General features: G+C 70.2%; 50 protein-coding genes. 22 read left to right on the forward strand and 28 right to left on the reverse strand.

Going from position 1 to position 50,597, the window contains the following annotated elements; genetic code table 11:
* Positions 1-201 precede the first annotated feature (201 nt).
* From VGF64_18150 to VGF64_18165, 4 genes are all read right to left on the reverse strand, one after another.
* Positions 202-417, reverse strand: a complete 216-nt coding sequence (locus VGF64_18150; protein ID HEY1636682.1) for a hypothetical protein — start codon at positions 415-417, stop codon at positions 202-204.
* A 225-nt stretch (positions 418-642) separates the two neighbouring features.
* Positions 643-1,398 carry a class I SAM-dependent methyltransferase gene (locus tag VGF64_18155; GenBank protein HEY1636683.1) on the reverse strand — a complete coding sequence of 252 codons (756 nt, stop codon included), beginning with the start codon at positions 1,396-1,398 and terminating at the stop codon, positions 643-645.
* Positions 1,399-1,429: 31 nt separating this feature from the next.
* On the reverse strand, positions 1,430-2,020 hold the full coding sequence (locus VGF64_18160) for a dihydrofolate reductase family protein (GenBank protein HEY1636684.1): 591 nt from the start codon (positions 2,018-2,020) through the stop codon (positions 1,430-1,432).
* A gap of 97 nt (positions 2,021-2,117) precedes the next feature.
* A complete protein-coding gene (locus tag VGF64_18165; protein HEY1636685.1) occupies positions 2,118-2,519 on the reverse strand; it encodes a hypothetical protein in 402 nt (133 codons plus the stop codon).
* Between the two features lie 85 nt (positions 2,520-2,604).
* Here VGF64_18165 and ahcY point away from each other — a divergent pair, with 85 nt between their 5' ends.
* Positions 2,605-4,071, forward strand: coding sequence for an adenosylhomocysteinase (gene ahcY / locus VGF64_18170; GenBank protein ID HEY1636686.1), 1,467 nt, complete (start codon positions 2,605-2,607; stop codon positions 4,069-4,071).
* Positions 4,072-4,080: 9 nt separating this feature from the next.
* Here ahcY and VGF64_18175 read toward each other — a convergent pair whose 3' ends face one another.
* Positions 4,081-4,647: a TIGR03086 family metal-binding protein gene (locus VGF64_18175; GenBank protein ID HEY1636687.1), complete on the reverse strand. Its 567-nt coding sequence runs from the start codon at positions 4,645-4,647 to the stop codon at positions 4,081-4,083.
* 162 nt (positions 4,648-4,809) lie between these two features.
* Between VGF64_18175 and VGF64_18180 the strand changes: the two genes are divergently transcribed.
* The 3 genes from VGF64_18180 to VGF64_18190 all read left to right on the forward strand — a co-directional run bounded on the left by VGF64_18180 (position 4,810) and on the right by VGF64_18190 (position 7,265).
* A complete protein-coding gene (locus VGF64_18180; protein ID HEY1636688.1) occupies positions 4,810-5,436 on the forward strand; it encodes a TetR/AcrR family transcriptional regulator in 627 nt (208 codons plus the stop codon).
* Positions 5,437-5,532: 96 nt separating this feature from the next.
* Complete coding sequence (locus VGF64_18185) at positions 5,533-6,570, forward strand: TlpA disulfide reductase family protein (GenBank protein ID HEY1636689.1); 1,038 nt, start codon at positions 5,533-5,535, stop codon at positions 6,568-6,570.
* A gap of 104 nt (positions 6,571-6,674) precedes the next feature.
* Positions 6,675-7,265, forward strand: coding sequence for a hypothetical protein (locus VGF64_18190; GenBank protein HEY1636690.1), 591 nt, complete (start codon positions 6,675-6,677; stop codon positions 7,263-7,265).
* A 6-nt stretch (positions 7,266-7,271) separates the two neighbouring features.
* On the opposite strand, the gene VGF64_18195 is transcribed toward VGF64_18190, so the two are convergent.
* The gene (locus tag VGF64_18195; GenBank protein HEY1636691.1) at positions 7,272-8,015 is read right to left on the reverse strand and encodes an AIM24 family protein; all 744 of its coding nucleotides are present in this window, start codon (positions 8,013-8,015) and stop codon (positions 7,272-7,274) included.
* A gap of 134 nt (positions 8,016-8,149) precedes the next feature.
* On the opposite strand from VGF64_18195, the gene VGF64_18200 reads away from it, so the two are divergent.
* The 3 genes from VGF64_18200 (at position 8,150) to VGF64_18210 (ending at position 12,122) form a co-directional block, all read left to right on the forward strand.
* The gene (locus tag VGF64_18200) at positions 8,150-9,010 is read left to right on the forward strand and encodes a sterol desaturase family protein (protein ID HEY1636692.1); all 861 of its coding nucleotides are present in this window, start codon (positions 8,150-8,152) and stop codon (positions 9,008-9,010) included.
* A gap of 63 nt (positions 9,011-9,073) precedes the next feature.
* Positions 9,074-11,344 (forward strand): arylsulfatase, encoded by a 2,271-nt coding sequence (locus VGF64_18205; GenBank protein HEY1636693.1) that lies wholly within the window; start codon positions 9,074-9,076, stop codon positions 11,342-11,344.
* Between the two features lie 109 nt (positions 11,345-11,453).
* The gene (locus tag VGF64_18210; protein HEY1636694.1) at positions 11,454-12,122 is read left to right on the forward strand and encodes a response regulator transcription factor; all 669 of its coding nucleotides are present in this window, start codon (positions 11,454-11,456) and stop codon (positions 12,120-12,122) included.
* 59 nt (positions 12,123-12,181) lie between these two features.
* On the opposite strand, the gene VGF64_18215 is transcribed toward VGF64_18210, so the two are convergent.
* Entirely contained in the window at positions 12,182-13,357 is a 1,176-nt protein-coding gene (locus tag VGF64_18215; GenBank protein ID HEY1636695.1) for a lysylphosphatidylglycerol synthase transmembrane domain-containing protein, read from the reverse strand.
* A 63-nt stretch (positions 13,358-13,420) separates the two neighbouring features.
* Positions 13,421-13,717 (reverse strand): UBP-type zinc finger domain-containing protein, encoded by a 297-nt coding sequence (locus VGF64_18220; GenBank protein HEY1636696.1) that lies wholly within the window; start codon positions 13,715-13,717, stop codon positions 13,421-13,423.
* A 39-nt stretch (positions 13,718-13,756) separates the two neighbouring features.
* Between VGF64_18220 and VGF64_18225 the strand changes: the two genes are divergently transcribed.
* Complete coding sequence (locus tag VGF64_18225) at positions 13,757-14,209, forward strand: nuclear transport factor 2 family protein (GenBank protein HEY1636697.1); 453 nt, start codon at positions 13,757-13,759, stop codon at positions 14,207-14,209.
* Positions 14,210-14,227: 18 nt separating this feature from the next.
* Here the strand turns inward: VGF64_18225 and VGF64_18230 are convergent, their stop codons facing one another.
* Together VGF64_18230 and VGF64_18235 are read right to left on the reverse strand one after the other, a co-directional pair.
* Positions 14,228-16,435, reverse strand: a complete 2,208-nt coding sequence (locus VGF64_18230) for an MMPL family transporter (protein ID HEY1636698.1) — start codon at positions 16,433-16,435, stop codon at positions 14,228-14,230.
* A 34-nt stretch (positions 16,436-16,469) separates the two neighbouring features.
* On the reverse strand, positions 16,470-18,101 hold the full coding sequence (locus tag VGF64_18235) for an MFS transporter (GenBank protein HEY1636699.1): 1,632 nt from the start codon (positions 18,099-18,101) through the stop codon (positions 16,470-16,472).
* A 111-nt stretch (positions 18,102-18,212) separates the two neighbouring features.
* Here VGF64_18235 and VGF64_18240 point away from each other — a divergent pair, with 111 nt between their 5' ends.
* From VGF64_18240 to VGF64_18260, 5 genes are read left to right on the forward strand one after another with little or no spacing between them, the layout of a single operon-like run.
* Positions 18,213-18,869 carry a helix-turn-helix domain-containing protein gene (locus tag VGF64_18240; protein ID HEY1636700.1) on the forward strand — a complete coding sequence of 219 codons (657 nt, stop codon included), beginning with the start codon at positions 18,213-18,215 and terminating at the stop codon, positions 18,867-18,869.
* Between the two features lie 59 nt (positions 18,870-18,928).
* Positions 18,929-19,303 (forward strand): hypothetical protein, encoded by a 375-nt coding sequence (locus tag VGF64_18245; GenBank protein HEY1636701.1) that lies wholly within the window; start codon positions 18,929-18,931, stop codon positions 19,301-19,303.
* A gap of 25 nt (positions 19,304-19,328) precedes the next feature.
* Positions 19,329-20,132 (forward strand): adenylate/guanylate cyclase domain-containing protein, encoded by an 804-nt coding sequence (locus VGF64_18250; protein HEY1636702.1) that lies wholly within the window; start codon positions 19,329-19,331, stop codon positions 20,130-20,132.
* Between the two features lie 51 nt (positions 20,133-20,183).
* The gene (locus tag VGF64_18255; protein HEY1636703.1) at positions 20,184-22,253 is read left to right on the forward strand and encodes an ATP-dependent helicase; all 2,070 of its coding nucleotides are present in this window, start codon (positions 20,184-20,186) and stop codon (positions 22,251-22,253) included.
* A 54-nt stretch (positions 22,254-22,307) separates the two neighbouring features.
* Positions 22,308-22,805 (forward strand): VOC family protein, encoded by a 498-nt coding sequence (locus VGF64_18260; protein HEY1636704.1) that lies wholly within the window; start codon positions 22,308-22,310, stop codon positions 22,803-22,805.
* A gap of 15 nt (positions 22,806-22,820) precedes the next feature.
* Here the strand turns inward: VGF64_18260 and VGF64_18265 are convergent, their stop codons facing one another.
* The 3 genes from VGF64_18265 to VGF64_18275 form a co-directional block, all read right to left on the reverse strand.
* On the reverse strand, positions 22,821-23,960 hold the full coding sequence (locus tag VGF64_18265) for an alpha/beta fold hydrolase (GenBank protein HEY1636705.1): 1,140 nt from the start codon (positions 23,958-23,960) through the stop codon (positions 22,821-22,823).
* Positions 23,957-24,373, reverse strand: a complete 417-nt coding sequence (locus VGF64_18270) for a PaaI family thioesterase (GenBank protein HEY1636706.1) — start codon at positions 24,371-24,373, stop codon at positions 23,957-23,959. Before VGF64_18270 ends, VGF64_18265 begins: the two co-directional genes overlap by 4 nt.
* Before the next feature lie 65 nt (positions 24,374-24,438).
* The gene (locus VGF64_18275) at positions 24,439-25,077 is read right to left on the reverse strand and encodes a winged helix-turn-helix transcriptional regulator (GenBank protein HEY1636707.1); all 639 of its coding nucleotides are present in this window, start codon (positions 25,075-25,077) and stop codon (positions 24,439-24,441) included.
* Positions 25,078-25,139: 62 nt separating this feature from the next.
* Here VGF64_18275 and VGF64_18280 point away from each other — a divergent pair, with 62 nt between their 5' ends.
* The 5 genes from VGF64_18280 to VGF64_18300 all read left to right on the forward strand — a co-directional run bounded on the left by VGF64_18280 (position 25,140) and on the right by VGF64_18300 (position 32,305).
* Entirely contained in the window at positions 25,140-26,744 is a 1,605-nt protein-coding gene (locus VGF64_18280; protein ID HEY1636708.1) for a DHA2 family efflux MFS transporter permease subunit, read from the forward strand.
* Between the two features lie 85 nt (positions 26,745-26,829).
* On the forward strand, positions 26,830-28,086 hold the full coding sequence (locus VGF64_18285) for a glycosyltransferase (protein HEY1636709.1): 1,257 nt from the start codon (positions 26,830-26,832) through the stop codon (positions 28,084-28,086).
* A complete protein-coding gene (locus VGF64_18290) occupies positions 28,083-30,200 on the forward strand; it encodes a glycosyltransferase family 39 protein (GenBank protein ID HEY1636710.1) in 2,118 nt (705 codons plus the stop codon). Before VGF64_18285 ends, VGF64_18290 begins: the two co-directional genes overlap by 4 nt.
* Positions 30,201-30,453: 253 nt before the next feature.
* Positions 30,454-31,257, forward strand: a complete 804-nt coding sequence (locus VGF64_18295; GenBank protein HEY1636711.1) for a 5'/3'-nucleotidase SurE — start codon at positions 30,454-30,456, stop codon at positions 31,255-31,257.
* Positions 31,258-31,312: 55 nt separating this feature from the next.
* Positions 31,313-32,305 carry a YhjD/YihY/BrkB family envelope integrity protein gene (locus VGF64_18300; protein HEY1636712.1) on the forward strand — a complete coding sequence of 331 codons (993 nt, stop codon included), beginning with the start codon at positions 31,313-31,315 and terminating at the stop codon, positions 32,303-32,305.
* A gap of 24 nt (positions 32,306-32,329) precedes the next feature.
* On the opposite strand, the gene VGF64_18305 is transcribed toward VGF64_18300, so the two are convergent.
* Positions 32,330-32,542: a DUF2277 domain-containing protein gene (locus VGF64_18305; protein HEY1636713.1), complete on the reverse strand. Its 213-nt coding sequence runs from the start codon at positions 32,540-32,542 to the stop codon at positions 32,330-32,332.
* Positions 32,543-32,611: 69 nt separating this feature from the next.
* On the opposite strand from VGF64_18305, the gene VGF64_18310 reads away from it, so the two are divergent.
* Entirely contained in the window at positions 32,612-33,532 is a 921-nt protein-coding gene (locus VGF64_18310) for a hypothetical protein (protein HEY1636714.1), read from the forward strand.
* Positions 33,533-33,628: 96 nt separating this feature from the next.
* Here the strand turns inward: VGF64_18310 and VGF64_18315 are convergent, their stop codons facing one another.
* From VGF64_18315 to VGF64_18355, 9 genes are all read right to left on the reverse strand, one after another.
* Positions 33,629-35,188, reverse strand: coding sequence for an acyl-CoA carboxylase subunit beta (locus VGF64_18315; GenBank protein ID HEY1636715.1), 1,560 nt, complete (start codon positions 35,186-35,188; stop codon positions 33,629-33,631).
* A complete protein-coding gene (locus tag VGF64_18320) occupies positions 35,181-35,876 on the reverse strand; it encodes a lysophospholipid acyltransferase family protein (GenBank protein HEY1636716.1) in 696 nt (231 codons plus the stop codon). The genes VGF64_18315 and VGF64_18320 overlap by 8 nt, the downstream gene beginning before the upstream one ends.
* A gap of 92 nt (positions 35,877-35,968) precedes the next feature.
* The gene (gene fabI / locus VGF64_18325) at positions 35,969-36,736 is read right to left on the reverse strand and encodes an enoyl-ACP reductase FabI (protein ID HEY1636717.1); all 768 of its coding nucleotides are present in this window, start codon (positions 36,734-36,736) and stop codon (positions 35,969-35,971) included.
* Positions 36,737-36,753: 17 nt separating this feature from the next.
* Positions 36,754-38,148 (reverse strand): carboxyl transferase domain-containing protein, encoded by a 1,395-nt coding sequence (locus VGF64_18330; protein ID HEY1636718.1) that lies wholly within the window; start codon positions 38,146-38,148, stop codon positions 36,754-36,756.
* Positions 38,145-39,398, reverse strand: coding sequence for a beta-ketoacyl-ACP synthase II (fabF, locus tag VGF64_18335; GenBank protein ID HEY1636719.1), 1,254 nt, complete (start codon positions 39,396-39,398; stop codon positions 38,145-38,147). Before fabF ends, VGF64_18330 begins: the two co-directional genes overlap by 4 nt.
* Positions 39,395-39,646: an acyl carrier protein gene (gene acpP / locus VGF64_18340; protein HEY1636720.1), complete on the reverse strand. Its 252-nt coding sequence runs from the start codon at positions 39,644-39,646 to the stop codon at positions 39,395-39,397. The genes fabF and acpP overlap by 4 nt, the downstream gene beginning before the upstream one ends.
* Before the next feature lie 28 nt (positions 39,647-39,674).
* Entirely contained in the window at positions 39,675-40,706 is a 1,032-nt protein-coding gene (locus VGF64_18345) for a beta-ketoacyl-ACP synthase 3 (GenBank protein HEY1636721.1), read from the reverse strand.
* Positions 40,703-40,975 (reverse strand): hypothetical protein, encoded by a 273-nt coding sequence (locus VGF64_18350; GenBank protein ID HEY1636722.1) that lies wholly within the window; start codon positions 40,973-40,975, stop codon positions 40,703-40,705. Before VGF64_18350 ends, VGF64_18345 begins: the two co-directional genes overlap by 4 nt.
* The gene (locus VGF64_18355) at positions 40,976-41,890 is read right to left on the reverse strand and encodes an ACP S-malonyltransferase (GenBank protein ID HEY1636723.1); all 915 of its coding nucleotides are present in this window, start codon (positions 41,888-41,890) and stop codon (positions 40,976-40,978) included.
* Positions 41,891-42,054: 164 nt separating this feature from the next.
* On the opposite strand from VGF64_18355, the gene VGF64_18360 reads away from it, so the two are divergent.
* On the forward strand, positions 42,055-42,816 hold the full coding sequence (locus VGF64_18360; GenBank protein HEY1636724.1) for a MerR family transcriptional regulator: 762 nt from the start codon (positions 42,055-42,057) through the stop codon (positions 42,814-42,816).
* Positions 42,817-42,837: 21 nt separating this feature from the next.
* On the opposite strand, the gene sppA is transcribed toward VGF64_18360, so the two are convergent.
* The 5 genes from sppA to VGF64_18385 form a co-directional block, all read right to left on the reverse strand.
* The gene (gene sppA, locus VGF64_18365; protein ID HEY1636725.1) at positions 42,838-44,712 is read right to left on the reverse strand and encodes a signal peptide peptidase SppA; all 1,875 of its coding nucleotides are present in this window, start codon (positions 44,710-44,712) and stop codon (positions 42,838-42,840) included.
* A complete protein-coding gene (locus tag VGF64_18370) occupies positions 44,709-45,506 on the reverse strand; it encodes a nitroreductase/quinone reductase family protein (protein ID HEY1636726.1) in 798 nt (265 codons plus the stop codon). The genes sppA and VGF64_18370 overlap by 4 nt, the downstream gene beginning before the upstream one ends.
* Positions 45,507-45,698: 192 nt before the next feature.
* Complete coding sequence (locus VGF64_18375) at positions 45,699-45,902, reverse strand: rhodanese-like domain-containing protein (protein HEY1636727.1); 204 nt, start codon at positions 45,900-45,902, stop codon at positions 45,699-45,701.
* 56 nt (positions 45,903-45,958) lie between these two features.
* Positions 45,959-47,029, reverse strand: a complete 1,071-nt coding sequence (locus VGF64_18380) for a zinc-binding dehydrogenase (protein ID HEY1636728.1) — start codon at positions 47,027-47,029, stop codon at positions 45,959-45,961.
* Between the two features lie 26 nt (positions 47,030-47,055).
* Positions 47,056-48,552 carry a DHA2 family efflux MFS transporter permease subunit gene (locus VGF64_18385; protein ID HEY1636729.1) on the reverse strand — a complete coding sequence of 499 codons (1,497 nt, stop codon included), beginning with the start codon at positions 48,550-48,552 and terminating at the stop codon, positions 47,056-47,058.
* A 75-nt stretch (positions 48,553-48,627) separates the two neighbouring features.
* Here VGF64_18385 and VGF64_18390 point away from each other — a divergent pair, with 75 nt between their 5' ends.
* Both VGF64_18390 and VGF64_18395 read left to right on the forward strand, forming a co-directional pair.
* Positions 48,628-49,119: a MarR family transcriptional regulator gene (locus VGF64_18390; protein HEY1636730.1), complete on the forward strand. Its 492-nt coding sequence runs from the start codon at positions 48,628-48,630 to the stop codon at positions 49,117-49,119.
* A gap of 232 nt (positions 49,120-49,351) precedes the next feature.
* On the forward strand, positions 49,352-50,569 hold the full coding sequence (locus VGF64_18395; protein HEY1636731.1) for an IS110 family transposase: 1,218 nt from the start codon (positions 49,352-49,354) through the stop codon (positions 50,567-50,569).
* The last annotated feature ends 28 nt before the right edge of the window (positions 50,570-50,597 follow it).

Below are 50,597 nucleotides of genomic sequence, written 5' to 3' on the forward strand. Positions count from 1 at the left end.
CGTCTCTGACAGATTCATCTCGCTCGCGACAGCTTGCATTCGCGCCTCGGTCGGAAACTCGTCCACGATCGCGATCGCAGCCGGGTTGCCCGAGAAGGCGCGGTCAGTGAAGGCGTCGACGACGATCAACACCATGTCATCACCAGCCTGCCAACACCGTTCTCGAGGCTGGAGCGCGTGTGGCCGCCAACGACCAAGCCGTTAGTGATGCGACCACGCGACCTGCCCGACAAGATCGTCGAAGGTCTCGATGCCGACGTGATCAGGGTCGAGGGTGAAGATCCGGCCGACCTCCCCTCGGGGAACCCGGCGCAGCTGGGGTACGATGACCTCCACGACGAAGCATCCACCCGGCTCGAGGTGGGCCGCTGCGTTGACGAAGACCGCCAGCTGCTCTTCCTGAGTGGTCACGTTCATGCAGCGGCAGCGCGACCCGTCCAGTCCCGATGGCGAGCTCGAGAGCGGGGCCGCCTTGGGCCAGTTCGGCAAGGAGGTCGACAGTCGGACCAATGACCGACGGCTCGAACATCGCCGCGTAAGTCGCGTCGTAGGCATCGGCGACGTCTCGGCCCCACGTGATCGATGCCATAGGCGGCAGCCTGACACGAACTGTGCTCGCTGCCCACCGGATTCCCGGGATGCTCAGCGGGGCTTCGAGGCTTCGATGAGAAACCGGCTGGCGAAGGCCACGAACGACCCATCTCGCTGGATCTGCTCGTGCAGGGCTCGCAGCTGCTCGGAGAATCCGGCCACAGTGAAGCCAGGGACGATCCACACCACGAGGCGCAGAAAGTAGACGACGGCGCCCACGTCGTAGAAGACCGTCCGAAGCCGCTCGTGACGAAGGTCTTCGACCACGAGGCCGGCAGCCTCGGCCCCTCGTCGGGCGAGCTCCGGATGTCGTTTCGATCCCGCGGGCAGTGGGCCGAGCATGAGCTCGCTCAGCTCTCGAAGACTGTCCGGCCCGACCTGCTGGGACAGATATCGACCGCCCGGACGCACGACGCGAGAGATCTCCTCCCAGCATGTATCGACCGGATGTCGACTCGTCACCAGGTCGAAGACCGCGCTCGGGAATGGCAGCGTCCCGGCATCTCGGGCGGCAACAATGTGTGCGCCGCGCGGCAGCAACCGTCGGCCGGCGACGACGACATTGGGTGGGTAGTCCTCGGTGGCGACCATCAACGGCGGAACATATGGCAGGCCCGCGAGCATCTCCCCGCCACCTGACTGCAGATCGAGCATCCGCGACGCTCGAGCGGCGCGCTCGGCGACTCGGTCCGCGTAGCGCCAGCTCGGCCGGTCCTCGGTCGCTCGGCCTTCCAACCATGTGAAATCCCATCCGTCGATCGGGGCCGCCTCCGCTTCTGCGATCAGCTCCTCGATGGTCACCTCCACACCGATGATCCTCCCAGCCGGAGCCCCGCGGTCACCTCGATCGGCGGTCGACGAGGTGCGTGACCCGATCGCCTTCGATGACCGTCGGATTCTCGAACATGATGGGCGAAATGGTCAGGTTGTCGAAGAACCTGATGCCCTCTCCCAGCAGGACGGGCACCAGCTCGATGCTCAGCTCGTCGAGGAGTCCCGAGTTGAGGCACTGCTGGATGATGTTGGGGCCGGCGAGGCCAACCGTCTTGTCGCCGGCCACCTCGCTCGCCTGGGCCACCGCACTCCCCACGCCGTCAGTGACGATCGTGAACGGCGCATCCGCACGGGGCCATCCGTCCGGGACGCTGTGGCTGACCACGAAGACCGGCGCGCCGAAGGGGTGGCTCCCAGCCCAGCCCTGGGTGTAGTCGAACACCCTCCGACCGACCACGAGCGCACCAACCTTGGCGATGGCATCGCGGAGATAGGTGGCGCTGGCCAGCGTGACGTGCGAGACCATGTCGTTTCCCGGCCAGTGGATCTCGACCTCGCCGTTGCCGTACCAGTCGAACAGGTGTCGGACGCTGTCGTCGGGATGGGCGATGAAGCCGTCCAAGGACATGCTCAAACCGGCCACGACTGTCGCCACGGGCCTCTCCTTCCGATGATCGTTTGCTCCGTGGGAGGTCCGACGGCGTAGGCCTTGGGATCTCATCGCGGTGACCGTCACTGCCCGGATCCCTTGTTCAGCGAAGCTGACGGCGTCGCCGGAGATAGTTGTCGGCCTCGTGCGGAGGCGCGCACGCCAGCCAGGCGTCGACCACCAGCTCCCGTAGTGCCTTCTTGGCCACGGCCGTCAGCTGGATGAGGACCGCGGCGAATCCGTCGAAGTGGGGGATGGTGAAGCACCCTTTGATAGAGGCCGAGAGGACGGCCTCCTTGTCGACGAGGTCCGCGGTGCGGAGGGCGAGGATCGGTCCATCTGGCGGCGTCGTCACGCCGTACCGCTTGATGTCGGCCTTGCTGAAGGGCCGGATCCAGGCGAACGCCTTACGGTCGACGAACCAGGTGGGGGTCCCATGGCGCTCACCTTCGGTGACCTCGGGGAGCTCCCGTGCGATGCGCGCGACATCGTCGATTGTCGCCATGCAGGCACCCTAACGCCCGGTACCATCTGTTACCCCGGTCGGGGGGAATGATGGGGGACCCGCCCGGTGCACCATAATGGGCGCTATGACGTCTGTAGAAACCACCTCTGCATCCGACCGCTTCGACTTTCGGGTGGCCGACACCGCGCTGGCGCCCTTCGGCCGGCGCGAGATCCACCTGGCTGAGCACGAGATGCCGGGGCTCCGGGCGCTGCGCCGGGACCTGGGTGAGTCGAAGCCGCTGCGGGGCGCTCGCATCACCGGATCGCTGCACATGACGGTGCAGACGGCCGTGCTGATCGAGACGCTGGTCGCCCTGGGTGCCGAGGTGCGCTGGGCCTCGTGCAACATCTTCTCGACCCAGGACCACGCTGCCGCCGCCATCGCCCTGGGCCCGGACGGCACCGCCGAGGATCCGAAGGGTGTCCCGGTCTACGCCTGGAAGGGCGAGACGCTGGAGGAGTACTGGTGGTGCACCGAGCGGGCCCTGACGTGGCCCGATGGCGACGGGCCCAACATGATCCTCGACGACGGCGGCGACGCCACCCTGCTGGTCCACAAGGGAGTTGCCTTCGAGGCCGCAGGTTCGGTCCCCGACCCGTCAGAGGCCGGCTCGGTCGAGCTGGGCGTCGTGTTCTCGCTGTTGCGCAGGCTGCAGGGCCAGGACTCGCAGCACTGGACCCGGCTCGCCAAGGGGATCCGGGGGGTCACCGAGGAGACGACGACCGGAGTGCACCGGCTCTATCAGATGTTCGACCGGGGCGAGCTCCTGTGGCCGGCGATGAACGTCAACGACTCGGTCACGAAGTCGAAGTTCGACAACCTCTACGGCTGCCGGCACTCGCTGGTCGACGGGATCGTGCGCGCCACCGACGTCATGATCGGCGGCAAGACCGTCATGATCTGCGGCTACGGCGAGGTGGGCAAGGGCTGCGCCCAGGCCATACGGGGACAGGGGGGCCGCGTCGTCGTGAGCGAGGTCGATCCGATCAACGCCCTCCAGGCCGCCATGGACGGCATCGAGGTGGCGCGCATCGAGGACGTCGTCGGGCAGGCCGACATCTTCGTGACCGCGACCGGCAACACCGGGGTGATCACCACCGATCACATGGCCGCCATGAAGCACGACGCGATCGTCTGCAACATCGGTCACTTCGATGACGAGATCGACGTGGCCGGCCTGGCGAGGGTGCCGGGCATCGAGCGACTGCAGATCAAGGCCGGGGTCGACGTGTGGACGTTCCCGGACAGGCACGCCATCATCCTGCTGGCCGAGGGGCGGCTCGTGAACCTGGCCTGCGCCACCGGGCACCCGAGCTTCGTCATGTCCTGCTCGTTCACCAACCAGGTGCTGGCCCAGATCGAGTTGTTCACGAAGACCCACGACTATCCCGTCGGCGTCTATATGCTGCCCAAGACCCTGGACGAGAAGGTCGCCGCCCTTCATCTGGACGCCCTCGGAGTGAAGCTGACCAAGCTCACCGACGAGCAGGCCGACTACCTGGGTGTGCCGCCCGAGGGCCCCTTCAAGGCTGACTACTACCGCTACTAGCGCGGACGGTCAGGGGCGGCGGCCCAGCGCGGCGAGCAGGCGAGTCTGGGGGTCGGCGCTGGGCGGAATGGAGATGTCGCCGCCGAACATCCCAGTGCTCCGGAACATCTCGGCCTGCGGTTCGACCTCGCCCCAGCAGGCGTCGACGAGGGCGGGATCGAGCGTCCGGTCCTGGCCGGTGGCAGCGGCGAGATCCCAGCCGTGGATCAGGACATCGATGAACCGGTGTGCCGCATAGACGGACCCTGGGACCGGTCCATACGACACGGCACACGGTGCGTCGAGCGCGCCGGGTGCCTCGAACGCGGCCGCGGCCGCTTCGGCGGACCGGTCGTAGGCGTCCAGCGGATCGGCGCCGAGCTGGTCGCCATCGAGCCTCGATCCGACCCCGTCGATGGTGGCGCCGCGGGCGAGCTCGGCGGCCCACCAGTTGCCGGAGACGAGGTGGTTGAGCAGCTCGCCGACGTTCCAGTCGGCACAGGGCGTCGGCTCGGTCATCTGGCGTGGATCGATGGCCGCCACGACGGGGCGCATAGCCGCGAGTGCATCCCGGTGTCGCGCTGCGATGTCGGTCATGGTGTCCGCGCTCCGCCGGCCGCCTCAACGATCCGATGCTCGGTCTCCTGCATTGATCCCCCTCTGCCGCTCTTACGCCCGGCCCACTTGGTACGCTTACCTACCAGTAGGTAAGTCCACTGGCAGCTCGATGTCAAGGTGGAACCGGAGCACTCCGAGGAGGTGGCCCCGACGGCAGCGCGACGACAGCACAGCGACACGGATACGGCGTCACAGATCCTCGACGTCGCCGAGCGGCTCGCGCAACGCCGAGGGTTCAACGGCTTCAGCTATGCCGACATAGCCGACGAGCTGCACATCACCAAGCCTGCGCTGCACTATCACTTCGCCAGCAAGGCGATCCTCGGGGAAGCTCTGATTCGGCGCTACGCGGCGTGGTTCGCCGAGGCGCTCACCGCGGTCGACACCGACTTGGCGGATGCGCCGGCCAAGCTCGAGGCCTACGCCGACCTGTACCTGGACGTGCTCCGCAACCAGCGGATGTGCCTCTGCGGCATGCTGGCCTCGGAGTACCAGACGCTCCCCGAGCCCATCCAGCGGGCGGTCATCCGCTTCTTCGACGACAACGAGGCGTGGCTGGAGGGCGTGCTCGAGCAGGGCCAGCGGGAAGGCAGCCTGCACGTCTCGGGCTCGAGGAGCGAGGCGGCCCGCACGATCGTGAGCGCCCTCGAAGGCGCCATGCTCGTGGCCCGCCCCTACGGCGACGTCGCCCGCTTCCAGGCCGCGGCGACGCGCTTGCTCGAGGGGCTGGCAAGCCCGCAGCGCGCCGAGGCCGCCGGTAGACGGTAGGCCGCCACCGGGCGATCCGGAGTGTGGATCTGCGGGCAGGGCTTGACAACGCGGCGGGAAGCGCCAACCGTAAGCGTCGACGAAGGGAGCCCTTGGATGCCGTCTGCGACCATTATCAGCGACGATGTACGGAGAGCCGAGGCCACGCCGGCCGACGGGCGGCTCCTCGTCGCACCCGAGCGACTGGTCGAGGCGATCGGCTGGGAGCTCGAGCCCGAGGGTCTGTGCCGGGGCGAGATGTGCGTCCCGGTGCGTGATCGGGCGTCGCTGTTCGTGGGGGACGAGGTGGACCTGGCGGCCGTCGCCGCGGCCCTGGGGCGAGCGGCCGTCGTCGACGCCCCCGGGAGGATCGCCGCCCTGGCGATGGACGCCGAGGGGCGTCGTCAGGCGCTCGACTCGCTACGCGCACCTCCCTTCGTCCTCGACGACCTCGATGGACACCCGCACCGGCTGGACGAGTGGCGCGGGCGCAAGAAGCTGCTGGTCGCCTTCGCCTCGTGGTGAGGCTGCCGCTATGACCTGCCCGGGTGGCAGGCACTGCAGGACGAGCTCGCCGGCGACGGCCTCACCGTGGTCGCTGTCGCCATCGACGATTCGCCCGACGACGTGCGCCCGTGGGTCGAGCACATCACTTTCCCGGTGCTCATCGACCCCAACCACGTGCTCACCGAGATCTACGCCATCAGCAACGTCCCGACCGTCATCTGGATCGACGAGGACAACAGGATCGTGCGGCCCAACGGCGTCGCGTTCGGCACAGACATGTTCAAGGACTTCACGGGCGTGGAAGCCGCCCCGCACATGGAAGCGGTGAGGCGGTGGGTCCGTGGCGGTGAGGTGCCGATCGTGGCCGACGAGGCCCGGCGGGCTGTCGGTGACCTCAGCCCCGACGAGGTGCTCGCTCGCCTGCACTTCCGCATCGCCGCCGAGGCCCGCCGGCAAGGCGACGAGGTGACGGCGCGCCGTCACTTCAAGGAGGCCGGCGACCTGGCCCCCAACGACTTCACGATCAGGCGTGCCGCCATGCCGCTCGTCGGGGAAGATCCCTTCGGGGAGGAGTTCTTCGACCTCTACCAGGAATGGCAGCGGGCGGGCAGCCCGTACCACGGCCTGTCGGCGGGCGAAGCGACCTGAGCGCAGCCCGGAAGCCCGCAACGACAACACCCGGCAAGCCGGCCCGCCCGGCGCGCCGGGCGACCCCCGCAGCCGCCGCCCGGGAGCTGGCCACCAGGGACCCGGTGGTCGCCCGCCTCCTCGAGGCGGTCGGACCACCTCGGTTCCGAACGCCGATGGAGACCCACTTCGCCGCCCTGGTGCGGTCCGTGACCTACCAGCAGCTCGCCGGGCCCGCCGCGGCCGCCATCCACGGCCGGCTCATCGCCGCCCTCGGTGGCGACGTCAACCCCGAGGGGATGCTCGCCCTGTCGTCGGAGGAGCTGCGCGCCGCCGGGCTCTCGGGCAACAAGGCGGCGTCGCTGCAGGACCTGGCGGGCAAGGTCCTCGACGGCACGGTGGTGCTGGATCCCCGGGGCCTGTCGCGCGAGGGCGACGAGGATGTCATCACCCGGCTGTCGAGCGTCCGCGGCATCGGCCGCTGGAGCGCCGAGATGTTCCTCATGTTCCAGCTCCGCCGTCTCGACGTATGGCCCACCGGCGATCTCGGCGTGCGCCGGGGCTACGGCCTGGCGTGGGGCATCCCCATGCCGACCCCGCGCCAGCTGGAGCCGCTGGGGGACCCGTTCCGGCCCTATCGCACGGTCGTGGCCTGGTACTGCTGGCGAGCGAGCGAGCTCTACGCCGGCACCGCCGAGAGCGCGGTCACCCGGTAGACGTCCTCAGTCGTTGTCGCTGCCGAAGTGGATCCCGCCTCCACCGTCGCCCTTGGCCTCGGGATGGACGATGTACGGGTTGATGGCGCTGGCCAGGTTGGGAAGCGGCAGCGTCTGCAACCACACCTTCCCGGGCCCGGTGAGGGCGGCCAGGAAGAGGACCTCGGCTCCGAAGACGACGTTCTTCACGCCCTTGATGCGGTCGATCGTGTAGCTCACAGTGGCGTCCAGCATGCCGACGTGGCCTGGGTGGACCTTCATGGTCTCGCCGGCCGCCAGCTCGTAGGTGACGACCTCGCCATCGAGCTCGACCCACGCCTGTCCCTGACCCCCGACCTTCTGCAGGACGAAGCCGGCTCCGCCGAAGAGGCCCGCCCCGAGCTTCTGCTGGAAGGCGATGCTCAGCTCGACGCCGGGCTCGCCGCACAGGTACCCCCCGCGGTGGATGAGGTACTCGTTGGCCCCCCCGACCTCGATGGGCAGGATGTGTCCGGGCACCTTGGTGGCGAAGGCCACCATGCCGGAGCTGCCGTTGGCCCGGTACTCGGTCATGAAGAGCGAGCCACCGCCGACAGCGCGCTTGAGCGCGCCGAACACACCTTTGGACCCCGCCGTCTTGCTCGCCGAAGTGGACAGCTCGATCGGGCCGGTCATCCACGAGAGCTCGCCCGACTCGGCTACGACGCTCTCGCCTGAATCCAGCTTCATCTCCAGGACCGGCATGACCGTCCCGATCACCTGATGGTCCACGACTTCCCCTCCTGGTCGTCGGCCGCCGACTCAGGGTAGCGACCCGAGCGGCCGATGGCCCGGGTAACGACCTCCTCACAGGATGCTCACACTTCTCTTCCCTGCACCTTACGTGAGGCGGGCATGATCGATCCGTGGCGTTGACCGAGGCCCGCGTCCGCTGGGAGTCCGCAGCCGACCGCCCCCGGCTCGTCCCCACGGTGTTGACCGTCGCCCTCCTCGCGACAGGCGTCGCCGTCCGCAGCCGGCTGCTCTTCGGCTTCGTGGTTCTGGTTGCCATCTTCGTTCCGATGGAGAAGCTCTTCTCCCTGCACCCTCGGCGGCTGTTCCGCAGGGGCTGGGCAACGGATCTCGTCCATTTCTTCGTCACCAACCTCTTCATCACGGTCGGCTTCCTGGCCGCGGCCGCCGTGTTCGCGACGGTGCTGCGGGCCGCCCTCGGAGACGGGCTCGCCCATGTCGTCCATGCTCAGCCGCAGGGCGCCCAGGTCACCGAGGGCCTCCTGCTCGCCGAGCTGTTGTTCTACTGGGCCCACCGGACGAGCCATCATCTCGGCCTGCTCTGGCGCTTTCACGCCATCCACCACAGCATCAGCGAGATGGACTGGCTGGCCGCTGCCCGGCAGCACCCCCTCGACGCCGTGTTCCACCGGGTCTTCGTCGCCATCCCACTGTTCCTGCTGGGCTTCACCCGGCTGACCGTGGGTGTGGTGGTGCTGTTCGCTGCCTTCAACGCGCTCTTCATCCATTCGAACGTGCGGTTCCGCTTCGGGCCTCTCCGCTGGGTCATCGCCACGCCCGAGTTCCATCACTGGCACCATGCCAACGAGCTCGAGGCGGTGAACAAGAACTTCGCCGGGGGGCTGCCGGTGCTCGACGTGCTGTTCGGGACCGCCTACCTGCCGAAGGGTCGGGTGCCGGCGGCGTACGGCATCGACGAGCCCGTGCCCGGCGAGTACCTCCGCCAGCTGACCCATCCGTTTCGCCGCGCCTAGTCTCGCTCGCGCCGGCCCGGGAGGCCGGCCGAGGGAGCACTGCGAAGAAGGAGTGAGGTCGACGTGGAGCCTGGAGAGTTCAGGGGAGTCATCGGCCGCGACTTCTCGGAGTCGACGGCCTGGTGGCCGGAACCGGTACGGGCACCGGACCGAGCGCCCAACGTCGCCTTCATCGTCCTCGACGACGTCGGCTTCGCCCAGCTCGGTTGCTTCGGCTCGGACATCGAGACGCCGGTGCTGGACGGGCTGGCCGCCCGAGGGCTCCGCTACACGAACTTCCACACCACCGCCCTGTGCTCGCCAACGCGAGCCTGCCTGCTGACGGGCCGCAACCACCACGTCAACGGGATGGGACGGATCATCGAGCTGGCGACCGGGTTTCCCGGGTACGACGCCCGTATTCCTGCCGCCAACGGCTTCTTGTCGCAGATGCTGGTCCCGCACGGCTACGCCGCGTTCGCGGTGGGGAAGTGGCACCTCACACCCGAGGACGAGTGCCATCCCGCCGCGCCCCGGCGCCGCTGGCCGCTGGCGCGGGGGTTCGAGCGGTTCTACGGCTTCTTCGGCGGCGAGACGCATCAGTTCGTGCCCGCCCTGGTCTCCGACAACCACCATGTGCCGCCGGACAGGAGCCCCGAGGAGGGCTACCACCTGACCGAGGACCTGGTGGACCGGGCCATCGAGCTCGTCCGGGACCTGCGGGCCACGGACGAGGCCAAGCCGTTCTTTCTGTACTTCTGCACCGGGGCCTGCCACGCCCCGCACCAGGCCCCGCGCCAGTGGATCGAGCGATACCGCGGCGCCTTCGACTCGGGGTGGGACGCCTGGCGTGAGGCCACCCTGGCCCGCCAGGTCGACGCCGGGATCCTGCCCGAGGGGACGGAGCTCTCGCCGCGGCCCGACTGGGTGCCGGCCTGGGACTCGCTGTCGGCGTCGGAGCGTCGGCTGTACGGCCGCTACATGGAAGCCTTCGCCGGCTTCCTGTCCCACACCGACCATCACGTCGGGCGGCTTCTGGGGTTCCTCGACGAGATCGGCGATCTGGACAACACCCTCGTCTTCGTCCTGTCGGACAACGGGGCGAGCTCGGAGGGCGGGCCGACCGGATCGGTCAACGACGGGCGGATGTGGAACTTGGCGCCCCGTGAGGTCGACGAGGCGCTGCAGCGGATCGACGAGATCGGGGGCCCCTACTGTCACAACAACTACCCGTGGGGATGGACGGTGGCCGGCAACACCCCGTTCCGTCGCTGGAAGCGAGAGGTCCACGAGGGCGGGGTGGCCGATCCGCTCATCGTCCACTGGCCGGCGGGCATCGGCCAGTCGGGCGCGTTCCGGCGCCAGTACGTCCACGCCATCGATCTCCTCCCCACCGTCCTCGAGGTGCTCCAGCTCGACGCTCCCGAGGTGCTCGACCACGTGCACCAGCGTCCGATCGACGGGACCGGCTTCGCCGCCAGCTTCACCGACGCCGGCGCTCCGGCGCGGCACGAGACCCAGTACTTCGAGATGTTCGGCTGCCGGGCCCTGTACCACCGCGGATGGAAGGCCGTCACCTACCACCCCATACAGGACACGAGGCTGGGCTTCGACGACGACCACTGGGAGCTCTACCACGTCGACGCGGATCCGTCCGAGTGTCACGATCTGGCCGAGCAGCGCCCGGCGAAGCTGCGCGAGCTGATCGAGCGTTGGTGGACCGAGGCCGGTCGCAACCAGGTCCTGCCCCTCGACAACCGGCCCTTCTCCGAGCTGGTGTTCGAACGACCGGCCGCCATTCCGGCCCGCGCCCGCTACGTCTGCCGTCCGGGCGCGGCCGCCGTGCCCGAGACGGTGGCCGTCAACGTCCGCAACCGCTCGCACGCCATCACCGCTGATGTGGAGATCCCATCGTCGGGGGCCGCCGGCGTACTCGTGGCCCAGGGGTCGGGTCTCGGCGGGTGGTCCTTCTTCGTCGCCAACCGACGCTTGGCCTATGTCCACAACTTCGTCAGCCTCGAGGAGCATCGCATCCGCTCCGACGTCGAGCTGTCTCCGGGCCGCCAGGAGCTCGGCTTCCAGTTCGCCCGCACCGGGGAACACGAGGGAACCGGCCGTCTGCTCGTCGACGGCCAGGTTGTGGGCGAAGGCCGCATCCCGCGGTTCACCCCGACCCGGTTCTCGCTGACCGGGGCCGGCTTCACGTGCGGCTACAGCGACGGGTTACCCGTCACGCGGGAGTACCAGGCGCCGTTCCGGTTCACCGGCCGCATCATCCGGGCGGTCGTCGACGTCGACGGCGTCGCCTTCACCGATCCCGAGGGGGAGGCCGGCGCCGCCATCGCCAGCCAGTGACCGGCGCCTCAGCCCGTCGCGCTCCTGAAGAATGGGATACAGTGCGCGAACAGGGCCCGAAAGGGGGGTCTGGGGAGGTAGATGGGGGGGGCATGGGGAAGCACAACCTGTGAATGCCCGAACCCTCGTGGTCGAGGACGAGCAGGTGGTCAGGGACCTGCTCGTCGCCGTCCTGCGGGCCGAGGGCTACGAGGTCGCCGCTGCCTCCGAAGGCAACGACGCCCTCAGGCAGGCCAAGTCCTTCGCCCCCGACCTCGCCGTCGTCGATGTGCGGCTGGGGGCGGGGCCCGATGGGTTCACGGTGGCCCGACGGCTCCGGGAGCAGTCCGACGTGGCCCTTCTCTTCCTCACCGGCGCTGACGAGCCCGACGAGCTGCGGGCCGGGTTCGAGGCGGGGGCCGATCTCTATGTCACCAAGCCCTTCTCGGTCGACGCCCTGCTCGTCCAGGTCGAGGCGGTCCTGGCGAGGACCGGCAAGTCACGCGGCGGCAAGTGGGAGGTCGGCGACCTGGTCGTCGACGAGGGCTCCCGGGTCGTCACCCGGGCGGGCCACGGCCTCGACCTCACCCACGTCGAGTTCGAGCTGCTGTGTCGGCTCGTGCGGCGCCCGGGACGTGTGCTCACGACCTCCCAGCTGCTGTCCGACCTCTGGGGGTACAAGGGCTACAGCCGCAACGTGGTCGAGCGCCACGTGAGCGCCCTGCGCCGCAAGCTGGAGGAGCACGGCCCCCGCTTGATCCATACCGTGCGCAGCAGCGGCTACGTGCTTCGCGGCTAAGGGCGGGCCTCGCCGCGCAGTGCCAGCGGCTGACTCCTCCGGCCGGCCTCCCGGGTCGCCTATGCGGCAGGGGTGTCGCTGACCACGTCCTCGGGGTCCGAGCAGCCCCAGCACGGCTCGGGAGTGACCACCCGACCCATACCCTCACGGCTGAGGGCGGGGTTGGCCGGGGAGGGACCGTGGAGGTGCACGGCCCAGGGGTGCGAGCGGGTCCGGTTGCCGCGCCGCTGCGAGACCTCGATCGCCGACCACACCGCCCACCCGACGGGAACGAGGGCCCAGAAGCTCACCAGCCGGTACAGCAGCGTCGCCGCCACCGCCCGGTCGAGCGGCATGCCGTAGGCCACGAGCAGCGCGGCGAGGCTCCCCTCGACGACGCCGATGCCCCCGGGGGTGATAGGGAAGCTGGCCGCGATCTGGGTGAGCGCGTAGGCCACGAGGACCCCGCGCCAGGGCACACCCCCGCCGAGGGCGAGGATGCAGGCAGAAAGGGCGACGGCGTCCCAGACCCAGTTGGCGGCCGCCAGACTGAAGGCCCCGAGCCACCCCAGCGGCGACGGGCGCACGGTCAGGATCCGCGCCCACAGGCGCCTCAGTGCGTCCTCGGCCGACTTCACCCGGGGGTGGCGGCCTTCGGCCTCCCACAGATGGCGGGCCCTTGACCGAAGCGCCGGCACACGTGCCAGCAGCACGGCCCCGATGGCGACAGCCACCGGGATGGCAGCGAGCACCGCCGCCAGCGGGCGCAGATCGGCGACCGGGCCCTTCGAGCCGGCGACGAACGCTCCGAGCGCCAACAGGACGAACAGGGCAAAGCTGGCGAGGGCGCCGGCGACCAGGATGACCCACCCGGACAGGACCCGGTCGGCGCCCCGCCGTCGGAGCTGACCGAAGGCCCAGGTCGCGGACCAGGCCGCCCCGCCCGGCAGCGTCGTCCCCAGGGCGTTGCCGGCCAGGGTGATCTCGAGCATGGAGCGAAGCCCCATGCGCACCCCTCCGGCCCGCAGGAGCCAGCGCTGGAGGCGGGCGAACACCACCATCGAGGCGACCTCGGCCCCCAGGGCCAGCACCATCCAGCGCCAGTCGAGCCGGGCGAGGAGGTGGGATGCCGAGGTCAGGTCGTGGCGCTTGTTGAGGAGGGCGGCCAGGGCCAGCGCCAACACCGCGACGCCGAAGAGATTTCGCAGCAGATGCCCACGACGATGCGCCGAGCTCGCGGCCGCAGTGACAGCCATGTCACCTTCAACCGACGGCTGCCCGCTCATCTTCCCCCCACCCCCCGTGGACACCGGCGACCGTTACGGGTGGGACGGTGCTGGAGGTGCTCCCTCGAGCTCGAAGGCGAGGGTGTCCTGGTAGCACCAGTACCAGTCCTCGCCGGGCTCGTAGGACCGGATGATCGGGTGGGAGATGGTGTTGAAGTGGGCGGTGGCGTGCTTCCCGGGCGAGTTGTCGCAGCAGCCGACGTGGCCGCAGTGCTGGCAGACGCGGAGGTGCAGCCAGTCCCGCCTGCCCGCGGCCAGGCAGTCCTCACAGCCGGTCGCATTCGGATCGGGGTGCTGGATCTGGTCGAGATGGGCGCAGGTCTGTGGCATACGAGGCGCTCCTGGTACGTGTGGTCTCCGATGGTAGCCGTGGACCCGTTTGCGACCGGTTCCTCGCTGGTCCAGGCTGGCTGGCCTGTGGACTGGCAGGCCTGGGCCCGACGCTTCGAATCGGTCGACGACCTCGACTCGTGGTTGGCCCTCTTCGCCGAAGATCGGGCTTTCCGGGATCCCGTGACGCCCTGGACGTCCGACATCGCCGGCGTCGCCGAGCTGACCCGAAGCATCTTTCCGGACTGGACCCAACGGGTCGACCGCATCCTCGGCGGGGATCGTTGGGCGGTGTTCGAGTGGACCGGCCGCGGCACCTACCGGGGGCCGGGCACCGAGGGCACCGCTGGCGTGCCCGTCGTGATGGAGGGCGCCACGGTCGTCGAGGTCGACGGGTCGGGCAAGGTGACGCGCTGGCGCGACTACCTCGACACCAACGAGTCCATCCAGCAGATCCAGGGCGGCTTGGGAGCTTCTCCGACGTCGCCTTGAGCCGCGTGACGAGAGTGGTCATCGGCGCTCTGCGCCGGCTCCCACCAATTTCCGCTCCACCTCGTCTTGCGGCTCGAGCTCGGGCGCCATCGAGATGCGCGGCAAGCGACGGTCGAGCCAGGACGGGAACCACCAGTTGGCCCGGCCGATCAGGAGCATGATCGCCGGTATGGCCACGCTGCGGATGACCACGGCGTCGACGAGGATGGCGGCGGCCAGGCCCAGGCCGAACTCCTTGATGACCCGTTCGCCCCCGAGGATGAACGATCCGAAGACCAGCACCATGATGGCGGCGGCTGCGGTGATGGTCCTTCCGGTGGCGGCGAGACCGCGGCGCACAGCCTCGCCGTTGTCGGACGTTCGCAGCCACTCCTCGTGGATCCGCGTGACCAGGAAGACCTCGTAGTCGGTCGACAGGCCGAACAGGATCGAGAACAGCATCACCGGCAGGAACGCTTCGACCGGCCCGCTGCGGCTGACTCCGACGATCGAGCCCCCCCAGCCCCACTGGAAGACGGCCGTGACGATGCCGAAGGCGGCGCCCGCCGACAGCAGGTTCATGACGGCCGCGGTGACCGGGATCACCAGACTGCGGAACACCACGACCAGCAGCAGGAAGGACAGCCCCACGATCACGGCGACGAACACGGGGAGCTTGGATCCCAGCACGTGGCTGAAGTCGGAGAAGATGGCGGTGTTGCCTCCGACATACACCACGAGGTGCGATCCTCCGACGGCTGGAGGGATCACCTGGTTGCGAAGGTGGGTGATGAGGTCGGTCGTGGCCGCGTCCTGCGGTGCAGAGCTGGGGTAGGCGTTGACCAGAGCCACCTGGCCGCCGCCGGGCGCGGGCACGAGCCGTGGTGGGCTGACGCGGACCACGCCGGGCTGACCGCCCACTGCGGTCACTACGCGCTGGAGGGCGGCCGACTGGCTCGGGTCGTGCACCACCGTGGTCAGCTGGAGCGGGCCGTTGAAGCCTGGTCCGAAGCCCGTGGCCAGCATGTCATAGGCCTGACGGGTCGTGGTCGTCGTGGGGTCGTTGCCCTGATCGGATGAACCAAGTCGCAGTGAGAAGAACGGCAGGGCGAGGACCACGATCACCGCTGTCGCCAGCACCGCCGGCACGAGCGGGGCCCGCTGGAGGCGGGCGGCCCAGCGGGTCCACGCGCTCCGGTCGCCGTCGTCCACCCGTCGGTCGCTGGTCAGCTCGGCGCGCTGGCGGCGCGACAGCACGCGTGGCCCCATGAACCCGAGCAGCGCGGGCAACAGCGTGAGCGAGGCGGCCATCGTGAAGAGCACCCCGATGGCGGCCGCCACGGCGAGACCGTTGAGGAAGCTGATGCCCAGGGCGAACATGCCCAGCAGGGCGATGCACACGATGATGCCGGCGAACAGGACGGCGCGTCCGGACGTGCGGAGAGCCGTCGTGAGCGACGATTCGACGTCACGTCCGGCCATGAGGCCCTGGCGGTGGCGCGTGACGATGAACAGCGCGTAGTCGACGCCCACCCCGAGGCCTATGAGCAGGACGAGCTGGGACGAGAACTCCGGCATCTTGAGCGCATGGCTCAGCAGCCCGATCAGCGAGATGGCGGTCCCCAGGGACACAAGGGTGGAGACCAAGGGGAGGAGCATGGCGAGGAGCGAGCCGAATACCAGGAAGAGAACGATGGCGGCGGCGAGGATGCCGAAGCCGCTGCCCCCCAGCCCTGGGCGGTTGGCCTTCTCGGCCACCTGACCGGCGACGGCGACCTGGACGTGGCTGGCGTCGGCCGACTTGGCCACGTTGACCAGCGTCGTGGCCTCTTCGTTCGAGACGTTCTGCGACAGCTCGTCGAAGGTGACGGAGGCGAAGGCGACCGTGCGGTTGGCGCTCACTTGGTTCGCCCCGGGAGGGCTGTACGGGGAGACGACGGTCGTCACGTGCGGCAGCGTCGACACCCGGGCCAGCATGGCGTCCACCTTCGACCGCACAGCGGGGTTGTCGACCGTCGACCCGCCCCTGGTGGCGACGACGATCTGCTCGGTGTCGCCCGACTGCTGGGGCGACGCCGCCTTGAGCAGGTCGACGGCCCTGGTCGAGTCGGTGTGGGGAAGCGTGAAAGAGTTCGAGTAGGCGCTGCCCGCGGCGCTCGAGATCCCGAAGAGGGCGACGAGGGCCAGCAGCCAGGCGGCCAGGACGATCCGCCGATGGCGGAAGCACCAGGTGGCGATGGAATGCACGCGTCAGTCTCCTGTTGCGACGATTGCCACGGGGTCAGGCGGCCGCTGCCGGCTCGGGCATGCTCGCCACGGCCAACGGCGACTGGGCCGGGGTGCGGAAGAAGACGAAGGCGACGAGCGCGGCAACCAACGCGACGCCCGACCCCACCAGGAAGGCCGTCTCCAGCCCGCTTGTGAACGAGGCCAACGAGGCGTGGGTGATCGCCTGGGCGACCGCCGGGTTGCTCGCTGTCGTGGGCACGATGCCCTGGGCCACGGCGTGGGACGTCGAGGCCAGCTGGTGGGCCGTGGCGGTCGGCACCCCGGCGGACACCAGCTTGCCGGTGAGCACCGAAGCGACCCGGCTGGCCATGATCGTGCCCAGGATCGAGGTCCCGAGGACCGCCCCGACCTGGAGAGCGGTGGTCTGGACGCCAGAGGCGATGCCGGCCCGGTCTCTCGGAGCACTCCCGACGATGGCCTGGGAGGCCCCGGTCTGGACCATCCCGACGGCGAGGCCCATGAGCAGGAACCAGGGCCAGATGCCCAGATAGGAGGAGGTCGGGCCGAGCTGGGAGAGGCCGGCCAGGCCGCTGGCGATCAGGATGAAGCCGGCGGTGAGGGGAAGACGCGGCCCGATCCGGCCGACGATCGTGCCGCCGACGGGCGCGCTCACGCCGATGACGGCCGTCAGCGCGAGCATCCTCAACCCGGCTCCGACGGGGGAGTAGCCGTGGATCCGCTGCAGGTAGAGAGTGATGTAGAAGAGCACGCCGAACAGACAGAAGGCCACGGCGACGACGAGACCGATGCCGGCGGAGAAGCGGGGCGAGCTGAACAGGCTCAACGGGATGAGCGGTGACGTGGCCACCCGTTGGCGGACGACGAAGCCGGCGAGCAGCACTACCGCCGCCACCAGGAACGGCAGCACCGCCGTGCTCCCCCAGCCGTGCGTCTCGGCCTGGATGAAACCCCAGATCAAGCTGAAGAGCCCTCCGGACAGCAGCAGCACACCGGGGAAGTCGAAACCCCGACCCGAGCTCAGGTCCTTCGAGTCCTTGATCACCCACGAGCCCACGGTCACCGAGAGGGCGGCGACGGGCAGGTTCACGAAGAAGATCGCCTGCCACGAGACGTGCTCGACCAGGAGGCCGCCGATGATCGGGCCCGAGGCGATGGCCACCGAGGAGGCACCGGCCCAGAAACCGACCGCCTGGGCCAGGCGCTCGACGGGGAACGTCGCCCGCAGGATGGCCAGGGTCTGGGGCAGCAGCATGGCCCCGAAGAGGCCCTGGATGACCCGGAAGGCGACGAGCTGGGTGAGCGACCCGGACAGGCCGCAGGCCAGGGAGGCGAGGGCGAAGCCGGTGGTGCCGATCAGGAAGATGCGCTTGCGTCCGAAGCGGTCGCCCAGCTTGCCGCCTGTGATCAGCCCGGTGGCCACGGCGAGGAGGTAGGCGTTGGTCACCCACTGGAGGCCGCCCAGGCTGGCCCCGAAATGACGGCCGATGGTCGGGTTGGCGACGGACACGATCGTGTTGTCGAGGCCGACCATCATGAGGCCGAAGGAGACCGCCACGAGGGTGAGCCACGGATGGCCGTAGCCCCGACGCACCCTCGGGGAGCTCACCGCCCCGCCGTCCAGCACGCCCAGGGGAGCGGGCCCGTTGGTGGTTCGGTCCGTCACGTGTGCACTCCCTGGTTGCCCCTGTCGCTCTGCGCTTGTCGCTACAATCGGAGACGTGGTTCCGTTTCGCAAGATACGGAGGCTTGGTTCCGGTTGTCAAGGGATTTGGGCGTGACAGATGTAACAGCGGGTCGGATGCGCTCCGATGCCCGCCGCAACCGGGAGCGGGTGCTCGAAGCCGCTGAAGCCCTCTTCGGCGAGATCGGGCTCAAGGCGCAGATGGACGACGTCGCCGAGCGGGCCGGTGTCGGGGTGGGCACCGTCTACCGCCATTTCCCGACCAAGCACGCGCTGCTCGAGGCCGTCATCACCCTACGGGGCGAGTCCATGCTGCGCGATATACAGGCGGTCGCCAGCGATCCGGATCCGGGCACCGCGCTGCGCCGGTACGCCTCCGCCATGGCCGATCAGCAGGCCCGCAACCGGGCGCTCGCCGAAGAGATGGCGGCGGAGTTCGACCCGCCGGCGGTGCTCGAGCGGATCAAGGAGTCGCTCCGCCAGACCGTGACCGAGCTCGTCACCCGCGCCCAGGCGGCGGGGGCGATCCGGTCGGACATCGGTCCCTCGGACATGGCCATGCTGATGTCGGGCATTGCCCACGCCGTGGAGCTGGCCGGCGACCTGGGGCCCACCCTCCGCCAGCGCTACCTCACGATCGTGCTGGACGGGCTGTCCCCCGCCCACGCCTCGCCCCTGCCGGGTCGTGCACTCGACTTCGACGAGCTCCACCGGTTGATGCGCAAGCACCGCCCTTGCGAGCGCGACTGAGTCGTAGCCTCTGCGCTGTGTGTGGCGCGAGCTCGTGTCCGAGCGGAAGGTGAGGTCTGATGACTGCGACTGAGGTGCTGCGCAGGATCGACGAGTCGATCTCCGGCGGTCGATCGTTCGGCCCGGCGTTCGAGCGGGACGGCTGTCTGATCATCCCGGTTGCGCTCGTGTTCGGCGGAGGGGGTGGCGGCACCGACGAGACCGAGCCCGGAACGTCAGCTGCGGGCGATCAGCCCACCAAGCGCGGGCCCTTTCGCCGAACCAACAACGGCGGCGGCTTCGGGCTCGTGTCGTGGCCGATCGGCGTGTACGTGGTCAAGGACGGCGAGGCCCGCTGGCGACCGCTGGTGAGCTTCAGCGACGTGGGCTTCCTCGTCCTGATGCTGGCTCGCGTGTTCGCTCGCAGGCGCCGTCACCGCCACGGTCAAGGCTGACCGCCCCGAGCCGTAGGCTGCGGCGATGGCCAAGCCGACCCGCGCCGCCCGGGCCACCGCGGCTACGACGGTCCAGGCATTGCGCAGGGCTATGTCCCGCAGGGCGGCCGAACTGATCCGGAGCGACCCGGACACGGCGGCCACGGCGCTCGAGGTGGGTCTCGTCGACCGTCAGTGGCTGGACGACCCGGCGGCCCACCCCATCAGCTCGGGCACGCCGACCGGCGTCCTGGAGCGATTCCTGGAGCGCTCGGTGGAGCAGCGGCCGTCGCGATTGGCGGCGCTGGGCCTCAGCGCCGTGCAGCTCCTCTCCTCGACGGAGGGCAAGGAGGACGGCGCGAGCCAGTCCGTGACCATCGTCTTCACCGACCTCGAGGGTTTCACCTCCTACACCGACGAGCATGGCGACACCGCCGCCTCGACCCTGGTCCAGGATCATCGTCGCGTCGTCGGACCGATCGTCCGCAGCTGGCACGGCCGGGTGGTCAAGCAGCTCGGCGACGGGTTCCTGCTGTCCTTCGCCGAGCCCAAGCCCGGCGTGCTCGCAGCCCTCGAGCTGCTGGGCACCTGCACGACCCCCCTGCGACTCCGGGCCGGTGTGCACGTCGGAGAGGCGGTGGTGAGCCGCGCCGATCTCGTCGGCCACGCCGTGAACGTGGCCGCGCGGGTCACCGAGGTCGCCAGAGGCGGTCAGGCGCTGGCGACCACCGACGTGCGCGACACCGTGAAGGGGGTGCCCGGAGTCCACTTCGGAAGGGCTCGCACCCACAAGCTGAAGGGGGTGTCGGACCGCATCGGGCTCTGCGAGATCTCGCTGGCGGGGGCCTGACGCCGACCGGACGCGCTGGACCGGGCGTCGCGAGCGTGCGAACATACGTTCGTGACCTGGGAGCTCAATACCGAGCAGCGTGAGGCCGTACAGCACGACGACCGGCCGCTCCTCGTGCTGGCCGGCGCGGGAACGGGCAAGACGGCGACGCTGGCTGCCCGCCTGGCCCATCTGCTGGAGCGGGGAGCCGAGCCCGAGCGGGTCTGCCTGCTCACCTTCTCCCGACGAGCGGCGGCGGAGATGCGCACCCGGGCCGGATACATGGTCGACCCGGCGCTCGCCGCAAGAGTTGTGGGCGGCACCTTCCACTCCGTCGCCCAACGGCTCCTCCGCCATCACGGGCGGCTGATCGGGCTGGACCCGAGCTTCAGCGTGCTCGACGGCGCCGACAGCATCGAGCTGATCGGCCTCGTGAGGAGCGAGTCGGACGCGTGCGGGCGGGACGGCGCCCGCTTTCCCCGCAAGGAGACGCTGGCCGCCATCCTGAGCCGCGTGGCCAACGCCCAGGTGCGCCTGTCGGAGGTCGTGTCGAGATCCTTTCCGTGGTGCAGCCGGGACCTCGATGCCATGCGGGCCGTCTTCGCCGCCTACACCACCCGCAAGCGGGCCCAGCAGCTGTGCGACTTCGACGACCTGCTTCTGCTGGTCCGGGCTCTCGGAGGTTCGGAGGTCGGTCGCGGCGTGCTGTCCGGACTCTTCGACCATGTGTTGGTCGACGAGTACCAGGACGTCAACGCGCTGCAGGCGGATCTGGTCGAGCTGCTCCGACCTCGAGGCTGCGGGATGACCGCGGTGGGCGACGACGCCCAGGCCATCTATGGCTTTCGGGCCGCCTCGACCGCGGCCATCCTCGACCTTCCCCGCCGGTACGCCGACGCCGCGGTCGTGAGGCTCGAGCACAACTACCGCTCCACCACACCGATCCTGGCCGTGGCGAACCAGGTGATGGCCGACGAGCCGGGCGGGTCCGTCAAGGCCCTGTGGTCCGAGCGGCCCGGCCGGCGGCGACCCCTGCTGCGGACATGCGCCGACGAGGCGACCCAGGCCGATGCGGTGTGTACCTCCGTGCTGTCGCACCGCGAGGATGGGGTCGCGCTGCGGTCGCAGGTAGTGCTGTTCCGAGCGGGTCACCACTCCACGACGCTCGAAGTGGCCCTCGGCCGGCGTCGGATCCCTTACGTCAAGTACGGGGGGTTGCGGTTCGTCGAGGCTGCGCACGTGAAGGACCTGCTGGCCCTGCTCCGGCTGCTCGACAACCCATGGGACGAGATGGCCTGGTTCCGCGTCCTGCGACTGCTCGAAGGAGTCGGTCCGGCCACTGCGGGACGGGTGCTCGGGCAGTTGGGGGTGCGCCGGTCGGAGGCGCCCGCCGACCCGGCCGCGACGTCACCGCTCACGCGGCTGCTGGCCGGCGCGCCGACCGTTCCGGGGCCGGCCCGCGAGGACCTGGCCGGGCTGCGGGTCGCGCTCGCCGAGTGCAGCGGCGCCGCCCCGGCGGTGGACGCGGCGCCGCCGGTAGGGGCGCAGATCGACCGGCTCCGACAGTGGCTTGCGCCGGTGGTCCTGCGCCGTTACGACGCTCCCGCCGCCCGCTGCGGGGACCTCGAGCGGCTGGCCGAGCAGGCCGCGGCGGCATCGAGCCGCGGCGCGTTCGTCTCCGAGCTGACCCTGGACCCGCCCGTCGTCACGGGGGACCTGGCCGGCCCGCCATCACTCGACGACGACTGGCTCGTGCTGTCCACCGTGCACTCGGCCAAGGGTGGCGAGTGGGACGTCGTGCACGTGATCCACGCTGCCGACGGCATGTTCCCATCGGACCTCGCGACCGGTGACGAGGACGCCCTGGCCGAGGAACGACGGCTGTTCTACGTCGCCGTCACCCGGGCGCGCAACGCGCTGGAGGTGAACGTGCCCCTTCGGTTCCACCGCCATCGTCACCGGCTCGACGACCGCCACGACTTCGCGCCCGTGAGCCGCTTCCTCAGCCCCGCCGTACAGGCGCTGATGGACGCCGATGCTGCCGTGCCACCGTCGGGCGACGTGCCCGCGAGCGACGTCGTCTCGAGTCCCGCTGCCGGCGTGGCGGCCGTCGACCGGCTGCTCGCCGAGCTGTGGTCGTGAGCGGTGATCCTGCCGGTTGTCGACGGCTGGCGAGAGGAGTAGCATACCAAACGTATGTTCGAGACACAGCGACAGGAGGCCACCATGGCGAAGGTGAAGCCGATCCCTGACGGGTACCCGCAGGTCATGCCCTACCTGAGCGTCGACGGGGCGTCGGCCGCGATCGACTTCTACGGCAAGGTGCTGGGCACCACCGAGCGCATGCGGATGCCCGGCCCGGACGGCAGGATCGGGCACGCCGAGCTGCAGCTCGGCGATGCGGTCATCATGCTCGCCGACGAGTTCCCGGACATGGGGGCCAGCAGCCCGAAGACCCTCGGCGGCAGCCCGGTGACGATCACCATCTACGTCGAGGACGTCGACAGCGTCTTCGACAGGGCGATCAAGGCGGGCGCCACGAGCCTGCGCCCCGTGGAGAACCAGTTCTACGGTGACCGTACCGGCCAGTTCGAGGATCCCTTCGGGCACCGGTGGAACGTCGGCACCCACGTCGAGGACGTGCCGCCCGACGAGATGGCCAAGCGCGCCGCCGAGATGATGGGCGACGGCTGAGCGCCTGCGCGAGCGCTAGCGGACGAGGCGGAAGAAGGCGCGCACCTCGTTCACGAATGCGTCCGGCTGCTCGAAGGCGGCGAAGTGGCCGCCTCGGTCGAGCTCGTTCCAGTACCGGAGATCGGAGAAGCGTTGTTCGGCCCAGCGGCGTGACGTGCGGATGATCTCTTTCGGGAAGACGGAGCATCCCGCGGGCGCGCCGACGGGCTCCCTGTTGAACTGACGAAAGCTCTCCCAGTAGAGGCGGGCCGACGACGCGCCCGCGGCCGGAAGCCAGTAGAGCATGACGTTGTCGAGCAGCTCGTCCCTGGTCAGCAGGTTCAGCGGATCGCCGTCACAGTCGGTCCACGACCAGAACTTCTCGACGATCCAGGCGCACTGCCCGACGGGCGAGTCGACGAGCCCGTAGCCGAGCGTCTGTGGCCTGGTGGACTGTTGCTTCGAATAGCCGCTGTCCCACTTGTCGTAGCGAGTCAAGGCGGCGAGCGCAGCCTGCTCGGCCTCGCTCAGCTCGCCCATCGTGGCAGGGTCGGGCACGGCCACCGGCATGTTGAGGTGGATGCCGGCCAGATGGTCGACGTCCTGCTGGCCGATGCTGGTGGTCACGGTGGCTCCCCAGTCGCCGCCTTGGGCGCCGTAGCGGTGGTAACCGAGCCGGTCCATCAGCTCGGCCCAGGCTCGGGCGATGTGGTCCACATCCCACCCGTGACGGAGGGGCTTGTCGCTGAAGCCGTAGCCCGGCAGTGACGGGCACACCACATGGAACGCGTCGGCCGGATCACCACCGTGGGCGGCGGGGTCGGCGAGCGGGCCGATCACCTTGAGGAACTCCACGATCGACCCGGGCCAGCCGTGGGTGATGATCAGCGGCAGGGCCTTCTCCTGGGGCGAACGTACGTGGATGAAGTGGATCCCGAGCCCGTCGATGGTGGTGCGGTACTGCGGAAGGGCATTCAGGCGGGCTTCCGATCGCCGCCAGTCGTACTCGTCGGTCCAGTAGCGACACAGCTCCTGCAAGTAGGTGAGGGGAATGCCCTGCGACCAGTCGTCGACCGTCTCCGGCTCGGGCCACCGCGTCCGCCGCAGCCGGTCTCGCAGGTCTGCCAGCGCCTCGTCGGGTACCTCGATCCGGAACGGCGTGATCGGGGTGCTCACGGGGAACGCAGGACGGCCTGGGACTGGGTCACGCGGGCGACCCGCTTGCCGTCGGCATCCGTGACGTCGGTCTCGACGACGATCACGGTGCGGCCGGCGTGCAACGGGTGGGACGCGGCCTCGATGTGTCCGCCGCGCACGGCTCGCAGGAAGTTCGTCGTCGATTGGATAGTGGTCGTGCCGCTGGCGCCCTCGGGCAGGTTGAGGAACGCGCAGGCCCCGCCCGTGCTGTCGGCGAGGGCCATGATCACGCCGCCGTGGAGGACGCCTCCGCTCGTGCACAGCGACTCCGACCAGCCCAGTCGGGCCCGGACCTCGCTCGGGGTGTTGACAACGGTCTCGATCCCCAGCGTGCTGGCGAACGGCATGATCCGTTGGAGGGAATCGATCGGAAGCTCATCGGCACTGGTCATGCCGCTGACCACCGTTGCGGGCGCGATCGGATGACACGTGTTCTAGCCGGCCCGCCTTCTCCGGTTCAACCCGGCGAGTGCTCGGTCCGCAAGCGGGCGAGCGCGGTCGGGTCACCCTCGATCGTGACCTGCCGCCCCCGCTGACTGGTGGGGTCGAGGAACCCCATCACCACGCCCAGGATCGCATCGGGCGGTCCGTGGAGGACGACATCAGCGTCGTCCGTCGGTCCGGTGCGGGCGTGAACTCGGCCGTCGCTGGTCTCGATCACGAGCGGTTCGTCACCGGTGTCGAGCAGGATGACGACATCGGACGCCTTCGTCTCGCGTCGGTTGAGCATGGCCTCGATGGGCTCGACGAGCCAGCGGGTGCGGAACTCGTCCGCGCCGGCCGGCTCGGTCATGAACGGCGCTCCCCACCGCAGGAGCTGGTGGATCACGGGGCGCAGCTGCTCGCCCCGCTCCGTGAGCCGGTAGACGGTGGTGGCGACCGGCGGCGACGGTTCCTCCCGCCGGACGATGCCCGCCGCCTCGAGGTGGCGGAGGCGCTCGGCCAGCAGGTTGGTGGCGATACCAGGAAGCCCGTCCCTGAGGTCGGTGTAGCGGCACGGCCGGAGGAGGAGCTCGCGGACGATCAGCAGCGTCCAGCGGTCCCCGATCACGTCCAGTGCTCGGGCCAGGGCGCAGAACTGTTGGTACGACCGCACGCCTGTCACTGTATCGCGCCTGCAGTTGACTTTCAGCAGTTAGTTGTTTACTTTTTTGTCTCATGACCCGTCGAGGCGTTGTGCTCCTGGCTCTCCTGCTGGCCACCTTCATCATCAACCTGGACACGACCATCGTGAACGTGGCCCTGCCCAGCCTGGTGCGCCAGCTCGGGGCCTCGACCACCGATCTGCAGTGGGTGGTCGACGCCTACAACCTCGTCTTCGCTGCCCTGGTGCTCGCCGCCGGGAGCCTGAGCGACCGCTTGGGGCGCAAGGGGATGCTCCTGGCCGGCCTGGGATTGTTCGGCTTGGCCAGCCTGGCCGGCGCCTTCGGGAGTTCGACCACCGAGCTCATCGCCGCCCGGGCGGTGATGGGTCTCGGCGCCGCCCTCATCTTCCCGGCGACACTCTCGCTGATCTCGAACGTCTTCACCGAGCGGCGCGAGCGGGCCAAGGCGATAGGCCTGTGGGGAGCGACCGTCGGCGTCGGCATCGCCATGGGCCCGATCGTCGGCGGCTGGCTCCTCGAGCAGTTCTGGTGGGGGAGCGTGTTCCTCTTCCTCGTCCCGGTCACGGCGGTCGTCGCTGCCCTGGTCGCGGCGTCCGTGCCACCGTCGCGCGATCCGAGCACGCCGCCGGTGGACATCCGAGGGCTCGTCCTCTCCGCCGTCGGGATGGGCGTCCTCGTGTTCTCGGTGATCGAGGCGCCCAACTGGGGATGGGGCTCGGCGCGCACCATCGCCGGCTTCCTCGTCGGCGTGCTCCTGCTGGCCGCCTTCGCGGCCACGGAGGGGCGGATCCTCCACCCGATGCTGGACGTCCGGCTCTTTCGCAATCTCCGGTTCACCGCGGCCAGCGGCTCCGTGGCCATCGCCTTCTTCGCACTCCAGGGATTCATCTTCCTCGTCACGCAGTACTTCCAGTTCGTGAAGGACTTCAGCCCCTTCGGCACGGGCGTCCGCTTGCTACCGGTGGCGCTGTCGGTCGGCGCGTCCTCGGTGGTGGGAACGAAGCTCGCCGTACGGGTGGGCAACAAGGCCATCGTCACGATCGGCATGCTGCTGTTCGGTGGTGCCCTGCTGTGGATCTCGACTGCGTCACAGACCACCGGTTACGGCGTGATCGCCGTGCAGATGCTCGTCCTCGGCACGGGGATGGGACTGACCAGCGCCCCGGCGACCGAGGCCATCATGGGCGCTGTCTCCAAGGAGAAGGCCGGGGTCGGTTCGGCCGTCAACGACGCCACCCGTCTGCTCGGAGCGACCTTGGGGGTTGCGGTGATCGGCAGCGTCGCCGCCTCGCTCTACACCTCCCGCCTGACGTCCAGCCTGCCGCGGGGGCTGCCGGCCCAGGCGGTATCTGCGGCCCAGGGATCGATCGGTGGGGCCGTCGAGGCGGCCCACCGGGTCGGCCAGGCCGGCCTCACCGGGGCGGCGCACCAGCTCAACGACGCCGGGGTGCTCGCCTTCCTGCACAGCTTCAGCGGCGGCGCACTGGTCGCCTCTGGTGTCGCCTTCGTCGGCGCCATCGTGGCGGCGACGTGGCTGCCGTCCCGGCCTCGCGCCGACATCGAGGAGGGGACGCCGCTGTCCGATGTGGAGCGCCACCTCGAGGCTGCGACAACCGGTTCTCGAGAGATCGTCGGTCAGCGTCGCCCGGCTTCGTAGCGGACAGCCCGCCGGGAGAGAAACTGTGAGTAGACGCCCACGCGGGCCTCAGGTGATGCCCAGGTAGGTCCTTGATGGTGTCGCGATGTCCACAGCTCAGGATGTGCAAGAGGAGTCCGCGGCGCGAGACAGGACCACGACACTCGAGATCGCCGTCCCGGTCCACAACGAGGAGCGGGATCTCGAACGCAGCGTTCGGGGCCTGCGCGACTACCTCGACACACGCTTTCCCGTCACGACTGTTGTCACCATTGCCGACAACGCCAGCACGGACGCCACCTGGTCCATCGCCCAGCGGCTTGCCGACGAGCTCGAGGGCGTGCGAGCCATCCGTCTGGATCGCAAGGGGCGGGGCCGAGCGCTTCGAGCCGTGTGGGGCGCCAGCCCGGCGCGCGTGGTGGCCTACATGGACGTGGATCTCGCCACGGATCTGGACGCGCTGCTTCCGCTGGTCGCCCCGCTCATCTCCGGACACTCGGACATGGCCATCGGGACGCGCCTGGCACCGGGGGCGCGCGTGGTCAGAGGGCCCAAGCGGGAGATCATCTCCCGCGGCTACAACCTGATCGTCAGGACGGCGTTGCGGAGCCATTTCAGCGACGCCCAGTGTGGTTTCAAGGCAGCGCGGACGGACGCGGCCAGAGCGCTGCTGCCGCTGGTCGAGGACGACGAGTGGTTCTTCGACACCGAGCTCCTCGTCCTGGCCGAGCGCAACGGCCTCCGCATCCACGAGGTCGCTGTCGACTGGGTCGACCGCACCGAGTCGCGCGTCGACATCGCCCAGACGGCAGCCGCCGACCTCAGGGGCATCGGGCGCCTCGTCCGCGGCTTCGCCTCGGGGAGAGGGGTCGCCGGGAGCAGTGTCGCCGGACTTCGGCGCTCCTACCCGGGCGACGAGGTGGCGAGCTTCGCCCGCATCGGCGCCCTCAGCACCGTCGCCTGGTTGCTGCTGTGGCTGGCGCTGCGGCCCGCGCTCGGCGCCTTCGCTGCCAACGCCTTGGCCCTCGTCGTCTGCTCGGTGCCGAACACCGCCGCCAACTGGCGGCTCACGTTCGCGGGACGCGCTCCCTTCAGTCGCCAGGACCAGATCGTCGGCGGGCTGGCCGTTCTGGCCGCCAGCCTCGCGGCGACCACCTTCGCGCTGGCCGTGGCCCTCGGCGCCGGGGCCACGTCGGCCGCCGCCGAGGGCGTGGCCCTGCTGCTCGCCAACGGACTCGTCGCCTTCATCCGGTTCGTGCTCTTGCGGGCGTGGGTCTTCGGCGGTCGCGCCGGACCGGGAGGCCAGCCGGGCCACGAACCCTCGCCTGCGGGGAGCGGAAGCGCCGGGAGCGCCGGGTCATGAGCACGCCGACCGTCATCGTCAGCCAGCCCGACCACGCGCCGTACGCGGACTCGTCGTCGCCGACGCCGCCCGAACGCCAGGCCTGGTGGAGACGCCCGGGGCGGCCGGCCTGGGCCCTCCCCGCCCTGGGTGCCATCCTCCTCGTGGCCGCCGGGCTGTACACGTGGGACCTGTCGAGCAATGGCATGGGCAACACGTTCTACGCCGCTGCCGTCAAGTCCGGCACGGAAAGCTGGAAGGCCTTCCTCTTCGGGTCGATCGACCCGGGATCGTTCATCACGGTGGACAAGCCGCCGGCGTCGCTCTGGGTCATGGAGCTGTCCGGACGCATCTTCGGGTTCAGCTCGTGGAGCATGCTCCTACCCGAGGCGCTTGCCGGGATCGGCTCGGTGTACCTGCTGCACCGGACGGTGCGGAAGTGGGCGGGGGAGCTGGCAGCCGTCCTGGCCGCCCTGGCCCTGGCCCTGACCCCGGTGGCGACCCTGATGTTCCGCGTCAACGACCCTGACGCGTTCCTCACCTTCCTGCTGGTCGCGTCGGCGGCCGCCCTGTGGGCTGCGCTCGAGTCGGGCAGGACCCGGTGGCTCGTGCTCTGCGGATCGTTGATCGGCTTGGCCTTCATCACCAAGATGCTCGAGGCCTTCATCGTCCTGCCTGCCTTCGGGTTGGTGTACCTGATCTGCGCCGACACCCCGCTCAAGCGTCGGGTCGTGCAGCTTCTCTGGGCGGGTCTCGCCCTCGTGGTGTCGTCGGGCTGGTGGGTGGCCGTCGTCCAGCTCTGGCCCGCCGGGTCGCGGCCCTATGTGGGGGGAAGCACCGACAACTCCGAGCTGAACCTCATCTTCGGCTACAACGGCTTCTCCCGGGTCTTCGGCTCCGGGGGCTCGGGGCCCGGAGGCGGAGGGGGCGGTGGCGGCAGCTTCGGTGGCTCGCCGGGCTGGCTGCGCATGTTCAACGACATCGTGGGCGGCCAGATCTCCTGGCTCATCCCCTTCGCCCTCGCCGGTCTGGTGGCGGGACTGTGGCTCACCAGGCGCGCCCGCCGCACGGACCTGGCCCGCGCCGGCTGGATTCTCTTCGGGGGCTGGACGGTGGTCGAGATGGCCGTCTTCTCCGAGGCCAAGGGGATCTGGCACCCCTACTACACCGTCGCACTGGCACCGCCCATCGCTGCCGCCGCCGGCGCCGGCGCGCTCGCCATGTGGCGGGCCGGGCGTCAGACACGCTGGCTGGCGTGGGTCCTGCCCGTGGCCGTGATCGCCACCGCGGCATGGGCCGCCGTCCTGTTGGGGCGGACGCCCGGTTACGACACGTGGCTTCCTCCCCTTCTGCTCGTCGGCGGCATCGGCTCGGCGGTCGTGCTCGGGATCGCCGCGCTTGGTCACACACGCCGTCGGCTGGTCGTCGCCGGCGCCGGCGTCGTCGCCACCGCCAGCCTCCTGGCCGGCCCGGCCGCCTACTCGCTCACCACTGTCGGTAACCCGCCGACGGGAGCGCTCGCCTCGGCGGGCCCCGCTGTGGTCGCCGGTGGCCCGGGCGGCGGTCCTGGCGCGGGCGTCCCGCCCGGCGCCGGCGGGTTCCCCGGCCCTCGCGGCGGTGGCTTCGCTGGGCCGCCCGGCGGCAGCGGCTTCACTGGTGGCACCCGACCGCAATTGCCGGGGGCGTCTGGTGCGGCTGGTGCGGCCGGGCCCGGAGCCGGCTCAGCCGGGCGGACGGGTGCCGGCATCGGTCGGGGCACGGTCAGCACCGCGCTGATCTCGTACCTCCGATCCCACCAGGGCTCGGCCAAGTACCTCGTCGCCGTCAGCGGGTCGCAGGCGTCAGCCCCGATCATCCTGGCCACGGGCCAACCCGTCATCACCATGGGCGGCTTCAACGGCTCCGATCCGGCTCCGACGCTGGCCCAGCTACAGGCCCTGGTGTCGTCGGGCCAGGTGCACTACATCCTGCTCGGGGGCGGGGGCCCGGGGGCCGGCGGCGGCGCGCCCGGCGGCAACCAGGCAGGCAACGCCAACCGTTCCGCCATCGACCAGTGGGTGACATCCCACGGCACGGTTGTCCCCTCCTCCGACTACGGCGGGAGCAGCAGCGGGACCTTGTACCACGTCGGATGACCGCGAGATCCTCAGCATCCTTGCGGTCGGTGGACCCTCCGTCCTTGGTTCTCTCGCAACCGATCACCGTGCGGAGCTCCTCCTCGACCTGTCGCGTTCCTGCACGGTCGGGCTCGCCCGCCTCCGGGTCGTCACCGAGGTTTCGCCGGCGCGTGGGCCGTCGGCCATCTCCTGGTCGATCTGGCGCCACCTCGACCTCTTATGGTCGACATCGGCCTCAGGCCGAGCGAGACGAGGGAGAGGAACGCTCAACGTGCGAGTGCTGGTGACCAACGACGACGGCATCAACGCTCGCGGCCTGGAGGAGCTCGCCACGGCCCTCGACGAGCATGGCCACGATGTGGTGGTGGCAGCCCCCATGCACGACTGCAGCGGCTACGGCGCGGCGATCGGCCCGATCCATCTGACGGGTCGGGTGTCGTGCAAAGAGGTGATCGTGGGCGATCTCGCCCACGTGCCCGCCTACGCAATCGACGGCCCGCCGGCGCTGGCCGTGCTCGCCGCGTGCCAGGGAGGCTTCGGGATCCCGCCCACACTGGTTGTCTCGGGGATCAATGCCGGCGCCAACACCGGGGCGGCCATCCTGCACTCGGGCACGGTCGGGGCTGCGCTCACGGCTGCCAACCAGGGCTTCCCGGCCGTCGCCCTGAGCCTCGCCCACGGGCCCGACCCCTCGTGGCGCACGGCGGCGGCCGTGTCAGCGTCGATCGTCGAGTGGCTGGGCGCGGTGGGGGCCATTGATCGGCCCATCGTGCTCAACGTGAACGTGCCGAACCTCGCCCTGCGCTGGCTGCGCGGCGTACGGATCGGCACAGTCGCCAGCGGCGGGATCACCCAGGCTGGCTTCGTTCCTGCCGCAGGCGGACACCTGCAGATCGAGATGACATCGCCGGGGATGCCGCCGTTGCCCGGCACTGACAGCGCTCTGGTGTCGGCCGGCTACGTGGCCGTCACCGAGCTCCAAGGCATCCGCGGTCACCACGACACGATGCTCGGTCCCCTGCCGGCCCAGATCGAGGACACCATCCAGCAGACCTTCCAAAGCGTCTTGTCCTAGGGGTCGCGTCGTCGCTCCGGTTCCCCGCGACCGCGGGGCCTAACCTACGACCAGGATGTCACGGGTCGAGCGGCTCGCCAGGGCGGTGGACGGCTTCCAGCAGCGGCACCGGCCGATCGCTTTCCTCTACGGGGTGGTCAAGAAGTTCGGCGACGACAAGGCGTCGTCGCTCGCCGCCCTCCTGGTGTACTACGCCCTTCTCTCGCTCTTCCCGCTGCTCCTGATCCTCGTGACCGTGCTCGGCCTGGTGGCGGGGAGCGACCCGAGCGTCGAAGCGCACATCCTCAACTCGGCGTTGAAGCAATTCCCGGTGATCGGCGACCAGCTCCGCTCGAACGTCCACGCCTTGGAGCGAAACTCGGCGCCCGGCCTCGCCGTCGGGTTGCTCTGGCTCGTGTGGAGCTCGGTCGGCGTGAGTCAGAGCGGCCAGTACGCCATGGCCGAGGTCTGGAACATCCGGGGCGTGCGCCGACCGGGCTTCTGGGCCCGTCTGGTTCGCAGCGGGCTGTTCATCGTGCTGCTGGCTGGCTTCCTGGTCGTCAGCACCGGGCTCGCATGGCTGGCGAGCTACCCCAGTCACGGGCTCAGCCTCGTGTGGCGCGTGGGCGGCGGTGTCGTCGCGGGCGTCGTCAACTCGGCAACCTACCTGGCGGCCTTCCGGGTCCTCACCCCGGGCGGGGTCAGGCTCCGGCAGCTCGTACCGGGATCGGTCATCGGCGGGGTGGCCTGGACGGTGCTCCAGACCGTGGGCGGCTACCTCGTCGGTCGCTACATCCGGGACGCGACGCCGGTCTACGGGTTCTTCGCTGTCATCCTGGGGCTGATCTTCTGGATCTACCTCGGCGCCCAGGTCACTCTCTACTGCGCCGAGCTCAACGTCGTGCTCGCTCGGCGCTGGTGGCCGCGGGGCCTGGTGCAGCCGCCGTTGACCGTCGCCGACAAGGAGGTGCTGGTCGCCCTGGCCAAGGAAGAGGAGCGCTTCGCGGACCAGGACGTCCAGGTCCGGTTCGCCGAGCCATCCCGCCGTCCCACCAGAGGCGATGAGTGAGCGCCGACAGAGACTCGCCTGAGCTCAGGCGGAGCGCCTGCCGGTGGAGGAGATGTCGGTGAGGAGGCGACGCACCGACTCGGAGATCTCGTCGACGGCGCCCTCGAACGCGTCCTTGTTTGCTTGCGAGGGCTGGCGGTAACCGGAGACCTTGCGAACGAACTGGAGCGCAGCCGCCCTGACCTCCTCGTCGCTCGCGTCCGTGGGGCCTCTCAGCGTGACGATGCTTCGGCACATGCGGAGAGCCTTGCACAGAACCTGACTCTTCAAACGCCGCGCCGCACTCCTGTGGGCAAGACTCGGGGGATGGCCTTCGAGGACGTGGTCGAGGAGCTGTACGGCCTCGACGCCGCCGAGTTCGTCGCCACCCGGGACGGACGGGCTCGGGAGGCCCGCGGCGCCGGTGACCGGGCTGTCGCCGACCAGGTCAAGGGGTTGAAGCGACCCTCGGCGGCCGCGTGGGTGGTCAACATCCTCGTCCGCCAGCGCCCCCGCGAGATCGAGCGGCTGTTGGGCTTCGGTCTGTCCTTCCGCGAGGCGCAGGCGAACCTGGCCGGCGACGAGCTGCGCCGGCTCGGCCGTCAGCGTCACCAGGTACTCGGCGCCCTCGGTCAGGAGGCGCGCCGTCTCGCCGAGGAGCGGGGCCAGTCGGTGAGCCAGGCCGTCCAGCGAGAGGTGGAGAGCACGCTCGACGCCGCCCTGACCGACGAGGGCGCCGCGGATGCCGTTCGCTCGGGCCGGCTGCTGCGCTCGCTCAGCCACGCCGGCATGGGCCCGGTCGATCTGAGCGGCGCCATGGCGGCGCCGGAGATCGGCGTCCGCCCGTCGCCGGCGATCGTCGGGTCGGGGCCAGGGCCCGCCGAGGCCGAGCACCGTCCGACTGCCGAGGACGAGAAGATCACCGCGGCGCGCGAGGCCCTGGAGGACGCCGATGCCGATGTCGAGCGGGCGGATCACAGTCTCTCGGTGGCCGAACGGGCCGCCGAGGAGGCCCAAGGTCGACAGGCCGACGCCGAGCGGCGGGTCCGAGCATTGGAGGAGGATCTTGCCAGTGCCCACGATCAGCTGAGCACGGCGACGGCCCAGGCCGCGCAGACCCAGACGGACCGCAAGGCTGCTCGCAAGGCCACCGAAGATGCCCGGCGTCAGGCCAACCGGGCGCGGGCCCGCCTCGGACGCCTCGAGCAGACCGGTCTGCGCGTCGTCCGCGACCCGGACGACCCCTAGACGCGACGAGAACGACCGGCGCCGCGCCCTGCAACCGTTCTGGCGGCAACGTCGCCCGCCGCCGCGCGCTACGACCCTGCGGCCCCGGCGGCCCGCTCAGAGCGGGACGTTGCCGTGCTTGCGGGTCGGCGGCTCCTCGACCTTGGTCGCCAGCAGCTCGAGGGCGCCGGTGAGCACGGCCCGGGTGTCGGTGGGGTCGATGACGTCGTCGACATAGCCGCGCTCGGCCGCCAGATAGGGATTGAGGTGGCGGTCGCGGTACTCCGCCACGAGAGCCGCCCGGCGCCCGGCGGGATCGGGCCCCTGGGCCAGCTCCCGGCGGTAGAGAAAGTCGACGGCCCCCTGCGGGTCCATCACGGCCAGCTCGGCCGAGGGCCAGGCGTAGGCGAGATCAGCGCCGAGCGCCTTCGAGCCCATGACCACGCCGGCGCCGCCGTACGCCTTGCGGGTGATCATCTGGACGCACGGGACGCTCGCCTCGCAGTAGGCGTACAGGAGCTTGGCCGCGTGGCGAATGATGCCTCCGTGCTCCTGGTCGCTCCCCGGCATGAAGCCGGGCACGTCGACGAAGGTGACGACGGGGATGTTGAAGCTGTCGCAGGTGCGCACGAAGCGGGCGCCCTTCTCGGCCCCGTCGATGTCGAGGATGCCCGCCAGCACCTGGGGCTGGTTGGCGACCACGCCCACGACCCGGCCGCCGATGCGAGCGAACGCGCACACGAGGTTGGTCGCCCAGTCCTGGTGGCATTCGAGGAGCTCGCCGTCGTCGACCACCGCCGCCAGGACCTGCCTCATGTCGTAGGGATGGTCCGACCGAGACGGCATCAGCGCCGAGAGCTGTGGCGTCTTGCGCCGAGGGTCGTCTCCGCTGTCGACGATGGGCGCAAGCTCCCGGCTGTTGGCCGGGAGGTACCCGAGCAGGCCGCGGACGCCGTCGAGGCAGGCCTTCTCGTCGGCGGAGACGAACGTCGCCACCCCCGACTTGGTGCTGTGAGTGGTGGCGCCGCCGAGCTCCTCCAGCGTCAGGTCCTCACCCGTCACCGTCTTCACCACGTCGGGACCGGTGATGAACATGTGGGCGGTCTCACGGACCATGAAGACGAAATCCGTCATCGCCGGTGAGTACACGGCGCCGCCCGCGCACGGCCCCATGATGACGCTGATCTGCGGGATCCCCCCCGACGCCGCCACATTGCGCCGGAAGATCTTGGCGTAGCCGTCGAGTGACACCACGCCCTCCTGGATGCGGGCCCCGCCGCCGTCGTTGATCCCGATCAGCGGCACTCTGGTCGAGGCGGCCAGGTCCATCAGGGCGTGGATCTTCTCGGCCGTGACCTCACCGAGGGTGCCGCCGAAGAGCGTGAAGTCCTGCGAGAACACACACACCCTGCGGCCGTCGATGGCGCCGAAGCCGGTCACGACCCCGTCGGTGTAGGGCCGGTCGCCCTCCATCCCCGGATCCTCGCTCCGGTGCCGGGCCAGCATGCCCAGCTCGTGGAAGGACCCCGTGTCGAGCAGATAGTCGAGCCGTTCCCGAGCCGTCATCTTGCCCTTCGCCCGCTGACGCTCGACCGCCTTCTCCGAGCCGGCGTGCAGCGCCTCCTGCCGGCGCCGAACGAGCTCGTCGAGCCGCCCGGCCATGGCCGGCTCAGACATCGGCGCTCTCGTGCTCGGGCGGCGCGTCGGCCAGGTACTCCTGGCCCGACAGCTTGGCGATGGCGTGCATCAGCCGGTCGGTGGCGGCCCGGAGCTCGGCCTTGCGCCGGCGGGACCGTGACGGTGGCGGCAGGCGATGGGGGGCGCCGAAGCGCACGGTCACCGGTTTGAACAGGTGGGGAAGCGGTTCGTCGGGGGCCTGGACGGCCTCGGTGCCGATGAGGCCGACGGGCACGATGGGCGCGCCGGAGGCGAGGGCCAGGCGCGCCGCGCCGGTGTTCCCAGGGTGCAGGTCTCCGTCGCGGGACCGCGTTCCTTCGGGGTAGATGCCGATGACGCCGTGACCGGACAGGATCCGGCCGGCGCTGACGATGGCCTCGCGGGCGCCGCGGGCGCTGCCCCGGCGGAGAGGGATCTGGCCCGTCGCCCGGAAGATCCACGCCGTTCGCCAGCTGTCCCAGTACTCGGCCTTGGCGATGAACGTGATCGGTCGAGGGGTCACCAGGTCCAGGAAGATGGAGTCCATGAACGACCGGTGGTTGGCGGCCAGCACCATCGGCCCGCGCTCGGGCACGTGACCCAGCCCCTTCACGTCGACCCGGTAGCAGCGGCGGAGCGCCGCGCTGACCAGCGGCTTGGTCAGCCGGTACACGACGTAGGTGTCCGGCGGGCGCGGCCCGTCGACCATGGGCAGGCCCTCGTCCGCTCTGGACGTCGCTGACGACGCAGACGGTGCCGTCGGTGCGGACGGTGCGGACGGTGCGGACTGCGCCACGACCCTCACGCCCCCACGGCGTGGAAGCCGCCGTCCACGTGGACGATCTCCCCCGTGGTGGCCGGGAACCAGTCGGACAGCAACGCCACGCACGCCCGGCTCACAGGAAGAGCGTCCTCTGGCCGCCAGGTCAGCGGCGACCGGGACGACCAGGCGTCCGCCAGCTCGGCGAAGCCGGGTACGCCCCGTGCGGCCACCGTGCGCACTGGTCCCGCGGCAACCAGGTTGACCCGGATCCGATAGCGCCCGAGGTCGCGGGCCAGGTACCTCGTGGTGGACTCGAGGGCGGCCTTGGCCACGCCCATCCAGTCGTACGACGGCCACGCCTGGCGGGCGTCGAAGTCCAGCCCGACGATGGCCCCGCCCGTCTCCTTCATGAGCGGCAGGGTGGCCTCGGCCAGTGATTTCAGCGAGTAGGCGGAGACGTGCAGCGCCGTTCCCACGTCGTCCCACCCCGCGGCCAGGAAGTCCCCGCTCAGACAGACCGGAGGGGCGTACCCGACGGCGTGCAGGACGCCGTCGACGCGACCCCACCGGCGCTCGAGACCCGCGGTCAGCTCGGCCAGGTGATCGGGTCTCGTGACGTCGAGCTCCATGACATCGGCCGGCCGCGGCAGGCGCTGGGCGACCCGCTGCGTCAGGCTCAGGGCCCGGCCGAACGAGGTGAGCACCACGTCCGCCCCCTGTTCCTGCGCCACGCGGGCGACCGAGGTGGCGATCGACGCCTCGCTGAGCACCCCGGTGACGAGGACCTTCTTGTCGGCAAGCAGCATCGCTGTCCCTCCACGACCTACAGCGGCGTGTTCGAATGGCGGCGGACAGGTAGGTGCTCGCGCTTGGCCGTCAGGTGGCCGAGGGCGCCGGCCAGCACGCGCCTGGTCTGGAGCGGGTCGATGACGTCGTCGATGTAGCCCCGCTCGGCGGCCAGGTACGGTGCGCAGTAACGGGCCTCGTAGTCGGCCTCCAGGAGGGCTATCTCCCGTTCTCGCGCGTCCGCGTCGAGCGCCGCCAGTCGCCGTCCGAACAGGATCTGCACAGCGCCCTTGGAGCCCATGACGGCGATCTCGGCGCCGGGCCAGGCGGCGCAGAAGTCGCTCCCCAGGCCGCGCGAGTCCATCACGATGTAGGCGCCGCCGTAGGCCTTTCGCACCACGAGGCACAGGCGGGGGACCGTCGCCTCGCCGTAGGCGAAGACGAGCTCGGCGCCGTGGCGGATCATTCCCCGCCACTCGAGGTCCTTTCCCGGCTCGAACCCCGGAGTGTCGACGATGGTGAGCAGCGGGATGTTGAACGCGTCGCAGGACTGGACGAAGCGCGCCGCCTTGCGCGAGGCCTCGATGTCGATGGTGCCCGCCCGGTGATGAGGTTGGTTGGCGACGATGCCGATGGGCCGCCCGTCGAGGCGGCCGTAGCCCGTCACCATGTTCGGGGCGTAGCGGGCCCGCACCTCGAGGAAGCTGGACGCGTCGACCACGTCGGTCACCACGGCGCGGATGTCGTAGACGGCGCGGGAGCCGCCCGGGACTGCTGACGCCGCGGCGACGCAGTCCCGGGTCACGGGATCCTCACTGGCGGCCCGCGGCGGCTCCTCCATCGTGTTGGCGGGGAGGTAGGCGAGGAGATCGGCGACGGCTGCCAGGGCGTCGTCTTCGTCTTCAGCCAGCACCGACACGACGCCGCTCCTGGCGTCGTGCACGGCGGCGCCGCCGAGGCCCACTGGGTCGAGGATCTCGCCCGTGAAGCCCTCGACGGCGCGGGGGCCGGTGACGTAGGCGAAGGCGTCCACGGTCATGACCACGTGATCGGCCATGCCCGCCAGCAGCGCCGGTCCCGAGACGTACGGGCCGATCACGGCGAGGATGATCGGCACCGTGCCGGACGCGTGCGCCAGGCGGCTGGCGACCCGACCCCAGGCGTGCAGGGACGCGATCCCCTCGCCCATGTCCGCACCCGAGCTGGAGACGACGCCCACGATGGGCAGACCGTCGTCCACGGCCACCTGCACCAGACGCTCGATGGCCTCTCCTTCAGCCGGTCCGAGGGCGCCGCGGTGCGGTCCTCCCTCCAGCCTGAACAACCCGACCGGCCGTCCGTCGATATGGTCCAGCCGGGTCTCGACGGCCGAGTACCGGCCCCGACGGGCGTCGATCGACACCGAGCGGCCGGTCAGCTCCTCTGACCTCACGCCACCGGCGAGAGGATCAGGGCGGCGTTGTGGCCGCCGAAGCCGAACGAGGTCGACAGCACCGGGCGGGCGGTGATGGCCCGGGGTTGGCCGGCGACGACGTCGATGTCGAGGGCCGGGTCGGTGCGCTCGTGGTTGGCGGTGGGTGGCACCAGGCAGTTGGAGACCGCGAGCAGGCTCGCCACCGCCTCGGCCGCGCCCGCCGCCCCGATCAGATGGCCGGTCACGCCCTTGACGGAAGTCACCGGCGGCTCCCGCTCGCCGAACACCTTGGCGATGGCTTCCGCCTCGGCCGCGTCGTTGAGCGGCGTCGACGTGCCATGGGCGTTGACGTGACTGATATCGCTCGGCTCGAGACTCGCGTCCTGCAGCGCCATCTGGATGCACGCCGCCGCGCCCCCGCCGCCCGGCGACGGGGCGGTGACATGGTAGGCGTCGGCGTTGCGCCCGTAGCCGGCCACCTCGCCCCAGATGCGAGCTTTCCGGGACGTCGCCTGGTCCCAGCGCTCGAGGACCGTGAACGCCCCGCCCTCACCGATGACGAAGCCGTCGCGGTCCACGTCGAAGGGGCGGGACGCCAGCTCGGGTGCGTCCTGGCGTGCGCTCAGGGCGCCCATGCGGGCGAAGGAGACGAGGGCGATGGGGCTGATAGGCGCCTCTGATCCTCCGGCGAGCACCACGTCCGCGGAGCCGTCGCGGATCAGCCGGGCGCCCTCGCCCACCGCGTGCGCGCCTGCGGCGCAGGCGGTGGCGACGCACACGTTCGGCCCCGTCCAGCCGAGCTGCATGCTGATCAGGGCGGCAGTGGCATTGGGCATCATCATCGGCACAAGGAACGGGCTCACCCTGCTGGCGCCCCGGTGAAAGAAGATCCGTTCCTGCTCCTCCTGGGTGCCCAGCCCGCCGATACCCGTGCCTGCCACGACCGCGCAGCGGGCGGGGTCGACGGTCATCGGTCGGGCGTCGTCCAAGGCGTCGGCGGCGGCCGCGAACCCGAGCTGGGACACGCGGTCGACGCGTCGGGCCTCCTTGGTGTCCAGATAGCGAGTCGGGTCGAAGTCGTGGACCTGGCAGGCGATCCGCACCGGCAGGTCGGCGTCGTCGAGGCCCACGATGGGCGCGGCGGCCGACCGGCCGGCGAGGAGGCTGGCCCAGAAGCTCTGCAGATCCTGGCCGGCGGGCGTCTTGACCCCCATGCCGGTGACGGCGACCCGAGGTCGGCCTCGCTCGTCGAGGTGCTGCGGTGTCACGCCCGCGCCGAGAGCTTGTCCGACACGAGCGCCACTGCCTGCCCGATGGTCAGGACGTCCTCGAGATCTTCCTCGGGCACGGAGATGTCGAACCGCTCTTCGAGCGCCATCACCAGCTCGACCAGGTCGAGGCTGTCGGCGTCGAGATCCTCCTTGAACCGCGCCTCGTCGACGACGGCCTCCTTCTCCACGCCGAGGACCTCGACGGCGAGCTCGGTTACCGCTCCGAAGATCTCAGTTCTGTCCATTGGTCGTTGCTCCTTTCGTCCGAACGATTCAGGGCCGTCCCCACCGGACGACGACGCTGGCCCACGTCAGGCCCGCGCCGATGCCGCCCAGCAGGACAATGTCGCCGTCGGCGAGCCGACCCGCCTCCGCCGCTTCAGCGAGGGCGAGCGGGACCGACGCAGCCGAGGTGTTGCCGTAGCGGTCCACGTTGACCGCCACACGCCCGGCATCGATTCCCAGCCGCGATGCGCAGGCGTGGATGATGCGGACGTTGGCCTGGTGGGGCACGAAGAGGTGCACGTCGGCCGGCGACAGTCCCGCTTTGGCCAGCGCTGCGGCGCCTGAGTCGGCCATGACCCGTACCGCACGGCGGAACAGCTCCCGACCGTCCATCCTGATCCAGTGAGCGCCCTCGGCGATGCTCTCGACCGTGGTGGGCGTCCGACTCCCGCCGGCGGGGACCTCGAGCAGCGAGTAGCCCGTGCCGTCCGAGCCGAGGTCCCACGCCAGCACACCGGGGCCCTGCCCAGGGGCAGAGCCGGCCCGGGAGGTCGACCCGGTAGGAGAGCCCGCGATCAGGCTGACGGCGCCGGCGCCGTCTCCGAACAACACGGCCGTGTTGCGGTCCGCCGGGTCCACGATGCGGGTGAACGTGTCGGCGCCGATCACCAGCGCGGCTGCGCCACCGCCCGCGGCCAGGATCGAGGTTCCCACAACCACGCCGTAGGTGAACCCGGCGCAGGCGGCGCCGAGGTCGAAGCTCCCGCACGTCAGCCCCAACCCGTCGGCGACCAGGGCCGACGCGCCCGGCAGCGGTTGATCGGGGGTCGCCGTGGCGACGACCAGCACCTCGATGTCGTCAGGGGTCAGGCCGGCGTCCTTCATCGCCGCCGCGCCGGCGGCGATGGCCAGGGTGGACGTCGACTCGCCGGGTCCGGCGACCCGTCGCTCCTTGATCCCCGAGCGCTCGACGATCCATCGGTCGTCAGTGTCGAGGCGGGCCTCCAGGTCGCGGTTCGTCAGGCGCTCGCTGGGGACGGCCATGCCGCATCCACCGGCCAGCACGGGGTGCACGATCACGCCACCCTGAGCCAGGCCAACGGCTGACCCTCGCGCACCCGCTCGCCCGTGTGGGCCAGCATGCCCATCAGACGGCCGTCGAAGGGGCTGTGAACAGGCCGTGACCGGCCCGGCACGTCGAGCACGCCGATCTGCTGGCCGACGACCAGCCGAGCGGCGTCGTGACCGGCGCCCTCGGCCGCCAGCGGCCGGAATCGGCCGGCCGTCGGGGCGACGATCACCCGCTCGCCGACGTGCAGTTCTTCACCGCGGCACAGGTGTGGGTGCATTCAGACGACCTCCGCGAGTACGGGCAGATGAGCGGGGGTGCTGATGGTCGCGACGAGCGCCTCCGGCACCGTCCGCCGCGCCATGCTGGACACGCTCGAGCCGGGACCGAGCTCGACGAACTTCTTGACGCCCAGCTCGACGAGGGCGTGGACCGACTGGCGCCAGCGGACCGGAGACACGAGGTGGCGCACGAGTCGTCGTCGCCAGCTGTCACCGTCGGAGTAGACCTCGGCGTCGTCGTTCGAGACCACGGGTGCCGTGGCCCGCTGCAGCGGGACCGCCTCCAGCGCTCGGGCGAACCCGCCACAGGCCTCTTCCATCAGCGGCGTGTGGAACGCCGCTTCGACATTGAGCGGGACCATCCGACGAACGCCGTTGTCGAGGGCGTGGCGAGTGGCGGCCTCAACTCCTGTCGGCGTGCCACCGACCACGAGCTGACCCGGCGCGTTGTCGTTGGCCAGCCAGCACGTGCCATCAGCGACGGCGCACGCCTGGGCAACGTCCTCGGCCGAGGCGCCGAGCAGCGCCGCCATCCGACCAGGACGGGCCGTGGCCGCCTCCTGGGTGGACCGCCCTCTGGCGTCCACCAGCCGGATGCCGTCTTCGAGAGTCAGGATCCCCGCCGCGACCAACGCGGTGACCTGGCCGAGCGAGTGGCCGGCAAACGCGGTCGGCTCGCCGAGTTGATCCTTCGTCGCCTCCCAGACCAGCAGCGAGGCCAGGAACACGCCGAGCTGGGCCGACCGCGTCCGGCTCAGTACGGCGGCGTCGTCGTCCAGCAGCAGCGGCGCCAGCCGCGTGCCGAGCGCCTCCTCTGCTCGCTCGACCACCGACCAGGCTCGTTGGCGCTGCCACTCACGACCCATGCCGGGTGTCTGCACTCCTTGTCCCGGGAAGAGGACCGCCAAATCCACGTGCTGTCTCCGGATCTCGTAGACCGATCACTGCGCCCCAGCGCTCCCCCCCGATGCCGCGACTCCATCCTTACACACTTCGTCACACCTTGGGAAACGCTCATGTAACCGTTAGGTGAACGGTGTGTTTCCAGCTCGGGGTGGCTTACTAAGCTCCTGGGGACATGGACTACCGCGTCGATGAGCTCGCCGAAGCCGCCGGCATCAGCGTCCAGCTCGTCCGCTCCTACCAGTCGAAAGGACTGCTCAGGCCGCCTCATCACGAGGGTCGGATCGCCCTCTACGACGGGCGGCATCTCGAGCGCCTCCGCGAGATCAATGAGCTCAAGCGGCGCGGCTACTCCCTCCGCGTGATCGGACAGCTGCTGGAGTCGGGTCTGCCGCGAGCCGAGCCGACCGACGCCGAGGTCGCCGAGATCGTCGACGAGGAGACGTTCGACCTGCGCGAGCTCGCCGACCGCACCGGCGTGCCCACTCCGATGCTGCGCTCGCTCGAGGCCTCGGGCCTGATCCGATCCCGTCGTCTCAACACCGAGAGTCGCTACACCCACGCTGACGTCAAGGCAGTGTCGATCATCCTCACACTCGTTGGCGGGGGGCTGCCTCTCGAAGACCTGATGAAGGTCGCCCGCATCCAGCTCGACGCGGCCGAGGACGTCGCCGAGGGATGCGTCCAGCTCTTCATGTCCCACGTGCGCGTCCCGATGCAGCGGATGGGACTGTCCCAACGAGAGCAGGCGGATCGTCTCGTCGCCGCACTCCGCCTGATGCTGCACAGCTCGGCGGCGCTGCTCGCCTACAACTTCCAGCGCATGGTGCTGAACGCAGCTCAGGAAGAGCTCAACGGGCTCGGCACGCGCAGCGAGCGGTCAGCCCTCCAGCGCGAGATCCTCCGACGCCTGGAGCTCGACGTCCTCGCTCAGTGACGCGGGCGGTCGCGGCGCGCGTCAGCGGATGAGCCAGCTGTGGGGATCCGACTGCATGTGCAGCTCCCCGCGGGCGTCCGACAGCCCGAGCTCGCCCGCCAACTGCCGGAGAGGGCCGAGCGCGTCGAGGACCCCGTGCAACCGGGCGCGGAGGTCGTCGCTGCTGTCGCCCGTCGAGCCACGCAGCGCGGCCAGTGGAGCGACCCGCTTGGGGAACGACTTCGTCCGCACCGGGGCTCCGGCCCTCAGCCCAGCCAGCTCTCGGGCCGCGGCGAGCGCGGCGGGAAAGCCGCCCAGGGTGTCGACGAGCCCGATGGCGCGTGCGTCCTCGCCCGTCCATACCCGGCCCCGCGCCAGCTCGTGCACCTGCTCCCTGGACAGGCTCCGCCCCTCGGCCACTCTCGTCACGAAGGTGTCGTAGATCACGTCGAGCGACTTGGAGAACCGCTCCCTCCCGGTGTCATCGAAGGCGCGGTTGAGTGACCACATGAGGGCGTTCTGGCTGGTGTGGGCCTCGTCCACGCTGAGGCCGACGCGCTCCTTCGCCTCTGCCAGCACGGGCTTGCCGGCGATGACGCCGATGGAACCCGTGACCGTCCCCGGTTGGGCGACGATGCGATCGGCGGCGGTCGAGATGTAGTACCCGCCAGAGCCGGCGACGTTGCCCATCGTGACCACGAGCGGTTTGCCTGCCTGGCGGGCCAGCACCGTCTCGCGCCAGATGGCGTCTGACGCCACGGCGGAACCACCAGGGCTGTCGACCCGCATCACGATCGCCCGCACCTTGCGGTTGGCGACCGCCTGGCGAATGGCCTCCGCGGTGCGCTCGGCCTGGATCTGGTCGAGGCCGGTCAGGGGATTGGGCGCAGCGCGGCGCCTGACGATGGCTCCGGTGGCGGTGATGACGGCCACGGTCGGTCGTCGGCCTCTGCCACCTCGACGGGCGCGCTTGGCGTACCGATCGAGGTAGAGCAGGGACGCTCCGTTGCCCGCCCGCTCTTTGGCCCGTGACCGGGCCTCGTCTCGGTAGCCGAGGCGGTCGACCAGGCCCGCGACCCGGGCCTCGTCGGCGGCGAGCGGGCCAGCGTCGGCGAGCCGGCGCGCCCTTTCGGCCGTCAGACCTCGGGCCTCCACCACGCCGGCGACGATCTGTCCGAACTGGGAGTCGAGGATGCGCTGGAGCTGCTCGCGCTCGGGCTCGGTGAGCGAGGTGTGGAGCAGCTGACTGGCCGCGCTCTTGTACTCGTGGCGCCCCTCGAAGAGCGGTTCGACGCCGACCCGGTCGAGAGCCCGCCTGACGAAGTTCATCTCTCGGGCGAGCCCCACGAAGCCGACGTCACCGGACGGCTGGAGGACGATCTCGTCGCACGCGGTGGCCAGGTAGTACGACGCGTTGCCGCCGCCGAGCTCACCGAACGTGTCACTGAAGGCGACCGCCGGCTTGCCCGCCCGGCGTAGAGCCAGGATCGCGTCGCGCAGCTCCTGGGTCTGGGCCATCCCGGCCCGGTCGAACGTGGCGTACACCAACAAACCCGACACCCGCCGGTCGGTCGCCGCCCGTTCGAGGAGCTCCACCGTCTCGCGCATCGAGAGCTGCCGGCGCCCTCGGGCCTGGGAGAGCAGGTTCGGGCCGGTCGCCTCCGGCGGCAGCTGGGCGAGGTCCAGCTCCAGCACCGTGCCCGGAGGAAGGCCCGGACGCAGTGCACCGGCCGCCACGCCCAGGAGGATCATCCCGACGACGACGATGGCGGTGACCTCGATGAACCCGTTGACGTGGTGGGCGAACCGGTTTGCCGCGATTCCCAGGCCCACCAGCGCGCCGACTGCAGCGACCAGGGCGGCAGCACCCAGGAACAACCGCCGTCCGCTGGAGAACCACGATCGCACCGCGGTCACTGATCGGGCCGTCTCGTCAGGGCGAACGCGGGATGCTTGTGGGCGATCCCACGGATCTCCTCGTCACTCGAGTCGGGACCGACTCCTTCGAAGAACACTCCGACTTCTGACTTCCAGCGGCGAAGGTAGGCCCGCAGCACGGGGACCTTGTCGTCGCCGGAGAGCTCGCGCGCCTGCCAGTGCTCGCGCCGACGACCGACCAGCAGGTCGAGCTGGCCGTCGGCCGCCCGGACGTTGCGGACCCAGTGACCCTCGCCCCGAGCCGAGACGAGGTAGGAGCCACCGTCGAGCGTCAGCAGGTTGACGGGGATCCGCTGCGGTTGGCCGCTCCGGCGCCCCCGCACCTCGAGGACGCGGCTCCCCAGCACGCTGATCCCGGCGCTGGTAAGGGCGCGGACGGCTCGGTTGAAGACGTTGCGGGTGAACCAACCCGGCTCGCGGTAGTGGGGCTGGGCGTCCGCCATGACGCTGCTCCTCTCGTCAGCCGCCGTGGCGTCTGGTGGTTTCAGCTCGAGCGCTGCCCGCTCGGCATCGGTGCGCACGAGGAGGCCGACCAGCCGACCGTCGGAAGTGGTCACGGGTGAGCTCTCCAGCGTGTGCTTGGCCATGTAGTCGGCCATCTCGGTGATGGCGACGTTCGGTCGGAAGGTGCTCGGCCCCGGCCGCATGGCGTGCTCGACCGACTGCATCGGGTCGCCCGCGAGCTGGTCGGCTCGCAGCAGGCCCATGACGCCCCGCTCGTCGTTCACGACCACGCAGGCGTTCCACCCGGCCTGCTGGACGCGCTCGCTCACCGACCCCAGGTTCTCGTCGAGGCGACACGTGGGGACGTCGGGTCGGGCGACGGTCCCTGCTCGCGGGCCGCCGGCGTCGGTGCCCTCGGTCGGCAGTCCGGCAGCGAGCCAGTCCTTCTTCCCGGCGGCGTAGTCGTTGACCTCGCCGAACCCGAGGCTCTCGAGCCGCCACGCGGCCCGCGGGGAGAGGTCTCAAGCCGAGTCCGAGCAGTACACGACGATCGGACTGCTCCGCGCGAGGACCGTGATGGCCTCGGTCTCCAGCCGCCGCAACGGCAGGTTGATGGCGCCAGGGAGGTGCTCCTCCTCGTACTCCTTCTGCGGCAACACGTCGACCAGCTGTGCGCCTGCTTCGAGAAGCCGCCGGAGCTGCGCCCGGTCCACGGTGACTGGCATGGCGCCCGCCATCCTACGGAGTCTTCCGCTCCGGCGAGCCGGCTGAGCTCGATCGCTCAGTGCTGGACGAGGACCTTGCCGTGGTCGGTCGGACCCCGGAGGGCGTCGAAAGCGTCGGCGACCCCGTCGAGGCCGACCCGCAGCGTGATGAGGGCGTCGGCCGGCAACTCGTGTCGACCGAGGACCTCGAGGGTGGCGGCGAACTCGTCGGGGGAGTACCCGAAGGCGAAGCGAACGTCGAGCTCCTTGGCCACGGCCACGAACGGCTCGATGCCGTCGGGCTGCATGCACACGCCGACGACGACGACCCGGGCCCGCGGCGGTGCCCCGTCGACGATGCCCTGCAGCACACCCGGCGAGCCGACCGCCTCGAAGATGACGCAGTCCCGGACGGGCACCCCCAGCATCTCCATCATGGCCCGCTCACCCACACCGGTCGGGAGTCCGAGATCGGCCCAGCTGGCGTGGGGCGAGCGGACCGCCGGGTCGACCACCTCGTCGGCGCCGAGGAGCTCCGCCAGACGTCGGCGGGTCGGGGAGAAGTCGGCAGCGATGATCGGACCGACCCCCTGCTCGTGCAGAGCGGCGATGACGGCCAACCCGACCGGTCCCGCCCCCACGACGAGGCACGCCTCACCGCCCGTCAGCTCCGCACGGGCGACGGCGTGGCGGCCCACGGCGAGGGGCTCGGTCAGGGCGGCGTGCTCGGGCGCGAGCCCGTCGGGGACCGGGAGCAGGAGCAGCTCCTGGAGGGTCATCAGCTCGGCCAGGCCACCGGGAAAGTCGTTCGAGTAGCCGAGCGGCCGCGGTCCGGTGGGGCCGATGATGACCGGCAGCGAGCACACGGCAGTGCCGATGGCCAGCGACCGCTGTGTATCGGGCCCGAAGTCGACGATCTGGGCGCAGAACTCGTGACCGAACACCAGGTCACGGTCGGGATCGAGCCCTCCCGGTCCTCCGACCCGGCTGGTCAGCTCGCTGAAGCGGCGCAGGTCCTGGGCGGCGTGCAGGTCGGATCCGCAGATGCCGCAGGCGAGCGTCTTCACCAGGACATGCCCCGAGCCCGGACGAGGATCCTCGAGCTCGGCGACCTCGAGGGTTGTCCCACGCGCTACCGCTGCCTGCACCGGTCCGGGAGCGTAGCCGCCGACGGTCACACCGGCTCGAGGACCGCGCCTTCCGGGTTCCCGGCGTCCACGACCTCCTCGGCCTTCGCCCGGGGCTCGATGAGCACGGCCGCGGACACGGCCCCGAGGAGGGACAGGCCGGCGAGGACGTAGAAGGCGATCTGGAACCCGTGGGTAAGGGCCGCGCCACTCTGGATGGTCGCCCCGGCGTGACTGCTCACGTAGTGGCTCGTGAAGGTGGTCGCGATGGTGGCCGCGGCGGCAAGACCGACAGCCCCACCGATCTGCTGACTGGTGTTGATGAGACCGGACGCGATCCCGGCGTCGGCCTCCTGCACACCCGTCAGACCGCCGATCGAGACGGGCACGAACGCAAGCGCCAGGCCGATGCCAGCCAGCAGGAACGCCGGGAAGATGTCCCAGAAGTACTGCCCGTGCACAGGCAGCTGGGTGAAGAGGAGGAGGGCGGCGGCAGAGAAGAGCATGCCGATCGGGAGCACTCGGCGCACGCCGAACCGGGTCGTCAGCTGTTGGGCAACGCCCGAGAAGGCGATGATCGAGAACGTGAGGGCGATGTAGGCGATGCCGGTCTTGATGGCCGAGTAGTGGAGCACCTGCTGCATGTAGAGAGTGAGCAGGAAGAACATGGAGAAGATCGACGCGCCGATGAGCAGGCTGGTGAGGTTCGACCCGGCCAGGGTCCGCAGCCGGAAGATGCGCAGGGGCAGCAGGGGCGCTTTCGAGCGGCTCTCGATGACGAAGAAGGCGCTGATGAGCGCGACGGCAGCGGACAGGAAGGCGATCGTGTCGACCGAGCCCCAGCCGATCTGCGTGGCCCGGGTCATTGCGTAGACGAGCAACATCAGGCCCGAGGTGATGGACACAGCGCCAGCGAGGTCGAAGGTGCGGTGCTGGAGCTTGGCTCGGCTCTCCCGGAGCAGCCGCGGGGTAACGGCGATGAGGAAGATGCCAACCGGCACGTTGATGAAGAAGATCCACGACCAGCTGAGGTAGGAGGTGAGGACGCCGCCGAGGAGGACGCCCGCGGCACCGCCGCTGCCCGCCGCCGCTCCATACACGCCCAGGGCCAGGTTCCGCTCCCGGCCCTCGGCGAAGGTCGTCATCAGGAGCGCCAGGGCTGCCGGTGAGAGGAGCGCGCCGCCAAGGCCCTGGAGCGCGCGGAAGAAGATCAGGGAGCCTTCCGACCAGGCCAGCCCGGAGAGGAGCGAGGCGACGGCGAAGAGGGCCAGGGCGAACACGAACAGTCGGCGGCGGCCGAAGAGATCGGCCAGCCGGCCCCCGAGCAGGAGAGCGCCGCCGAAGAGAATCGAGTAGGCGGTGATCACCCACTGCAGGTTCTCCTGGGAGAAGTGCAGGTCGTTCTTGATGGACGGCAGGGCCACGTTCACGATGGCCACATCGAGCACGACCATGAACTGGGCGGCGACGATGACGGCCAGGGCCAGCCAGCGACTCCGGTCCGATCGGGCGGCGGTACCTTGCGCGGCGAGTGAAGTAGTCATTCGCGTGTACCCCTGTCGTTGAGAGATCCGACGATGGTATGAGTCAACGATAGTTCTGGCTACACTATTTCCCCGGTGACCGAAGACACATGTAGCGGAAAGCTTTCACTGACCGGACGGCCGCAGGAGCTGCTCGACAGTCCAGTGTTCCTGCTCGGCTACCTGGGCTCATCCGTGAAGGCGCTGGCCTTCGAGGCGTTCGAGCGAGCCGGGGCGAACCTGCATGACCTCGGCATCCTGGCGCTCCTCGAGGAGGGGGCGAAGGACACCCAGGCGGCCATAGCGGATGCCCTGGGGCTCGACCGCGGTCAGCTCGTGGGAGTGCTCGACCACCTCGAGGACCAGGGCCTGATCGAACGGCACCGCGATCCCAAGGATCGCCGCCGCCACATGGTGAGCCTCACCGCCGCTGGCCGACGCCGACTGGAGAAGCTGCGCTCGGTCCTCCAGCAGATGGAGGACGAGATATTGGAGTCGCTCGACGCCAAGGGCCGCTCCACCCTCCACAGCCTCCTGCTGGAGCTCGGGCGCGACGAGGCGATCGACGCCGCCGCCCGAGTGGGCTAATGGGGGTCGACCACCTTCCGGCGTGAGCAGGTGAGGATGGTCCCGAGCCGCCAGTAGGTCAGCACTCGTGTGAGCAGGGCTTTGAGCACTACACCTAGACCGGGCGCCTGCTGGTCGGTGAGGTCGACCTGGGACAACTGGTGGGATGACGTGCCTCGAGCACTAAGCCATTAGCGAGCTGCTGGTCACCTCGGGCTCGAATGTTGGTGTCCGCTGCGACCAGGAGGTGGAGATGGCGAAGGTGTTCGTGGGCCATGACTGGGCCGAGGCCCACCATGACCTGTACGTGGAGGATGGTCACGGCGGCCGTCTGGCCAAGGCTCGTGTGCCCGAGGGGGTGGAAGGGGTCGGCCGCTTCCATGAGCTGGTGGCCCCGTTCGTCGAGGATCCCTCCGAGGTGCTGGTGGCCACCGAGACCGACCGGGGCCTGTTCGTGGGCGCGTTGGTGGCTACCGGCTACCAGGTCATCGCCGTGAACCCGTTGTCGACTTCGCGCTATCGGGAGCGACACTCGACCTCGGGCGCCAAGTCGGACCCCGGAGATGCCAAGGTGCTGGCCGAGCTGGCCCGCACCGACGCCCACAATCACCGACCGGTGGCTGGCGACAGCGAGTTGGCCGAGGCGATCAAGGTTCTGGCACGAGCCCACCAGAGCATGATCTGGACCCGCCAGCGCCAGACCAACCAGCTGCGCTCGACCCTGCGGGAGTTCTACCCGGCCGCCCTGGTCGCCTTCGACGAGCTCGCCACCCCCCAGGCCCTCGAAGTGCTGGTCATGGCCCCGACGCCGACGTTGGGCCGGCGTCTGTCCCGCTCGAAGATCGCCGCCGCACTGCGCCGAGGCGGCCGCCAGCGCCGGATCGAGGAACGGGCGCTCGAAATCCAGACTGCCCTGCGTTCCGAGCAGTTAGAGGCGCCACGCCTGGTGGCGGGAGCCATGGGCGCCAGCGTGGCCGCCCTGGTGGGGGTGATCACCGAGCTCAACGCCCAGGTCGGCCGGCTCGAGGCGGAGATGGTCGAGCATTTTGAGCAGCACCCGGACGCCAAGGTCATCCGCTCCCTGCCAGGACTGGGGATGATCCTCGGCGCCCGGGCGCTCGGCGAGTTCGGGGATGACCCGAACCGCTACCTGGACACCAAGTCTCGCAAGAACTACGCCGGCACGTCACCCATCACCAAGGCATCGGGTACTCGCAAGGTCGTGCTCGCCCGCTACGCCCGCAACAAGCGTCTGGCCGACACCTGCTACCTGTGGGCGTTCGCTGCTCTCAGCGCCAGTCCTGGGGCCCGGGCGTTCTACGACCAGCGGAGAGCTGCCGGCGACACCCACCACCGTGCTCTACGTGCCCTTGCCAACCGCCTCGTCGGCATCCTCCACGGGTGCCTGAGGCACGGCACCATCTACGACGAACACGTGGCGTGGGGCCACCGAACCCAAGTCGCTGCTTGACGGCAACGGGCGTGGGATGTCTAGGGGC

This window comes from Acidimicrobiales bacterium, assembly GCA_036491125.1.
Classification (GTDB): domain Bacteria; phylum Actinomycetota; class Acidimicrobiia; order Acidimicrobiales; family AC-9; genus AC-9.

Excerpts from the sequence above, each read along its gene's own strand:
- VGF64_18150 (HEY1636682.1), bottom strand. The coding sequence starts at position 417 with ATGAACGTGACCACTCAGGAAGAGCAGCTGGCGGTCTTCGTCAACGCA.
- VGF64_18165 (HEY1636685.1), bottom strand. The coding sequence starts at position 2,519 with ATGGCGACAATCGACGATGTCGCGCGCATCGCACGGGAGCTCCCCGAG.
- ahcY (HEY1636686.1), top strand. The coding sequence starts at position 2,605 with ATGACGTCTGTAGAAACCACCTCTGCATCCGACCGCTTCGACTTTCGG.
- VGF64_18175 (HEY1636687.1), bottom strand. The coding sequence starts at position 4,647 with ATGACCGACATCGCAGCGCGACACCGGGATGCACTCGCGGCTATGCGC.
- VGF64_18215 (HEY1636695.1), bottom strand. The coding sequence starts at position 13,357 with ATGGCTGTCACTGCGGCCGCGAGCTCGGCGCATCGTCGTGGGCATCTG.
- VGF64_18220 (HEY1636696.1), bottom strand. The coding sequence starts at position 13,717 with ATGCCACAGACCTGCGCCCATCTCGACCAGATCCAGCACCCCGATCCG.
- VGF64_18245 (HEY1636701.1), top strand. The coding sequence starts at position 18,929 with ATGACTGCGACTGAGGTGCTGCGCAGGATCGACGAGTCGATCTCCGGC.
- VGF64_18250 (HEY1636702.1), top strand. The coding sequence starts at position 19,329 with ATGGCCAAGCCGACCCGCGCCGCCCGGGCCACCGCGGCTACGACGGTC.
- VGF64_18260 (HEY1636704.1), top strand. The coding sequence starts at position 22,308 with ATGTTCGAGACACAGCGACAGGAGGCCACCATGGCGAAGGTGAAGCCG.
- VGF64_18270 (HEY1636706.1), bottom strand. The coding sequence starts at position 24,373 with ATGACCAGTGCCGATGAGCTTCCGATCGATTCCCTCCAACGGATCATG.
- VGF64_18280 (HEY1636708.1), top strand. The coding sequence starts at position 25,140 with ATGACCCGTCGAGGCGTTGTGCTCCTGGCTCTCCTGCTGGCCACCTTC.
- VGF64_18285 (HEY1636709.1), top strand. The coding sequence starts at position 26,830 with ATGTCCACAGCTCAGGATGTGCAAGAGGAGTCCGCGGCGCGAGACAGG.
- VGF64_18290 (HEY1636710.1), top strand. The coding sequence starts at position 28,083 with ATGAGCACGCCGACCGTCATCGTCAGCCAGCCCGACCACGCGCCGTAC.
- VGF64_18300 (HEY1636712.1), top strand. The coding sequence starts at position 31,313 with ATGTCACGGGTCGAGCGGCTCGCCAGGGCGGTGGACGGCTTCCAGCAG.
- VGF64_18305 (HEY1636713.1), bottom strand. The coding sequence starts at position 32,542 with ATGTGCCGAAGCATCGTCACGCTGAGAGGCCCCACGGACGCGAGCGAC.
- VGF64_18310 (HEY1636714.1), top strand. The coding sequence starts at position 32,612 with ATGGCCTTCGAGGACGTGGTCGAGGAGCTGTACGGCCTCGACGCCGCC.
- VGF64_18315 (HEY1636715.1), bottom strand. The coding sequence starts at position 35,188 with ATGTCTGAGCCGGCCATGGCCGGGCGGCTCGACGAGCTCGTTCGGCGC.
- VGF64_18320 (HEY1636716.1), bottom strand. The coding sequence starts at position 35,876 with ATGGTCGACGGGCCGCGCCCGCCGGACACCTACGTCGTGTACCGGCTG.
- fabI (HEY1636717.1), bottom strand. The coding sequence starts at position 36,736 with ATGCTGCTTGCCGACAAGAAGGTCCTCGTCACCGGGGTGCTCAGCGAG.
- acpP (HEY1636720.1), bottom strand. The coding sequence starts at position 39,646 with ATGGACAGAACTGAGATCTTCGGAGCGGTAACCGAGCTCGCCGTCGAG.
- VGF64_18350 (HEY1636722.1), bottom strand. The coding sequence starts at position 40,975 with ATGCACCCACACCTGTGCCGCGGTGAAGAACTGCACGTCGGCGAGCGG.
- VGF64_18360 (HEY1636724.1), top strand. The coding sequence starts at position 42,055 with ATGGACTACCGCGTCGATGAGCTCGCCGAAGCCGCCGGCATCAGCGTC.
- VGF64_18375 (HEY1636727.1), bottom strand. The coding sequence starts at position 45,902 with ATGCCAGTCACCGTGGACCGGGCGCAGCTCCGGCGGCTTCTCGAAGCA.
- VGF64_18385 (HEY1636729.1), bottom strand. The coding sequence starts at position 48,552 with ATGACTACTTCACTCGCCGCGCAAGGTACCGCCGCCCGATCGGACCGG.
- VGF64_18395 (HEY1636731.1), top strand. The coding sequence starts at position 49,352 with ATGGCGAAGGTGTTCGTGGGCCATGACTGGGCCGAGGCCCACCATGAC.